Here is a 54,737-nt window from a genome sequence, read left to right as displayed (position 1 = left end):
CAGCGTCGGCACGATCGAAATGCCTTGTCGGGCAAAGAGGTCGATCGACTCGGGTAGCAGACCGGTCGCATGCTCGATGCAGTCGGTGCCAGCCGCCGCGAAGTCCAGCAGCGACTCCTCGCCGAAGCAGTGCGCGGTCACTCGAGCACCCTCCTCATGTGCGACGTCGATGGCCGCCTTGAGCGCCTCTCGCGGCCAGCACGGTGACAGGTCGCCGCGGTCACGATCGATCCAGTCGCCGACGAGCTTCACCCAGCCGTCGCCTCGTCGCGCCTCCTGCCGCACGTAGGCGACGAGGTCCTCGGGCTCGATCTCGTGGGCGAAGTTGCGGATGTAGCGCTTCGTGCGGGCGATGTGCCGGCCCGCTCGGATGATGCGCGGCAGGTCGTCGCGGTCGTCGATCCAATGCGTGTCGACCGGTGAGCCGGCGTCCCGCAGCAGCAGCGCACCGGCCGCACGGTTGCGCAGCGCGTGCTGCTCGGTCGTCTCCTTGTCGACACCGCCGTGCGCCTCGAGGCCGACGTGGCAGTGCGCGTCCACCAGCCCCGGCAGCACGTAACCCTGCACCGTCTGGACGTTCTCGGTCGACCGCGGCGCCGACCAACTGATCCGGCCGTCGACCACCCAGAGCTCGTCACGAACGTCGTCGGGCCCGACCAGGACACGGCCGGTCACATGCAGCACGGGTGAGTCGATCGCCATACGTCGACCCTAGCCGCACAGTCGCGGTGATCGGACGCACCTACGGGGCGCGTGCGGCATACCCCGTGGTCGCGGGTCGGGCATTATTCGCGTCCACTTAGTGAGGCGTGCACAGGGGTACGCCCCGGACTCGGGCACCGTCGGCGCCACCGCTGAGGTATGCAGCGCTGATCCAGACGTTGTGGTTGCCTGAGGTGTCATCGGTCTTGAGCCACCAGTTGCTCTGCTTCCCACGATACGAGTGCCCGACGGCCAGGACCTGACAGTCGAAGCGGTGCTTGCCCTGATGCAGCACGCCGACCTCGTGCCACGCGACCGGCGCGAAGTATGTCGGTGCGTCGGCCCGGACGTTCTGGTGGACCGCGCCGGCCTTCTGCGGTTTCGTCCGTGCGGACTTGGGTTTCGGAGACTTCGTGGGTTTCTTCGCGGACTTGTGCGTCTGCTTCGGAGTCGGTGCCGGCTTGGCCGTCCGTTTCGGGGCGGTTTTGGTTCTGGGCTTCGGTGCGTTCGTCGGCGCCGGGTCCGGTTTCGACGGTGGCTCCGAACTTCGCGGCTCCGGTTCCGGCTTCGGCGTCGGGCCGGCGACATGGCGGAACACCCCTGTCACAGTGGCGGGCTCGCTGGCGAGGCCTGCGACATTGAGGCCCATCGCATGGTTCGCGGCCTGCACGACCAAACCTTGCCCGAGATAGATCGCGGTGTGGCCGGGATAGACGATCACGTCACCCGGGCGGGTCGGCATCGTGTCGCCGGTCCGCGTGAAGCCGTGCGTGGTCAGCTCCTCGGACATCGTCCACGTGCCGCCCGACCCGATATCCGTTCCGGTGGCTCGGTACCACGCCCAACGCACCAGCCCCGAGCAATCGAGGCCGACCGTGTTCCGGTCGTCGAAGTGCGCACCACGCTCATGCTGGACGGCGCCGGTCGACGGACCCGGCATCGCGTGGTGCCCGCCTCCCCAGGAGTACGGCGTTCCCTTGTGCACCTCCCGACAGGCAGCAACGATCGCACGGTTCGCAGCCGCGGTCGTCGCGCCATACGCATGACAGTTGCTCACGGCGTGCGCCGGTGTCGGACCGAGCGTCATACCGCCGGCGATCACTGCAGCGCCACACACCCCTGCCGCGGCCAGGCCAACCAGCTTCTTCACGTGTTCCCCTGAATCGGTCCACAGCACAGCGCAATTCGCTGCACAACGTCGTTGGTCGTGTCGTCTCGGTGCAGGAACCACCCGCCCTGTCGCACCGATCCGCAAGGTCCTCCGATAGACGCACGATCACCGGCGGACGGTTCCGCGGACGCTGAAGCCGTCTCTGTGAACTCGGGCCGTGGAGCGCCGTTCCGGCATACGCTGTCGACGTGCGGGGGCCAGGATCGAACGGAAGTCAGCTTGCGGAGTTCGTGTCCGCCCGAACAGCCGAGTTGCATCGCGCGGCATACCTGCTCACCGCTGACCAGGAGCGCGCCGAGCGGTTGGTCCAGGTGACGGTGGAACGCCTGCGCCGCGACCGCACTCCGCTCGGACAGGCGGGCACGGTGGCTCGTCACCACATGGCTCGCCGTGCTGCAACGGCGACCGAGCCGAGCAATGCCGGCGACGGCGGCTCACCGGCCGATCAGCAGCACGCCACGATCGCCGGTATGCCGCCACGCCAGCGCGCAGTGCTCATGCTGCGCATCCTCGACCGGTATGACGAGCGCTCCACCGCACGGGAGCTCGGCATCTCCACCGGCGCCGTCGCCACCGCGGAGGCGGAGGCCGGACGCATCCTCGGCATAGCCATCGACAGCGACCAGTGCCGCACCGCACTGGTCGATTTCGCCGATCGGGCCACCTGGCCCGACCCGGCAGCGACGCTCGCCGGCAGCGCACGCGCCAAGGAGAGTGCCCGGCGGCCCTGGTGGACGTATGTCGCCGCGCTCGTCGTGGTCGCCCTGACGGTCACGACGGTCGTCGTCACGCAGGGATGGCACAAGGATTGGCTACGGACACCCGATGGGCTCAACGACGCGCATGGCACGCACTTCCCGACCTACATCGACGGCTACAAGTTGGTGACAGTGCGCGAGGCCGTGCCCGGCATCGCCCAGAACGTCACGACCGGCAAGGAAGGCGCGGTCGCGCTCCCCTGCGACGTGATCGAGCCGAGTGTGCGACTGTCCGTCCAGAGCGAGGGATCGGACGGCTACGAAGGCGACTCGTGCCTCGATTCCGACCTCCCGGCCCGACTCACGCGCGTCGAAGGCAGAGCGTCTGCCATCGTCCTCGGCACGCGACGCCACGCATATCCGATCGCGGTCTACACGAAGATACCGTGCAGCGAATATCCGGTAGCCACAACGGATTTCGATGTCCAGCACAACCTCACGCTCACCGATGCCCGCAAGGAGGCACATGGGGGCAAGGCACCGTCGGCAGCAGGTGAACGCCCCGTGTTGACACTGCATGGCACCGCTGCCCATCACAACGGGACGTTCACCGGGACGCTCCGACTGCCACCGGCCGAGTCGGACCTACCGCAGGTCAATGCGGTCGGTCTGCTGTCCCCCACGACGACCGGCCGGTTCCGGGTGCGCATCGACGACTTGCCGCCGACCACCAGTTGCGGTCAGCCACGGCCACCGAGCACCGACCACCTCCTGGGGTGCTCCCTGCTCGACCATCGGGTTCCGCAGATCACTTACCTGCAAGACCTGCCCGGCGCGTCCGACACCGTCCAGGTCCAGATCGTCGTCAAGGACGCCCGCGGCCCGTGGACGCTGCAGGTCGTCGCCGGCACCTACGGGATCGGCGCCGGATCGCCGGACTGAGCCCACGCGGCACTTCCCCGTCATACGCTGACGACATGTGGGGGCGAGACCACCCGGACGAGCAGCTCGAGGAGTTCATCGCTGCCCGGACTCAGGACCTGCACCACGACGCCTACCAGCTGACCGCAGCGCAGCAGCCCGCCGAGCAACTCGTCATCGCCGTGCTGGCGGACATGCGCCGTGAGCGCGTCGAGATGGCGCAGGCCGGGACGGCCGCACGGTTGCGGATGGCCCGCATCGCGGCCCGGCTCGACGCCCCCAGCGAGATCACCGACGTCTCTCAGCTGCCGAGCGAGTTCCGGGTGCTCGCGCGGCTCTCACCGAGGCAGCGTGCGGTCCTGCTACTGCAGGTGGTCGACAACTACGACGACCGTGAGACCGCGCGCGAGCTGCAGCTGTCCTCGCGTGCCACCGCTGCGACCTTGCAGTCCATCCCGTATGACGAACTCCCTGGCGCCTCACCACATTCAGGCGAGTTACGTTCTCTCCTAGAGGCTTTCGGCGATCTGGCGGCATCGCCGAGTGCCACTACGACGCTCGCCGACGTGCACGCGGTGCCGCCACCGCCGAGGCGCCCGTGGTGGGTGTATGTCGCCGTGTTCGTGGTCATCGTGCTCACGATCGCATCGCTGGTCATCACGCAGAGCTGGCACAACGACTGGCTGCGCTCTCCGGAAGGGCTCAACCACACCCACGGGACACACTTCCCGGCATACACCCAGGGCTACAAGCTGGTCGCGATCCACGACGTCGCGCCCGGACCGGCCGAAGACATCGCCGTCGGCGCGTCGGGAGCGCTGGCGTTGGAGTGCCATCCGGGCGACCGAACCGTCAGCATCGCTGTCTCCAGCGACATCACCGGGACGTTCTCGCAGAACGAGTGCGGCGTCGACGCCGACGGGCCGAACCTCACGCCGGCCCGCGGAACCGCCCTGGTCTCGATCAGCAACTTCAACCACGACACGTGGCCGATCGCGATCTACCGCAAGGTGCCCTGGCGCGACTACCCGGTAGCCACCGGGCGCTTCGTGGTCGGGCATCCGAAGACGCTCGACGAGGCCCGCCGGCAGACGGATGGGAGCGGTCATCGCATCCCGCCGGTCGCGGCGGGCACGGTGCTCACGATGCAGGGTACGGCGGAACGACCGAACGGCACGTTCACGGGACAACTGGACATTCCGGCGAGTGTCGGGTTGACCGAGTTGGACGTCATCGGCCTCATCTCCCCCACGACGACGGGTCGCTTCCGTGTGCGGCTGAACGGTGAAGCGCCCTGGGTCAGCTGTGCCTCCTTCACCATCGCCCGGTACACGCAGCAGCACCCTGACGACTGGTGTGCCCTGTACGACCGGCACATCCCTCAGGTGGACTTCAGCACCGTCGACCCGTCCTGGAGCGTGCGCAGCCGACGGGTCACTGTGGAACTATCGGTTCAACACGCGCGTGGCCCATGGTCGCTGCAGGTCGCCGCCGACCGCTACAAGCGCGACGCGGGCGCGGTCGACGACGGCGCGAACGGCTGAGCGCGTCAGTCCTTGTCGGCCCCCGGGCCGAGGAACTTCTCGAATCCGGACCGGCCAGCGCTGTGCAGTTCTCGCACTCGCCAACGTTGGCGCGTAGTCACTCCGAGCGTTGTGGGCCGTAATTTCCTCGGTTAGAGGATGACCCCCGCGCTGCGGAAACAGCCGGGGGTCTGACGACAGAACGTGGAGGTTCTGACGTGGACGCAATGCTAGACCTACTCCCCCACCTGCAGGGGCTGGCAATGCTGGCCCTGACGATCGCGGTTCTGACCGCATGCGCACTGGCCGGTGACCTCCGATGATCAACCTGAGCAAGCGGCCCGCGGTTGACCCCTTCGAACGGCTCGACCACGCGCTTGCCGGGCAACGGTTGCTGTCTCGTGCGATCGCACAGGCAACGGACCGCCGCGACACGCGGGCCATGCGCTCACTGTCGGACCTGAGCAACGAACTCAGCGCCGACGTCGACAGGCTGCTCCGGGTGACCTCGGAGGCGTTGCGCAATGAGTAAGCCGCAGCGGGTCCACACGTTCACCACAGCGGATCTCGCCATGAGTGACGCCCTCGGGGTGCAAGCCAAGGCCATATGCGGTCGCTGGGTCGACCTCGAGCCGAACATCGATGCACCGGGCGACGGTGACCCGATCGGCACGTCCGACAACGGGTGTCAACGGTGCGCTGCGGCCGTGCGGCGACTCATCCGGGCGGCGGCTCACCATGGCTGCTGACCCCTTCGACGCCATAAGCGCGCTCGGAATCCGCATCATCTACGTTCCCGACTTCGACGATCAAGTCTCGCTCGTGTACGGCGTGGGCGTGGTCCTCGTCGACCCCGCGCTCGATCGTGAATCAGCCGCGCGAGCTGCACTCGGGTTGATCGCAGAACACGCGGCCGAGGCATGACAGCACTACTCACGGCGGCGCTGGCATGTGTGGCGTTCTGTGCGCCCGCCGTGCACCTCGAGCAGCAAGCACCCCCAACGACCATCCCAGGCGTGTTCAACAACGCGGCCGACATAGCCACGGCTGACGTCATCGCCAACTGACACGCCCCGCGGCGCTGCTCTAGCTGCTCAGCCGCCCAACTCGATCGCAGCCCGGTAATTGGACCCAGCCCGCCGAACCGGCGACGGGCGCTCACCGACAGCACTGCAGGGCAGTCCGTGAGTTGACGATGCCGCTCGGCCACACAACGTGGTCGGGCTAGACGTCGTGCGTGGGCGCGAAACAACGTGGTCCGGCATTGGGAGGGTTCGCCACCAGTGCGCCCGCCGCCAGGTGGTCCGGCTTCCTCACTGTCCGGCAAATGATCCAATTCGATACATCCTGCCCAATGGTTCCTCGCTACGATGGACACATGGCTGCGCGACTCTCTCAGCGAATGCAGCGCGTCCGTACCGCGAGGACGCGTGGCAATGACGGTCTGACCGAAACCGAGCGCAGGACGCTGGCTGAGAAGCACGACAGCGGCCGTGGCCGACCGATGAGCGCCACGGATAGCCGACTGCTGGCTGACTGGCTCTCGGCCAAGCGTGCCTCGGCTCGCGTGGGCTAAGGCGACCGCGCAGGACAAGCCGGAACTGACAAGCTTCGTCTGCACTGCACCTGCCAAGGCCGCCTACAACCATCATCGAAAAATGAAGCACCACCCGACACCGTGGGAGCTCGAGGTTCAGTCAAGCGTCAAAAGGATGAAGGTCGCGAAACCCGACACCGAAGCGTTGCTAATCGGCCGCGACGGGCGAGGGATCGCCGCAGTATCGAACTTCTCGCTCGCAGCCGATCGACGCGGATTCTGCGTGTGTGCAATTGCGGTTGCAAAGCGAGTGCAGCGGCGGGGAATTGGCAAAGAAGCGCTATTGGTGTCACTGGATTGGATGCGCACCATGGCCGGGGGGCGCAGCACCGAAATGGCCGTCATGGCACGCATCGACCCGCGCAACGACGCCAGTAGGAAGTGCTTTGCTCACTGTGGTTTCGAGTACCACCGGATGGACGGCGCGTTCGAAGTGTGGGTCCGAGAACTCGTGCCCGTTCGCGTCTCGCACTTGCAACCCTCATCGTGAGCACACCCGCACCGTGTCGTGATGGTCGCTCAGGCGAAGCCGCCCCCGCGGCCACTGCTGTCCCGCTTCGGTGCTACGTCCGCCACAGCTGCGTACGCCTGCGACAAGGTCAACAACGTGCTGGCTACGTTCTCGTCCTTCGCCGCGTCGCGTATCGACGTCAGCAGCGTCTCTGCGGTTTCGTTGCTCAGATCCTTGTTGCTCGATGCGTTCGCCATGTGCCAAGTGTGATCCTGGCCAGCGCGTGCCGTCCGCAAATCGGGAAACTCGCAGGGCCTACCGCCGACCCACGACCTCACGGAACCGGCGCCAGTCGGCGAAACCGGGGTGCTTCGGGTTCTCGAAGCCGTTGGCGACCAGCCAGCGGCCGGCAACGTGGTGATATTGCCGGTAACCCCCCTGTGTCATCTGCAGGCGGGAGATCACCGTCTGATCGACGTACGGCGCGAAGTCCGGGTGCGCCAACAGGGCGTCAGCGTCACGCCAGATCGGGTGCAGCTGGTCCAGCAACTCCGGTGGGATCGCACCGGGCGCAGTTGGCGCCGGCCTGCGGACCTTCGCCATCAGCCGGCCACCCGCTTGTGGCCCTTCCAACGGGCCTGGTTCGCCGCTGCACCGCGCAGAGAGTGACCCGTCGGCACCGCATCCCCGTCCACGTCCGGCAACGCCAGGGCGGCGATCAGACGGTGCAGGATCGCCCGCTGACCTCGAGCCTCCGTCAACGCCGGGTTGACCACTGGCTGACCAGCAGCGCCCGCAACCATCGCGCCGTGCGTCTCGATCGCCGCGGCCAACTGGTCGAGGTTGTCCAAGCAACGGCAGACCTCCAGCAGTAACGCCTGCTCAGAATCCGTCAGCTCGTAAGCCTCCGTCGTGATCTTCCAATAGGCACGACCGCGCTTATTGAGGCCGTTCGGGGTCCGTTTTGGTGCGTTCATGGTGCGAAGTCCTTCAATCAATGGGCGCTTTCAACCCGTCTGGTGATATGTGGGTGTGTTGGCGTTGCAACGATCAATGTTTCCATACGGAACGATTTGAGTGCTAGGGATCGCCGCACCTGCGACGGCCCTCCCCAGCGGGCGGGCTGGTGGGCCGTCCGGTGGCCCTCCCCACCCCATCCGGTTCCGATTGGAAACGTCGAAGCGTTGCCGCTGTTGTGGTCAAGTCGCGCCGTGATATATCTGTCACGGTTGTCGTCGTGCTGCTGTCGTTGCTGTCGATGACTGCTGACTGCGTGCTGCGATCGTTGCGTGTGTCTGCTGTCGACCGCTTGTGTTGCTCGGTTGTTGTGTCGGTGTGCTGCTGCGTGTGCTGTTGTCGTGACGCGGTGCAGCGCGTGTGCCGCGTCGTGTGTGTGTCGTCGTGCTGTCGGTGGTGCTGGTGACGGCAGGGCACCGACGCCCGGCAGGTGTGCCACGGTGCCGATGCCCTTGCCGTCACGGTGTGCATCAGGTCAGCTTGCGAGTGCCTGACTCTTGGCGAGTCGTTCCAGTTGCGGATCCACGAACTTGTTTGTCTCGGGATCGAAGTCGCCTTGGAGGTAGCCAGGACCGCGGCGGACCATGCGGTTCTCGAGCGGCTTGGGTCGGCGGATCGGCTGGTGCTGATCGAGTCGCGGCGCGGTCAGCTTCGCTCCGAGTTGCACCAGCGCTTGCCACTTGCCGCCACGTCCAGCGTGACTGGTGGCGTCCCAGGCATCCCAGACGGCACGGTGTGCGACGTTGCCACGGTCGAGCAGCAGCCCAAGGGTTGCCGTGTCGGTGGCAGCCACGCCATTGTCGTGGCCGGTGAGGGTGACGAACTCGGCGGCGGCGTCGAGCTGGGCGGCCAGTACGGGGACCGCTGCCCATGCCTCACGCACCTTCGCGTCGGCGTGCATCAGCGTCTCGGGTGCAGCGTCGGGGTCGACGGTGCCCAGGGCTGCGGTGAACGCCTTCGCTGCGTCGTTGTACGCCTTGGCTGCCGTGTCGTAGTTGGCCTTCGCGGTCTTGTCGTAGGCGGCCTTCTGTGGCCCGTACAGACGCGCGGCGACTCCCTGCAGCACGGTCGCTCGGGATTGGTTGTTGGCGAGGGCTTCGGCCTGGGCGAGTCCGAACGCTTCCGGGCTGACCGTCTTGCCGGCAAGCAGGCTTGCTGCCAGGTCGTCGACGAGCGCGGTCGTGGTCTGGGTGAACTCTGACCATGCTTCACGCACGCGGATGAACTCGGGGTCAATGGTGCCGCCGTGGGCGGTGATCTGCTCGGCGCGGGTGTGCAGGTTGCCGAGTTGGATCTGGTTACTCATGGGTGGTTTCTCCTTGGGTGTGAACCGCTTCCAGGATCAGGTTGCGGAGGCTGTTGGTGTTATTGAGTGCGGACGGGTTGCCGTGCGGCTCGGTCGCCGCCGGCGGGTTGTGGATGGCACAGACGGGTTGCTCCCCGTGCATCGCTGCGGCGATCAGGTCAGGCAGGTCCGGGCAGGTGCATCCGGTGGCGGTCACTGGACGGTGTCCTTGAACTCGTCGGCAGCGCGTCTGTGGTCGCGTCGTGCACGCTTCTGCCGCTCGCGGGTGCAGTCGGGGCAGCCCTTGCCGGTGTGGCTGACTCGCCGTTCCGTATGCTCGCGGCATACGTAGCCGCTGGCGATCGGCGGCGGAACCTTTTTCGGGATGGGTTCGGCCACGGTGCCGTCGTCGTTGACCAGGGTTACCCAATTGCACCAGCCGCAGACCATGATCGTGTCGCCGCGGTTGCCCTCCATCGGCCCTTGGATGATTGACTTGTCGGCGCAATCTCGCCGGTGCCGGGCTTGAGTAGTCATATCATTGTTGGTCATGCTGTCCTTCTCTTGGTTGGTGAGTTGGTGCTGAAGTCAGTTCCGCCGAATACGCCGTGCGTTGCTTTAACCTCGGCGGCGTATTCGCCACATAGTTCGGCGATCGGGCAGCCGGCGCACAACGGAATGGCCAGGTCGCGATCTGCGGCCTCGTCAGACGTCCAGAGGTGCGCGGTTGCCTTGTCACCGCACGGTGGCCGCTCGTTGCGATCGGTGAGCGCCAGGAGGGCAAAGTGCATGTCCTCGGCGGTTGTCATTCGGGATCGGCTTGGAGTCCGGCAACGATGCTGACGAGTCGGTTATGCAGCTGCTGCAGGTCTTCCTCGAGGTCACAAAGTGCGTCGAGCTGGTGCTTATCCACGGCGTTTCCTCCGTCGCTTCGGTTTCGGTTCAGGTTTCGGTGGTGGCGGTGTCCAGGTGCCGACGCCTTGATCGGCTCGGATCTCGCATGGCCGGCAGGTGCCGTACGTGATGCGAGTTGGCAGGAGCGGTGCGCCGCACTCGTCACACGGTGTGGTCGTCATACCCACTCCCCTAGGGCTCGATCTGGGGAAAGCGGGGATTCGATGCAAACTTCCTCATGAGGATCTGTTTTAGAAAAGTTGTCATTGAATCCCCGGAATCCCCACGGCAGGCCCCTGACCTGCAGTTTTGTCACCATCGGCCCGAACCGCTCGAGTCGGTGGTGTCCTCGGGTTTGGGTGCAATTCCGAGCCGGGGACCGTAGTTAGGTCCCGATTCGTAACCGAGCCGGTCAAGCTCTTTGCCGAACGCGCGCTCTGCAATCGCCTTCGCATCCCCTGCCACCTGCGCCCACTTCTGCCACGCGCCAAACAGGGTGCGAGTTTTCGCGCTGTAGACGCTCCCTGTGACGCACGCCTCGGCGACGAACCTTCCGACGTCATCCGATTCGGCCTGATAGTCGTGGGTCGCGGCCTTCACCGAGGCAGGTTCACGCATTCCGCCGTTGTCGACGTAATCGAAATACCCCTCGACCGCCCACGTCAGAATCCCATCAGCCTGCAACTCGAGCCGCGCCGGCAGGTCGACGTCACCATCTTTGGTGTCATCGGCAAACGTGATGTTGAACGGCACGACGCGCATTCGCCGCCACACCGCAGGACTATTCCCTTTGACCTTCGGAAGATGGTTGGTGACATAGACCAGTTGATGCGTCGGATTCCACGACACGGGCGACTCGTACAAGTTTCGAGCAGTCAGCGAGTCGCCACCGGTAAGCCACTTCATCGTGGCCTCGTCCAGTTGCCGGCCCTCGTTCGTCTCCGAGCCAATCGCCAATCTGACCCCGAGCAACGTCATCAGCTCAGGACCACCGACGCCGCCGCGCTCCCGCTGCATCAGCATGTCCGGGTTGATCGGTGTCGCGTAGTCGCCGAACGCGTGCAGGACAGCCTCATAACAGGTGCCCTTGCCGTTTCCGCCCGTGCCGGTGAGGATCGGGAACATGTGCTCGCGCACGCTCCCGTATGTTGCCTGCCCGAATACGCGTTGCAGGTAGGCGCGCACATCGTCGTCAGGCAGTGCGGACGTCAGGAACTTGATCCATTCCGCCTTGTCCGCACCAGGGTCATACGCGCCCCGTGCCGCCTTCGTAATGCGGTCGCGCGGGTTGTGCGGCAGTAGTTCGCGGGTGCGGAGGTCTAGCGTCCCGTTGGCACAGTTGAGCATCCAAGGATCTGCATCAATGTCATTGACCGTTGCGGCAAACTCGAGCGCCTCCGCGATACTCAGAACACCCTTGACGCCTGCCGCCGATTCACACTTGGCAACATCGGCGCGCAGTTGCTTGTCTCCGAGTGATGCCGTGAGTGCCCGTTTCAGTACGTCCATGACGGCGCGGCGCGCGCGCACGTCGCCGACGTCCTCTGCCCACCGCTGCCCGTCGTAGTAGTGCCAGCCGATGCCGTGGACGTATAGCAAGCGGTCGGCGTATGCCGCGGCAAGCTTGTAGGCCATGCGGACTTGGCCGGAATGCTGCTCGCCCATTGACGCCACTTTGTGAGTGCTGTCGCCCGCCACAGACTCGACCAGGTGCGGAAGTAGGCCGGTTACGTCCCCGGAGCGGTTCATCTCATTGACGATTGCCCGCTCTCGCCTGACCTTGGCCGCCTCGGCCAACTTCTCGGCGTGCCAGTCGGCATTGGATGCCGTCAGAACGTCGCCGTAGAGCTGGTGGAGGTATGCCTGCCCGCCGGCCCGTGCGAGATCCTTTGCGGGGATATGGTCGGCGACCGTTACGGGATCGGGAGTGACACCAGCATCGGTCGTTCGTAGGATCGCGTTGAACACGTCCCTATGGCGCCAGTCGTGGAAATCCTCGCCGTTAATGATCGCGCGCACAAAGGGAATGCACTTCGGCGTGGAGAGCATCGCCCCGAGCACCTGAGTCTCATGGTCGGCTATGCTGGAAGTGGAGAATCCTTGGGAGTGCCCGTCGTTCATTGCGGCGGGCATTTCGTTTGCGGTCACGCGCTGGCACCGCCCGCCACGTGGGAAACTTCGATCCGCTCCATGTCGTAGATCGCTTCTAGTCGGCGAACGAACGCGCTTGATGCCGTTTCGTCGTGGCGCTTTTCGGCCACCAGCACACGCCGTTGCGCTTGCCACTCGGGGTCATCGCGGAATGTGCTCATGCTGCACCACCACCCAACTCATCGAGTTCGGCCTCGGCAGCTACTGCCGCGGCGGTGGCTTCCTTGGCACGGCGTCGGCTGATCGCCGACTTGAGTGCTAGCCGCTTGTAGTGGGCGCGCCGCAGGTGCTCGGCGCGGACGGGATCGCCGCCGGCTTGGTCGAGGAACTTCTGGTCCATTGCGCGACGTGCATTGCTGGTGCGGGCGGCTCGATCGTCGGTGTTCGCCCAGGACATTTCTGCGGCGAGTTGGGCGGAGAGTTTGCGCTCGGAGGCTGTCATAGCCATGTCTGCTCCTGATTTCGGGCATAGAAAAACCCGGGCCGCGTGAAGCGTTCCCGGGTTGAAGGTCTGAGATTGTGTGACGACTGCTGGCCGAAATTGGGCAGAGTTCTGCTAGGGAGGCATGGTTAACCTCCCGTCGGGCACGGTGGCCCTGGGCATGAAAATGCCCCGGTCAGATTGCCGGGGCTAGATGGTGGGGCGCGGTCAGGTCGCGCGCTGGCCGTTAGCGCTTGCGGTGGGCCGCTCTCAAGATGTCTTGCACGCGAAACAACGGGCGCGGGCCAGGCTTGGCGGGCGTCACGTGTCCACGCTTCACCCACATGCGAACCGTTGAGGGTGACAGACCGTACAGTCGAGCGGCCTCGGGTCCGGTAATGAGCGCGTCAAGGTCACGTGAACCGATGTCCACTTGCCGCATGGGCCAGTATTTCGCGTTGTTGTGAGAGATGCGGTGCTTGGCATCAAACACGCGATCCATGTCGAACCAATGACCGCGGGCCGTGGTGTGAGCCGGGATGAGGATTCCACGCTTCACCCACTGCCGCAGCGTTGCCGCGGGGATGCCGGAACGCTTTGCGGCCTCGGTTGTGGCTACGTACTCATCCATCCCGCAAGCGTGACAGGTGTGACGCTTGCGCGCAAGCTGCCGAATACTTGAATTGAAAAAACCCCTGGAATTCCAGGGGTTTTTTGGTGGTCGACGATCAGCCGGATCTGATTTTGGGCGCGCTCTGCCCAACTAGTGCCTAAGTGTAGTTGTTTTGCGGTGTGCGTGCAATCCGCGGCATGTCGCTCACAGTTCCCCCAGGTTCAGCCGCTTGGACTCTTCCGCGGCCCGCGCCGATGCCTGCGCCCGCGTGTACCGCATGACCATCTGCGGCGACTGCCAGCCAGCAACCGACATCAGCCCACCCTCAGAGCCACCCTTGGATAGCCAGCGGTGCGCCGCCGTATGCCGGAACCGATGTGGGTGCATATCCGTGATCCCGGCTTCCTTCGCGTGCTTCACCAGAGCGTCATACAGACCTGCGTACTGCAGCGGGCCACCACGGGCAGCCAGCCAAAACCTTTCAGAATCATGATGTTTCAGTTTCCGGCGTGCGCGCATGTATCGACTCAGCGCCTCGGCCGTGTTCGCTGACAGTGGCACCGAACGACCGCGACGGGTCTTGGTACGTCGGATCAGCAAATACGGGTCGGCGTCCTTCCAATGCACGTCGTCGATGACCAGCTCGACGAGTTCGCCGGCGCGCATTCCAGTCTCAGCCAGCACACGGATGATCGCGGCGTCTCGGGTGTCGACGTAGACCCGTTCCGGGGTCGCGCCCTTCGGCGACTGGCAGGTCTTGAGCAACGCGTGGATCTGCTCGGAGGTGAACGGCTCGATCAGCTTCTCGTCGACCGCTGGCTGTGTCATGTCCACCAGCGGATTGATCTCGATCTCGTGCTCGGCCAGCAGCCACTTGGCGAACTGCCGCACTGCCGTCAGACGGGATCGCGCCGTATATCCCTGCATCTTCTGCTCGTCGCGCAGGTGCGCCAGCCAGGCATCAACCGAACGACGGTTGATCGGGTCGACATGACCGTGCGCCGCGCAGAACGCGAGGAACTGCCGCACTCCGCGTTCGTAGGTCACCAGCGTTCCGTCCGATTTGCGGGCGCCACGCAGGTGCACCAGCCAGTCGTCGACCAGCTCGGAGGCGTCCTCGAGCGTCAGCGCGGGGTCTGCTGGTGGCTTCGGCACATGTTCATCGTACCCAATTTCTTCATTAGGTGCGCTGTGCGTGCTACGGTGTCTTCTCGTAAGGGCTTACAACCCTTGGAATGACGCGGTTATCTGCTCAGTCCTTGTCGGCCCCCGGGCCGAGGAACTTCTCGAAACCCTTGGGCAGCTTCAGATTCGAGAAGTCCTGCTCCTCCTCCTGCTGACCGAACGCGCCGCCCACCGCCTTGTCGCGCGCTTCGCTTGCCTTACTGGCCGCCGCCTGCTCCTGCTGGGCGCGCTTGGCGGGGTTGCCGCTCTTGCCCTTCTTCTTCTTGACCTGCTTCCCACGCTTGCCCGCACCAGCGCCGACACCGGGCATCCCCGGCATACCGGGCATGCCGCCGCCGCGACGCATCTGCCGCATCATCTTCTGCGCCTGCCCGAACCGCTCCAGCAGCTGGTTGACCTCGGAGACGGTCGTGCCGGCACCTCCGGCGATGCGGGCGCGGCGGGAGCCGTTGATCTGCTTGGGATGGGTGCGCTCGAAGGGCGTCATCGAGCGCACCATCGCCTCGACGCGGTCGAACTCCTTCTCGTCGAGCGCGTTGAGCTGGTCCTTCATGCCCGACATACCGGGCATCATGCCCATCAGGGCCTTGAGGTTGCCCATCTTCTTGATGGCCTGCATCTGCTGCAGGAAGTCCTCGAAGGTGAAATCCTCCTCGTCCATGAACTTGCGCGCCATCGCGGCGGCCTGGTCACGGTCGAAGGCCTTCTCGGCCTGCTCGATCAGGGTGAGGATGTCGCCCATGTCGAGGATGCGCGACGCCATCCGGTCAGGATGGAAGACCTCGATGTCCTTGGTCTGCTCACCGATCGAGGAGTACATGATCGGGCGGCCGGTCACCGAAGCCACCGACAGCGCCGCACCACCGCGGGCGTCACCGTCGAGCTTGGAGAGCACCACACCGGTGAAGTCGACGCCCTGCTGGAACGCGAGCGCGGTCTCGATCGCGGCCTGACCGATCATCGCGTCGATGACGAAGAGGACCTCGTCGGGCTGGATCGCCTCACGGATGTCGCCCGCTTGCTTCATCAGGTTCTCGTCGACCGCGAGCCGACCTGCGGTGTCGACGATGACGACGTCGTACTGACGCACCTTGGCCTGGCCGACACCGGCCTGGGCGACCCACACCGGGTCGCCATACGACTGGGTGCCCTCGCCGGTCGCGGCGTCATGCCCGCCCTCGTTGCCCCGCTCGGGTGCGAAGCACGGCACACCGGCGCGTTCGGCAACGACCTCCAACTGGGTGACTGCGTTGGGTCGCTGCAGGTCTGCGGCGACCAGCACCGGGAAGTGGCCCTTGTCACGCAGGTGCCGCGCCAGCTTGCCGGCGAAGGTTGTCTTACCGGAACCCTGCAGGCCGGCCAGCATGATGACGGTCGGCGGCCGCTTGGCCATCTGCAGCTCGCGGGTCTTGCCGCCGAGGACCTCGACGAGCTCCTCGTTGACGATCTTGACGACCTGCTGACCCGGGTTGAGCGCAGCGCTCACCTCGGCGCCGAGGGCTCGCTCCCGGATACGTCCGGTGAACTCGCGCACCACGGGTGTCGCGACGTCGGCATCGATCAGTGCGAGGCGGATGTCGCGGATGGTCGCGTTGATATCGGACTCGGAGAGACGACCCTTGCCCCGGAGGTTCTTGAAGGTCGACGTCAGGCGGTCGGACAGGCTGTTGAACACGCAGGCAAGGTTAACTGACGTGACGATTCGTTCCTCATCGTCGCGTCAGTTCACCAATGCCTTTGGCCCGTCCTGCGGACGGAGCGCTGACCCAACGATTCATTCCTCATCGTCGCGTCAGTTCACCAATGCCTTTGGCCCGTCCTGCGGACGGAGCGCTGACCCAACGATTCATTCCTCATCGTCGCGTCAGTTCACCAATGCCTTTGGCCCGTCCTGCGGACGGAGCTATCCCGCGCCGGGCGTCTCACCATCACACGCGTCGATCAGTGCGGCGATGATCCGCGCCACGTCGGGCGGAGTTGCGGGCTCGTCGTCCGGCGTCTGGACGTAGAACGTGTCAAGTGTCTGCCCGGCATACGTCGCGACGTGCGCTGATCGGATGGCGAGACCGTGCGCCGCGAACGTCTCCCCGAGGTCCCCCAGGAGGCCGGCCCGGTCCCGGGCGCGTACCTCGATGACCAGGGCGTCGTCGGAGGCGGCGGGCACCACCATGGCGCGTGAGGTCGTCCCGTCGGCGGGCCTCGGGCCGGTCCGGCGACGGCGATCGCGCGGTGGCCCCTCGCGCAGCCGGCGCACCAACTGCTCGGTGTCGGGCAGATCGCTCAGCGGTGCTTCCACCCGCCAGGTGTTGTGCGCGATCCCGTCGGTCGTGCGGACGCGGGCGGAGCGCACCGTCATACCGAACGACGCGAGGAGTCGCGCGCAAGCCGCGAAGAGCCCCGGCCGGTCGCGGTCGGCGATCTCGACGGTCGCGCCGGAAGCCGTCGTGGTGATCGACACGTATGGCGTCCCGGTCGCCACCTGCGCACGGATCTCCTCGGCGAGCGAGGCAGCGTCCTCGACGTGGCGCGGACAGCGCCCGTCCAGCGCGGCACGACCGTGCTGCGCCAGGCGATGCACCAACTCGGCCCGCCAGGAGGTCCACGCCTTCGGTCCCGCCGCCACGGCATCCGCCTCGGTCAGCACCACCAGCAACTCCAGCACATCCGGGCGTTCGCCGACCGCGTCGAGCAGCGCGGCGACGGTCGCCGGATCGTCCGGGTCACGTCGGGTGGCCAGCTCCACCACGGTCAGGTGCTCGCGCACCAGCAGCCGGATGGTCTCGACGTCGTCGGCCGCGAACCCCATCCGCCGAGCCACGTTGGCCGCCACGGGCGCCCCTTCGACGGCGTGGTCGTAGACCCCGGAGATCTTGCCGATGTCGTGCAGCAACGCCGCGACGAGCAGCAGGTCGGGTCGCTGGACCCGATCGCGCAGCCCGGTCGCGCGCACGACGGTCTCGATCAGGTGCCGGTCGACGGTGTGCCGGTGCACCGGACTTCGCTGCGGCCGGCTGCGCACCGGCGCCCACTCGGGCAACCACGCGCCGATGACGCCCGTCAGGTCGAGGGTCTCCCACACATGCGCCAGGCCGGTGCCGGCAGCCAGCAGGTCGACGAACGCCTCCCGGATCTCCTCCGGCCACGGCTCGGCGAGCTGCGGCAACGGCTCGGTCAGGTTGGTCACCGTCGTCGGCCCGAGTGGCGCCTCGCGTCGGGCCGCGGCGGTCGCCGCCCGTAGCAGCATCAGTGCGCCGCGGCGGTGCCGCTCGCGCTGGCCGAGCACGATCTCGCCGTCGTGCAGGTAGAGCCCGTGGCCGAGCGGTCGCAACACGGGCCGGCGTGGACCGGTCCGCAGCGTGCGGGCACGCTGCGACTGGCCGGCGCGCCGCAGCGTGCCCTCCAGCGCGTAGGAGATGGTGCGACCTGCTTGCACCACGGAAGTGAGAAGGCTGTCCGCGTCCGGCTCACCGAGCAACGCGGAGACGGCGTCCTGGTCCTGGCGAGCCAGTCCGTCGCGGCCACGACCGGTCACGACGTGCAGTGCGTCGCGCACGTCGAGCAACCGCTCGTATGCCGAGTCCACCGCCCCGTGCGGCCGGTCGGCCAGCCAGGTCGCGGCCAGCGCTCGCAGCACCGCCATGTCCCGCAGGCCACCCGCTGCCTCTTTGAGACTCGGTTCGAGCTGGTGGGTCAGGTCGCCGTGCCGCGAGTGCCGCGTGTGCAACGAATCCACCAGCTCCGGCAGCCGCTTGCGCGCGTTGGAGCGCCAGTCGTGCGCGATCCCCTGCCGCACCTGGGCCACCAACAGCGGGTCGCCGGCGACCAGGTCGATGTCGAGCAGTCCGACGGCGGCGGTCAGGTCCGCGGATGCGACGGCCCGGCACTCCTTCGGAGTGCGCAGACTGTGGTCGAGACGGATCCCCTTGTCCCACAACGGATACCAGATCCGGTCGGCGAATTCGGCCACGCCGTCCCGGCGGCCGTCGTGCACCAGCACGACGTCGTAGTCCGACAAGGGTCCGCTGTCGGCACGTGCGATGCCGCCGACGACGGCCAGCGCGACGCCGTCGCCCGGCGCCGCGGCGGCCCGCCATACATCCGCCAGCAGGTCCTTGTTGTATGCCGCCAGCCGCGCCCTTCGAAGCTGGCCCGCGCCAGGTGTCGTGAAGTCGCGAGTCCCGGCCATATCCAGCCGCTCCTGATCAACGCTCATGGTGTCAACACGCTCCGCTCTCGACGCCCCACTCCATCGCCGAGAGGACACTCGATCGCCGAGGGGACACCCGATTGCAGCCGAAATCGGGCGCAATCGGGTGTCCCTTCGATGAAAGGGTGTCCTCTCGGCGCAGATGTTCGTGGGCTACAACGCACTGTCGCCGTGCTCGCCGGTGCGGACGCGAACGATGTCGTCGATCGGCAGCACCCACACCTTGCCGTCGCCGATCCGGCCGGTCTGCGCGGTCTTGACGATGACGTCCACAACACTGCGGGCGTCCAGGTCCTCCACGACGACCTCGAGGCGGATCTTGGGCACGAAGTCCACGGCATACTCCGCGCCGCGGTAGACCTCGCTGTGCCCGCGCTGGCGGCCGTAGCCGCTGACCTCGCTGACCGTCATACCGGTGATGCCGTAGGCCTCCAGGGCTTCCTTGACGTCGTCAAGCCGGAAGGGCTTGATGATCGCGGTGACGAGCTTCATGCGTCGACCTCTTCCTTGTTGGTCTGGCGGGCCGGCCGTTCCGGCCGGTGCCCGATCCTGCTGGCGGAGAAGATGCTGCCGAAGTCGTATGCCGTCTCGGCGTGCTCGGCCTGGTCGATGCCTTCGGCCTCGTCCTCCTCCGAGATGCGCCAACCCATGGTCGCCTTCAGTGCCAGGCCGATCAACGTGGTGACGATCGCCGTGTAGAGCAGCGCGGCGAACGCGATCACGAATTGCACCACCAGCTGGCGCCATTCGCCATACGCCAGGCCGGTGCCACGGGCGAAGATGCCCAGCGACACGGTGCCCCAGAGTCCGGAGACGAGGTGCACGCCGACAACGTCGAGCGAGTCGTCGAAGCCGAACTTGAACTTCAGCCCGATCGCGTATGCCGATGCCACACCCGCGACCAGCCCGACACCGATCGCACCCAATGGCGTGACGTTGCCGCACGCGGGAGTGATCGCGACCAATCCGGCGACGATGCCGGATGCGGCGCCGACCGAGGTCGCGTGGCCGTCCCGCAGCTTCTCCAGGATGAGCCAGCCCATCATCGCGGCGCAGGTCGCCACAGTCGTGTTGACCCAGACGAGGGCGGCGGATTCGTTTGCGCCCAGGGCGGATCCGGAGTTGAAGCCGTACCAGCCGAACCACAGGATGCCCGATCCGAGCATCACCAGGGGGACGTTGTGCGGCCGCATCGGCGAGGTGCCGAATCCGGCGCGCTTGCCGAGCAGCAGCGCCAGCACCAGACCGGCGATACCGGCGTTGATGTGCACGACGGTGCCGCCGGCGAAGTCGATGGGTGCCACTTTCGCCATACCGTCGACGGTGCCGAAGAGCTTGGCCGCGATGCCGTCCGCGGAGCCGGACAGTAGCCCGCCGCCCCAAACCATGTGTGCCAGTGGGAAATACGCCAGCGTGACCCACAATCCGGAGAAGACCAGCCAGGTGGAGAACTTCGCCCGGTCAGCGATCGCGCCGCTGATCAGGGCAACCGTGATCGCCGCGAACGTGAACTGGAAACCGGCGAAGACGAGCACCGGTATGCCGCCCGACTGCAGCACAGTGCTGCCCGGCTCACCCGGCAGGATCCCCGACAGCCCCCAGAACTGGAACGGCCCGGCGAAGATGCCCAGGTGGTCGTGCGTGCCGAAGGACATCGAGTAGCCCCAGAGCACGTAGATGATCCCGATGACGCCGAACGCTCCGAACGACATCATCATCATGTTGAGCACTCCGCGGGACCGTCCGAGGCCGCCATAGAAGAGCGCGAGGCCGGGGATCGTCATGAAGAGCACGAGGGACGCCGAGATCAGCATCCAGGCCGTGTTTCCGGTGTCGAGTGTCGGCGGCGCTGCGGCCGACAGTCCATGAATCAACGAGGTCATGCGAAAGACCCTGTCAATGAAGGGTTTCAGCCAGGACCCCGTCCGTGTTACAGCTATGTTGCGTGTCGCGCGATCGCGTTAACGTCAGGTTTCGCGGCCCGGATGGCGCGCCGTCCAGCGGGATCGCAGCGCGTCCAGGAACGGCTCCGCGCCCTTCTTGCGGATGCTGTAGATGTGGTCGAAATTGCTGCGTCCTTCGCCGCGGCCGAGCTCGACGCGGAACGAAACGTCGACGTACCACCACTTCCTCCGGATCTGCAGGTCCCGGATCCGCCCCCAGCCATAGCCACTCGCCCAGCGGGGATTCACGGTTTCGCAGGCCAGCAACCGCTGGTCGGTCAGCGCGAGCAGCAACGGTCGTGCGGCGGCCCGGTTACCGAATCCGGTAAACGCGCGCGTCTCCAGCACGATCTGCTCACCGGGTCGCAGGAGGTCGGTCATCATGGCGCGAGCGCGGGCCTCGCCGCGCTCGATCGATTTGCTCACGGCCCCGGACCCTACTCCGCGCAGCCGACCGTGAACCGTGAGCGGAAGGCCCGCGCATAATGGCGGTATGACGTCGCTCGTGCTGCCTGGTCCGGTGCGCCGTGCGCGCGACGCGGCGCGGCACAGGGCGGCCGTGCAACTGCGCGAGAAGGTGGCCGGTGAGGATGCCCGGCGTCGCGCCGACGGCATCTGGGGCAAGGCGGGTGAGCGCTGGTTCAGCCCCGAGGACCCGATCTGGCGGGTGCATCTGGACGCATCGATGTTCGTGGCGGGCATCCGCGCGTTGTTGCTGCAGTCGTTGCATCCGCTGGCGATGGCCGGCGTCGACGAGCACTCCAGTTATCGCGACGACCCGTGGGGCCGGTTGCAGCAGACCAGCAACTTCATCTCCACCACGACGTTCGGCACCATCCCGGACGCCCAGCGGCTGCTGGCGCGGGTGCGCGGCATCCACCGCCGGGTGCACGGGACGTTCGAGGGTGTCGACTACCGGGCCGACGATCCGCACCTGCTGGCGTGGGTGCACGCAGCCGAGGCGGACAGCTTCCTGACGTGTTACCGGGCGTTCGGCGGCGGCAGCCTGACCGAGGCCGAGGCGGACACGTATGTCGCCCAGATCGGCTCCGTGTCCGAGCAACTCGGGTTCGACCCTGCCCCGCGGACGGTCACGGAGTTGCGGGAGGCCCTGGCGTCATACCGGCCGGAGTTGCGGAGCACACCCGCGGCGCGGTCGGCGCTGCGGTTCATCCTGTGGGAGCCGCCGCTGCCGATGGCAGCACGCCCGGGCTACCTCAGCCTGGTCGCGGGCGCGATCGGGACGCTGCCGCCATACGCGCGCCGGATGCTCGGCATCCGCACACTGCCCGGTGGCGCGGCGCTGCTGCGCGGCGCCGGCACGGCGGGAGCCAAAGGCGTGCGCTGGATGCTGTCCGACCCGCAGGTGCAAGCGGACCGCCGGGTCAACCAGGCGACCGACGCATCCCGTCGTTCCTGACCCGCCGCACAAACATCCCGAGTGACGGCTTCTTCGCCGAGTGACGGCGCAATAGGACCGTCACTCGGCGAGAGAGCCGTCACTCGACAGAGAGGGGTCAGTCCAGGACTGCGTCGACGAAGGCCTCGGGGTCGAAGGGCGCCAGGTCGTCCGCGCCCTCGCCCAGACCGACGAGCTTGACCGGCACCCCGAGCTCACGCTGGACGAGCACGACGATGCCGCCCTTGGCGGTGCCGTCGAGCTTGGTGAGCACCACACCGGTGATGTCGACGGCCTGCGCGAAGATCTCCGCCTGCCGCATGCCGTTCTGGCCGGTGGTGGCGTCGAGCACGAGCAGGCACTCGTCGATCGGGCTCTGCTTCTCGATGACGCGCTTGACCTTGGCCAGTTCGTCCATCAGGCCGACCTTGTTGTGCAGGCGGCCGGCGGTGTCGACCAGCACCACGTCGACCTCGTTGTCCTTGCCTGCCTTGACCGCGTCGAAGGCGACAGCCGCCGGGTCGGCGCCCTCCTTGTCGGAGCGGACGGTCGGCACGCCGACACGGGCGCCCCAGGTCTCGAGCTGGTCGGCCGCTGCGGCGCGGAACGTGTCGGCGGCGCCGAGCATGATGTCCTTGTCCTCGGCGACCAGCACGCGGGCCAGCTTGCCGACGGTCGTGGTCTTGCCGGTGCCGTTGACGCCGACGACCATGATCACGGCCGGGCGGTCGCCCACGCGGGTGCCGGCGATGCGCCGGTCCATGTCGACGCCGACCTGCGCCAGCAGTTCCTGGTGCAGCCAGCTCTCCAGCTGCTCGCTGCTGGGTGCACCTTCAACCTGCACTCGACGTTTCAACCCGTCGACGATCTCGGTGGTCGCGTCGACGCCGAGGTCTGCGCCGAGCAACGTGTCCTCGACGTCCTCCCAGACGGCGTCGTCCAGCGTGTCGCCGGACAGCGCGGTCAGCAATCCCTTGCCGAGCGCGTTGTTGGAGCTGGCCAGCCGCGAGCGCAGCCGGGTCATCCGGCCACGGGCGGACTCGGGCCGCTCAAGCTGCTGCTCGGCCGGGGCCTCGGTCGGCGTTGCGACGTCCTGCTCGCTGATCTGCTCGATGTCCGCTGTCTCGGTCGCGGGCAACGGCGGCTGCGCCTGCTGGGGCCCTGCCGGTTCGACGCGCTCGGTCCCCGGTCCGCCAGTGGGCGCACCTTCGCGGGCGGCCGGTGGGACGGTGCCGGTTCCTCCAGCCGCTACGTCACCCGATCGGTCCTTCGGCGTGGGCGTCGTCGGTTGCGCCGATGGCTTCGAGGGCTCCGCGGGTTTCGACGTTGCACCCTTGCTGGTGTCGATCGTCGCGGTGCTGCCCGGTTTGTAGGTGTTGGCGCTTCGGGTCTTCGCCTCGCGGGCGGGCAGCGGCGGCGCGACCGGAGGAGCCGACTTCTTGCCGCCACCTCGCAGGTAACCGACGAGCAGCCCGAGTCCGGCGAGGACGACGACCGTGATGATGACAAGAATTTCCCAGAGCGAGTCCACGTGCGACATCATCCCAAATGGATCGCCGGACGGGGCGCGGTGTCACCCTCCGGATGCGCGATCCGCGTCATGCCACGGATCGCGCGGCGTGTCACTCCGTGTCGGAGTCGGCACCCACTTTGCGCCCACGCCGCTCGGTCACCGAGCTGACCATTCCCTCGGCCCGCTCGGTGAGCAGTTCACGGCCCTCCCGTCGAGCGGGCACGGCAACGAGACCGATCACCGTTCCTGCGAGCGCAACACCAACGACCAGCGCCAAGATCAACCACACCATGCATCCATTGTCCGACTTGACCTGTGTTTTACCAAAGCAAAACCCTTGGTATGGCGGGGAAACTTGCCCAATTCCCGCTTTCCCGCCGGTGAATGGCGGTCAAACGGCCGACGCAGGGTGAAACGAGCGGTCGCCGGGCCGCGTCATACCGCCACGACCAGCGGTCGACATGGCGTGCACGGCAGCCGGACCTTCGTTACCCTCATCCGGACGTACCCGAGAGAAGGATCACCTTGTGACCAACTATCCGAACGACCCCAACCAGCCCGGCGGCTACGGTGAGCAGCCGAAGGACGGCTCGGGCGACAGCTCGGGCAATCCGCAGTACGGAACTCCGGACTACAACTCTCCGCAATACGGTGCACCGCAGGAGGGTTCGCAGTACGGCGCGCAGCCCTACGGCTCGCCGCAGTACGGCACACCGGACAAGCAAGGCAACCCGTATGGCGCTCCCGTTCCGCAGGAGCACGACAAGTCGACCCTGATCATGATCCTCGGCATCCTGGCCATTCCGTGTTGTGGTCTGTTCACCGGCATCCCGGCGATCATCATGGGCCGCCAGGCCCTGGCCCAGATCGACTCCTCCGGCGGCATGCTGGGCGGTCGCGGCAAGGTGCAGGCCGGTTTCATCTGCGGCATCATCGGCACGGTCCTCTCGGTGCTCGGCGTGATCATCCGCCTCGCGAGCTGACGTCATACACGCAATAAGGCCGGTCACCGCACATGCGGTGACCGGCCCTTCGTCGTATGGCGTCAGGCCTGGTAGAGCCAGTTCCCCCAGGGCGTCCAGCGGTAGACGGTGAAGATCACCATCGCGACTGCGAAGATCGCCGTCGCGAGCTTCGGCGTCGTCAGCAGGACCGCGTTCGCCTCGCCCCGCGCCCGGCGCACGAACCACCGCACGATCAGCGCCGCCCCGGCGATCAGGATGAAGACGGCGGCCGCATTGCTGGTGAGCGCGTCGCCGATGTGGCCGCGGGTCAGGTCGTTCATCGCCCGCAAGCCACCGCACAGCGGGCACGGGTGTCCAGTGACTTCCAGGAACGGGCAGAACCCCCACGAACCGGACTGGTGCGGATCCCGAAAGTGCAACAGCACCAAGGCTCCGGCGCCGGCCGCGGCGGTCAACGCCGGCCCGCGCACCCGACGCGCGAACGACACCTCGGTGGCTTCTGCCCGGCCGCGCTGGATGGTCGTCACCGTCTCAGGCTAGGCCACCGCATCAACCCGAGTGTCCGCCGAGCAGCTTCATGAACGGCGTGACCTCGGTCGGCACGTCGACGCCCGAGTCACGTCCGGTGCTGGTCGGGGTGAATCCGGCGACCGCGTCACCACCGGTGGAGACCACGTGTGCGGCAAGTTCCGCCGCCGCACGCCCGGCCCGGCCGGCGAGATCGCGACCGGCGGCGCCACCGCCGAAGTCCTCGGTCGCGGCGAAGACGCCCGTGGGCATCACGACCGCGCGCAGGTGACTCAGCAGCGGACGCAGCGCGTGATCGAGCACCAGCGAGTGCCGTGGCGTGCCGGCGGTGGCCGCGATGATGACCGGCATACCGTTCAGCGCGTCGGTGTCTAGCGCGTCGAAGAACATCTTGAAGACACCCGTGTAGCTGGCTGCGAAGACCGGCGTCACCACGACGAGGCCGTCAGCGGCAGACACGGCACGCCGCAACTGGTCGAGTCGTGCCGTCGGCATACCGGCCGTTGCCATCATGGTGGCGAGATCGACTGCGTATTCACGCAGTTCATAGGTCTGTATGTCGACCGCCTCGCCTCGTCCACTGACCTCGGCGGCGACGGCGCCGGCGATCTGGTCGGCCAGCAAGCGGGTGCTGCTGGGCTGACTCAGACCGGCGGTCAGGACGACGAGACGGCGCGTCATACCGCGGCCTCCTCGGTCACTTGGTCGAGGCCGGCGGTTGCGCTGATCACCTTGCGGTGCGGTGAGTCCGGGCCTTCGGCGACCAGCGACGCGTGACTCGGCGGGTTGCTCGGCACGTGCTCCGGACGGCGCGCCTCGAACTCACGGCGCAGCACCGGCACGACCTCCTTGCCGAGGATCTCGATCTGCTCGAGCACGGCATCGAGTGGCAGGCCGGCGTGGTCGACCAGGAAGAGCTGACGCTGGTAGTCACCGACGTAGTCGGCGAAACCGAGGGTGCGCTCGATGACCTGCTGCGGCGTGCCGACGGTCAGCGGGGTGTCCCGGGTGAAGCTCTCCAGCGACGGGCCGTGTCCGTAGACCGGCGCGTTGTCGAAGTACGGCCGGAAGATCCGCTTGGCCTCCGCCTCGGTGTCTGCCATGAAGACCTGCCCACCCAGACCGACGATGGCCTGGTCCGCGGCGCCGTGCCCATAGTGCTCGAAGCGCTGCCGGTAGAGACGCACCATCGCCTGGGTGTGCTCCTTGTTCCAGAAGATGTGATTGTGGAAGAAGCCGTCTCCGTAGAACGCGGCCTGTTCCGCGATCTCCGGGCTGCGGATCGACCCGTGCCAGACGAACGGCGGGACGTCGTCCAGTGGCGCCGGTGCCAAGGTGTAACCGTGCAGTGGCGTGCGGAACTCGCCCTCCCAGTCAATGGCCGTCTCGCGCCAGAGCCGACGCAGCAGGTGGTAGTTCTCGACCGCCAGCGGGATGCCCTTGCGGATGTCCTTGCCGAACCACGGGTAGACCGGGCCGGTGTTGCCGCGACCGAGCATCAGGTCCACCCGACCGCCGGCCATGTGCTGCAGGTAGGCGTAGTCCTCCGCCAGCCGCACCGGATCGTTGGTGGTGATGAGCGTCGTGGCCGTCGACAGCTCCAGGTTGGTGGTCTGCGCGGCGATGTTGCTGAGCAGGATCGGTGGGTTGGCGGGCGCGACGAACGGCGGGTTGTGGTGCTCGCCGGTCGCGAAGACGTCCAGTCCGACCTCCTCGGCCTTCTTGGCGATGGCGACCATCGACTGCACGCGCTCCGCCTCGGTCGGCGTGCGCCCGGTCGTCGGGTCCTCGGTGACGTCACCGATGGTGAATACGCCGAACTGCATGTGACTCACTCCCTGATCTCGAAGTCTCTCAAATTTTAACTAACTGCCCGGTCCAACGGCAGCCCTTCGCGATCTATTCCAGAGCCCCCGGCCTGTCGCGACCCTTTTCGCCGAGAGGACACCCGTTCATCGAGAGGACACCCGATCTGAGCCCTCGCGGGACCACATCGGGTGTCCTCTGGATCGTCGCCTGTCCGCTCGGCGTATGGCGGGCCGGCGGGTTCCGCTAGATGATCACCCAGAGCAGCGAGGTGAGCGCCAGCCCGACCACGGAGATGATCGTCTCCATCACCGACCACGTCTTGAGGGTCTGCACGATCGTCAGTCCGAAGTACTCCTTGACCAGCCAGAATCCCGCGTCGTTGACGTGCGAGAAGAACAACGACCCGGCGCCCACCGCGAGCACCACGAGGGAGATGTGGGTCGACGACAGGCCAACCGCCAGCGGCGCGACGATGCCGGACGCGGTCACCGTGGCGACCGTGGCCGATCCGGTGGCCACTCGGATCAGGACGGCGACCATCCAGCCGAGCACCAGCGCCGACAGGCTTGCTGCCACTGCGATCTTGCCGATCGCGATGCCGGTCCCGCCGTCGAGCAGCACCTGCTTGAAACCACCGCCGGCACCGACGATGAAGGTGGCGCTCACGATCGGCTTCAGGCTGTCGCTCATCTTCTCGGTCAGCGTCTCGAGCGAGAAGCCCACGGACGTCCCGAAGGTCACCATCGCCATCAGCACCGCGAGCAGCAGCGCGACGACCGGCTCACCGATGAACTGCAGGAACGGATAGATCCAGGCGCTTTCGCTCATCCAGACCTCGGCGGCCGCGCGGATCAGCATCAGCACCACCGGGAAGAGGATGGTCGCGATCGTCCAGCCGAACGTCGGCCGCCGGGTCGCGTCGGCCGAGCCGGTTGCCGGAGCGGCCTCGACGCTGTCCTGGGTCGTGTCGACCCCGGTGTCGCCCACCAGGTTGCCGCCGGCGCCGGCGGCACCGATCGGCACCATCCGGGCGGCAAGGATCGCGAACAGCGGTCCGGCCACGATCACAGTGGGGATCGCGATCAGCAGACCGATCGCGAGCGTGGTGCCGACGTCACCGTGCAGGTTGGCGATCGCCGCGAGCGGCCCGGGGTGCGGCGGGATGAAGCCGTGCAGCACCGAAAGGCCGGCCAACGCTGGTATGGCGAGCATCATCGCCGGCTTCTTGGATCGCTTGATCGCCAGCATGATGACCGGGATCAACAGCACGAGGCCGATCTCGAAGAACATCGGGATACCGATGATGAAGGCGATCAGCGCCATCCGCCAGGGCAGCGCACCGCTGCCTCCGGTGAGGATCTTGTCGACGATCTCGTCGGCGCCGCCGGAGTCGGCGAGCAGTTTGCCGAGCATCGCGCCGAGCACGATCAGGACGCCGACGTTGCCGAGCACGGCGCCCACACCGGTCTCGAACGACAGGGCCACCTTCTCCAGGCTGATGCCGGAACCGATGCCGACGAACAGGCAGCCGATCGTCAGCGCGAGGAAGCCGTGCATCTTCAGCTTGATGATGAGCGCGACGATGATCGCGATGCCGATCACGGTGACGACGAGAGCTTGGGTGTCGTGACCGGCCCACGGCTCATGGATCTTCTTGATGTTGTCGTCGGCCGCGACCAAGGACATCTGATGGAGCGCTGTTGTCATGAATCTCTCCGTTTTTCAGGGGCTTTCGGCCTACTTGCGCAGGGAGGCACAGAAGGTGGCGGCGTTGCGGGTGATGTCGGACCAGCGGGCGTTCTCGACGTCGGACGGCGCGACCACCGACGTGCCGGCCGTCACTGCGAGGGCGCCCGCGGCGAGGAAGTCTGCGGCATTGCTCGCGCTCACCCCTCCGGAGGGGATGAGTGGGACGTCCGGGAACGGACCGTGCAGATCCGAGAGGTATGACGGGCCGACCGCGCGAGCCGGGAAGATCTTGACGACGTCGGCGCCGAGATCCACGGCAGTCATGACTTCGCTGGGCGTCAGTGCCCCGAGCACGACCGCGGCGCCCGCACGGTGGGCGACGTCGACGATCTCGCGGGCCCGCGGGCCGAGCCCGGGAGTGACGATGAACTGCGCACCGGCCGCGACAGCCGCTGCCGCCTGCTCACCGGAGGTCACCGTGCCGGCTCCGACGAAGGCACCGGTCCGCGACGCGGCCTCAGCCGCTGCACGCAGCAAATCGGTCAATCCCGGTGTGGTGAATGTCAGTTCGAGGACGCGGATGCCACCTGTCGACAGCGCGTCGGTCAGGGCGACCACGTCGTCGATCCTGGGTGCTCGCACGATCGACAGCACCCGATCCTGCTCCAGTGCCTCCAGCACTCCCGTCGGCTTGTCGCTCACAGTGGTTTTGTCCCTTCGTCGGTATGGCGCAGTGCGCGCCCTGGTAATGCGTCGGTACGTTCGCCGGCCTCGATGACCGGCCGACCGTTCACGAACACCCAGTCGATGCCGTCAGCTTGCTGGCGCGGTTCCTCGAAGGTGGCAGTGTCCGTGACCCGGTCCGGGTCGAAGAGCACCAGGTCCGCGGCATACCCCTCGCGCACCAGTCCGCGGCGGTCCAGTCGAAGCCGCGCGGCGGGCCGTCCGGTCAGGTGATGCACGCAGTCGACGAGGTCGAGCACGCCCAGTTCTCGAACGTACCGCGCCAGATAGCGCGGAAAGGTTCCCCAGGCACGTGGATGTGGCCGGTCGCCGACCAGGATCGCGTCGGACCCACCGCAGTGCGTGCGGTGCCGCATGATCGCCTGCACGTTCTCCTCGTGCCCGACGTGCTGCAGGATCGTCGTCGCGAGCTCGTCCAGCTGCAGCAGTTCGAAGAACTCCTCGGTCGCGGAACGGCCACTCGCGTCAGCGAGTTCGGCGACGGTGCGCCCCACGCGATCAGCGAGCGCCGGGTTCGCGACGCCACTGACCTGGATGGTCCGCCAGTCCGTCACGCAGCCGTGGCAGCCGTCGGTGCCGACATACTCGATCTCGTGGCCGATCCGGTCGCGCACCGCCGGGTCGGCCAACAGCCGCAACAGCTCGCTCGGCCCGCCGGTGGTCGCCCAGCTGGGCAGGATCGCGCTGAGCGTCGTCGCTCCCGGCAGGTAGGGGTAGGTGTCGAGGGTGATGTCGACGCCGCTCGCGAGCGCGTCGTCGATCAGTTGCAGCAACTCACCCGCGCGGCCCTTGTTGGGTTCGAAGTTCATCGTGGCGTGCGTCAGGTGCAGCGCGCACCCGGCCGCCCTGCTCACCTCGATCATCTCCTCGTACGCCGCAACGGCTCCCGCGCCGTACGACCGGTGGTGCGGGCTGTAGTACCCACCGTGTGCGGCCACCACACGCAGCAGCGCGATCAGTTCGTCGTCGTCGGCGAACATGCCTGGCGGATAGGTCAATCCGCTGCTCATGCCGAGCGCGCCCTGGTCGAGTCCGGCCGCGAGCAGGTCCTGCATCTGTTGCATCTGCTCGGGGGTCGCGCGCGCGTCGCCAGAGCCGACGACCATCAGCCGCAGGGTGCCCTGGGGCACCAAATACGCTGCGTTGCACGCGATCCCGCGGTCCAGTCGGTCGAGGTACTCCCCCACTGTGTCCCAGTCGTAGGCGAAACCCTCTGGGTCTCCGTTCCAGCCGGCGATCTGCCGGCGGAGTGCCGCGCGGGAGGGGGCGTCGATCGGCGCGAACGACAAGCCGTCCTGACCCAGCACCTCGAGCGTCACGCCCTGGCTCACCTTGGCGGTGTGATCTGCCTGCGCCAGGATCTGTATGTCGGAGTGCGCGTGCATATCGATGAATCCCGGTGCGAGCACTTGGCCTCCGGCATCCACGACTCGACGCGCCGGACCGGCCGCGCCCAGGCTGCGGTGGATGCCGGTGATCAGGCCGTCGCCGACGGTAACGTCCGCGCGGTAGGCGGCATCCCCGGAGCCATCGATGACGCTGGCGTCACGGATCAACCAATCGGCAGTCATCGCACTGGCTTTCAGAACCAAGTCCGTATCAGATCGACCACGACCGGGTCGTCGGCATCCGCGTCGTCGACGACCGGCACGAGGGTCCACTTGTCCAGTGCGGTGCACGGGTGCGACAGACCCAGTCGGAGTTCGTCACCGATCTGCACCGGTGCCGTCCCCGCTGCATCGAAGTGCAGGAAGCCGTGCTGATCGTTGAGCGCGGTGACGCTCACGTCGGCCAGATCGGCGACGCGGTCGTCGGGGGTGCGCGGGCGCAGTCGTTGAGCCTCCGGCAGACCTTCGTCGAACGGCAGATCCCGCTTACCGGCGTCGAAGATTGCGACGCCGGGCTCCGGTTGCGAGCTCACCCGGACCCAGCCGTGCATCGCCGACCGCAACGCAGGACCGATGGTGCGCGGGTGCTCTCCCAGCGGTGAGATGTTGCGGTAGAAGCCGTCGTCGTGCACGACGTACGCGCCGCTGCGCAGGACGACTCGGGCACCGGCGTCCGCGAGCGGGCGGAGCTCCTCGTCGACCACGTCGAAGTAGGCGCTCCCTCCGGCGCTCACCACTGGGGTGACGCCTTCCGGGTACAGAGCGGCCGCGGCGATGTGGTGGTGCACCTCCGCAAGGTCACGCAGGTATGCCGCGACGACGTCCCGGCTCTCCTGGTCCGCGGTGTGGGCGAGCGCGCCCTCGTATCCGGCCACGCCGGCGAGCTCGAGATGGGGCGAGTCCGCCACTGCCCCAGCAACTTCCAGCGCCGTCGACAGGTTACGGGCACCGGTCCGTCCACCGGCGCCACCGCGCTCGACCAACACACGCAACCGCGGGCGGTTGCCGACGGACGCGACATGCTCCGCGAGCGCTTCGTGCATCAGCTGCACGGTCCGCACGGCGTCGGCCCATACGTAGATCTCGTCCTGCGGGCGTGCGGCAAGCTCGTCGGCGATCCAGCGCAGGGACAGCGGCGAGATGATGCTGTTGGCGATCATCACGCGCTGCACGCCGAACGCCCGCGCAACCGCGAGTTGCGGCAGGTTGGCGACCGTGATCGCCCACGCGCCCGCCTCCAGCTGATCGGCCCACAGCGAGGGCGCCATTGTGGTCTTACCGTGCGGAGCGAGGTCGAATCCCCTTGCCGCGCACCAGGATGCGAGCGCAGCGATGTTGTGGTCGAGAACCGGCCGGGACAGCGTCAGCAATGGTGTCGGCAGCTCTGACAGCCGGGGACGACGGGCGCGGATCTCGGCGACCGTCATACCCCACAAGGCCGGCGGCATCCCCTTGTGGCGCCAGTCGATGCGCTCGTCCGACAGTGCCTCCAGCGCGGCGCGGTCCATGGGGTCGCCTCTTTCGGTTGCGTATTTTGCAACGCTCATTGCGTAATATGGCCGGTCATGTGTAGCATCGCCGCCATCGCAGCGTCAAGACCTCACATCGCGGAAGGTGCGCACCGGTGACGACGAATGACCGCAGTCGAGTGCTGTGCCTCGGTGAGGCCATGGTCGTGCTGCGTCCGGAGCAGCCCGGCGGTCTGGCCGGGTCCGATCTGCTGCGCCGTTCGGTGGGCGGCGCCGAGGCCAACGTCGCCGGCGCGCTTGTCGCGCTCGGCATATCGACGTGTTGGCTGTCCCGGCTCGGCAGTGACCCGTTCGGGGACTACGTCGCGCGCGACCTGCAGGAGCGTGGCGTCAACGTCCTCGCCGAGCACGACGAGGTCCACCCGACCGGGGTCTACCTCAAGGACTCCGGCCCCGCCGGCAGTCGAATGTTCTACTACCGCAGCGGATCTGCGGCGGCGGCCATGACCGGCGCGCTGCTGGACGACGCTGCTGTCGTCGACGCGCTCGAGCACTGCGACGCGGTGCACACCTCCGGCATCACCGCCGGCATCCTTGCTTCCGACAGCGACCTGCTGCGACGACTCGTCGACGCGCGTGACCGGCACGGATTCGTGCTCAGTGTCGACCTCAACTGGCGTCCGGCGTTGTGGCGCGGCCGTGACACGAGCACGTTGTGCGACCTGCTGCGCGCCGCCGACGTGGTGCTGCTCGGCGAGGACGAAGCGGGCGTCGCGCTCGGCGCGAGCACGCCGGAGCAGGTGCGCGAGATCGTCGGTGACCGTCCCCGCATCGTGCTCAAGTCCGATGCACACGTCGCCCGGGAGATCACACCTGAAGGCGTGACCACGGCCGTCCGCGCCCTGCAGGTCGAGGTCGTCGAACCCGTGGGCGCCGGTGACGGTTTCGCCGCCGGTTACCTGACCGGCATGCTGTGCGGGTATGACGCGAAGGAGCGGCTCCGACTCGGGCATCTCAGCGCGGCGTCGGTGCTCGCCGAGCCCGGTGATCACGCGAGCCGGCTGCCCGACGCCACGGTGCGACGTGCCCTTGTGACCGCAACCGACGAGGACTGGGCGCACACGTCGGTGAGCTGCCGCGGCATCGAATCCCCTGCGCTGCAAGCGATTCGGGGAGCCAAATGAGCCAGAGCCTCGCCCGCGCGTTGCAAATCCTGGCCGAGCTCGATGCCGGCGGCCGGTCGCTCGACGAACTCGCCCGGTCGCTGGAGGTGCACAAGACGACCGTACTGCGCCTGTTGCGCACGCTGGAGGATGACCGCTTCGTACGCCGCGACGACAACCACCGCTACTTCCTCGGGTCACGGCTCTTCGAGCTCGGCACGAGTTCGTTGGAGCAACACACGATCCGCGACATCGCACTGCCGCACCTGGAGAACCTCGGCCGGCAGACCGGTGGGCAGGCGATCCACCTGGCGGCATACGAGAGCGGGCGCGCGATCTACATCGCCAAGGTCGAGAGCACCAGCTCGGTGCGGATGTATTCGCGAGTCGGCCTGATCGCCCCCGTGCACGCGACCGCCGTCGGCAAGGTGCTGACCTGCGAGCTACCGGAGCGACAACTCGCAATCGCGCTGGCAGCCACGGACTTCCGGCCGTTCACCCGGCGGACCATCACCACCCAGGACGCCTTCCGCGCCGAGCTGGCGACGGTCCGCGAGCAGGGTTGGGCCGAGGACTCGGCCGAGCACGAGGACTTCATCAACTGCGTCGGCGCACCGATCCGGGACAGCGCCGGCCGGATCATCGCCGCTGCCTCGATCTCGGTGCCGGATGTCATCCTGGACCGGGACGGGGTGCACGACCTGCTTCCGTCGCTACAACAGACCACCGCCGCCATCGCGGCCGATTGGGCCAGCACAACAGAGAGGACATGACATGCCCGCACAGCAGATCAAGACCGACAAGGCACCGGTGCCCGCCGGACCCTACTCACCGGGAGTCGTCAAGAACGGCATCGTCCAGGTCTCCGGCCAGACCGGCGTCGACCCGGCGACCGGCAAGCTCGCGGACGGCCTCACCGCCCAGACCGCGCAGACCTTCGCCAACGTCGAGGCCATCCTGACCGCCGGCGGCGCGTCCTGGGCCGACGTCATCTCGATGCGCGTCTACCTCACCGAGCCCGAGCACTTCGCCGAGATGAACGCCGCCTACGACGCCTACCTGCGTGAGCGCATCGGCGACGACGGGGTGCTCCCCTGCCGCACGACCATCATGTGCGCCCTGGCCAACCCCGAACTGCTGGTCGAGATCGACGCCATGGCCGTCCTGGGCTGAGCCTTCCTGCGCGGCGCGACCACTCTCGCCGACAGGACAGTCGATCATCGAGTGGACACCGAATTTCGGGCGAAATCGGCCGAATCGCCTGTCCTCCCGGTGCATCGCCTGTCCTGTCGGCATTGGGGGGGCCGTATGGCGAGAGGGACTGCGTGCGGGACCTGTGGACAACTTCTGCGGGCGACCGACGGGAAGTGCGACGCTCGGGCGTCATGAGCGTGGCACCGAGTGACCCGACCCCGACCCCGACATCGACCGCCGGGGCGTTGGACGCGCATCGCCGCGAACGAAGCGAGCACGTGATGCGCCTTCGGAGCTTCGTGCGGTCCACGTCCGCTGCCCGATTGGCGGCCTTCGGTCTATCCGTCGGTGACGGTCACGGCCAGCTGATGAGACTGCGGCAAGCCGCCTACACGAGCGGGCTCGGCGATCTCAGTCCGGACGACGTGCTCATCGTGAAGGCGTGCATGGTGCAGCAGGCCACTGCTCGACCGGTCGTCTTCTCTCACAGCACATCCGACGCCATCTGGGCAGCGCCGACGATCGGAACCCGCACCGAACTCGTCGAATACGTCATGCCCCCGGGTGCGCAAGGTCGAAGCGCCGATGTGCGTCGACGACGGACCGGCCAGATGACCGAGTGCGTGGAGATCGGTGGCCTGCTCGTGACGCCATACGATCGGATGGTCGTCGATCACGCACGGCACGCCCAACTCGAGTCGGCAGTCTCGGTGTGCGACAACGCACTTCACCTCGGCCTGGCCACCCGTGAAGCGTTGCTCGCCGAGCACGACAGAGTCCCAAAAGGTCGCCGAGGTCGGAGTATGGCGCAACTCGCCATACATCTCGCCGATGCGAGAGCCGAGTCGCCGCTCGAGTCGTTGAGCCGGACGCGGATGTTCCAGACCAGTCTGCCGATGCCCGAACTGCAGGCGAAGTTCTATGACTGCGACGGACTCATCGGACGCACCGACTTCTACTGGCCGGTTCTCGGCCTCGTCGGAGAGTGCGACGGCGCCCTGAAATATGCTGTGCCGCAAGGCGACTCGGGGCAAACTGCAGTGGACGCACTCATGCAGGAGAAGGAGCGGGAGAAGCGTCTACGGCGCCACTCCGAAGTGGACGACGTCGCCCGGTGGAACTGGGACGAGGCGCTGCCGCCCGGTCGCTTGCACGGCCTGCTCGCCGCACATCGCCTCCGGTCGGTGCTGGACGGTGGTTGGCCCGTTCCGGACGGCCCGCTCCCGAAGCGTGCCTTCGTCTGCTGACTCCAACCGTCTCGGCCAACACGTGCCTCCCCGGGTGCTCTCCTTCGCCGAGCGGATACCGCCTTATCGAGAGGACAGGCGATTCGCCCGATTTCGGCCTGAATCGGGCATCCTCCCGACCATCGGCTGTCCCCTCGGCGAAGGGGTGGGTCAGCTCATGGAGGACAGGACGGGTATGCCGGAGTCGGCCACCGTCTTGCCCTCGGTGACGCTGTGCGTGGTCTCCAGCTGAACACCGCCGCCGGGCAGCACGTCCTTGATGCGCTGGGACACGACCGTCGTCACGCCGTCACCGCGCATGCTGACGCCATACAACGCGTCCGCGACCTCCATGGTGCGCTTCTGGTGCGTGATGACGATCAGCTGACTGGAGTCACGCAGCTCCTCGAAGAGCGTGATCAGCCGGCCGAGGTTGGCGTCGTCGAGCGCGGCCTCGACCTCGTCCATGATGTAGAACGGGCTCGGGCGCGCCTTGAAGATCGCGACCAGCAGAGCCACCGCGACGAGTGACCGCTCGCCACCGGACAGCAGCGACAGCCGCTTGATCTTCTTGCCCGGTGGGCGGGCCTCCACCTCGATGCCGGTCGTGAGCATGTTGCTCGGGTCGGTCAGCGTGATGCGACCCTCGCCGCCGGGGAACAGCCGGCTGAAGACGCCCTCGAACTCCCGCGCGGTGTCCTCGAACGCCTCGCTGAACGCCTGCTCCACCCGCTTGTCGACCTCGTCGACGATCGAGAGCAGGTCCTCCTTGGAGTTCTTGAGGTCCTCGAGCTGCTCGGTGAGGAACTTGTGCCGCTCCTCCAGCGCCGCAAACTCTTCCAGCGCAAGGGGATTGACGCGTCCCAGCTGGCTGAGCTTGCGCTCTGCGGACCGCAGCCGCTTCTCCTGCGCCTCGCGCACGAACGCGATCGGCTCGGGCAGGTTGTCCGGATCGTCGTCCGGTCCGGGCACGTGCGGGATCAGCTGGTGCGGGCCGAACTCCTCGACGAGCACGTCGGGGTCGATGCCATGCTCCTCGACCGCCTTGGTCTGCAGCGTCTCGATGCGCAGTCGTTGCTGGGCGCGGGCGACCTCGTCACGGTGCACGGTATCGGTCAGCTCACGCAGCTCGTCGCCGACCGCGGTCACCCGGGCCCGCTCCGCCTTCAACGCGGTGTCCAGCTCGCCCTTGATGCGGTCGGCTTCGGTACGGCGCTCGGCCGCCACCTCGAGCAGCTGTGTCACGACGCCCACCGCGTGCCCGGCACCGGTCTGGACCGCTGCGGCCACCCGGGCCTCACGCGCTCGGCGCTCCCGACGCGCCCGCGCACGTTCGCGTGCTTCGATCTCCGAACGGGCAGCGGACTCCAGGGACTTCGCGCGGTCTGCCAGTGACTTCGCCCGCTCCTCGCGGGTGCGCAAGGACAGCCGTTGCTCGGTCTCGGCGCTGCGCGCGGCGGCGGCTTCGGCGGCCAACCGGTCGCGCTCGTCGGTGGTCGGCTCCTCCTCGGACGGCTCCTCCAGCGCGGCGGCCAGGCGCGCCTCGAGGTCGACCAGCTCCTCGCGGCCGGCGGCCAACTGCTTCTCCGCCTCGGCGTGCTGCAACTGCAGCCGCTCACGCTCCGCCCTGGCGCCGCGCATCACCTGGCCGAGCTGGCTCAGCTGCTCGGCGACGGCGGACATCCGGGCGTCGGACTCGTTGAGGCGATCCAGCGCGGCGTCGACGTCGGCGCTGAGCTCCACGGCTTTCGCCTTGGCCTGCTCGGCGGCGAACTGCGCCTTCTCCCGCCGGTGGGTCGCCTGCCCGACCCGCTCCCGCGTTTCGTCGACCGCGGACTGGATCTCGAGCATGCTGGGTGCTCCCGCCGACCCACCGCGAACGAAACCGGCGGCATACAGGTCACCGTCGGGCGTCACAGCGACAACCCGATCGCCAAGTGCGACAACGGCTTTCGCGACATCGACGGAGTCAACGAGTGCGACCCGAGACAGCAGTGCCTCGACCGTCGCCTGTATGTCGGAGGGCGCTCCGATCACCTCGCGCGCCCAGCGGGCGCCGGTCGGCAGTGCCGGCCAGGTGTCGGTCGCCTCCGGCGTCGCGCCGCGGAAAAGCATGCCCGCGCGTCCGGCGTCGTCGGTGCGCAGCGCCTGGACCGCGTCGGCGGCCTGGTCGAAGGAATCAGCGACGACCGCGTCGGCTGCCCAGCCGAGCGCCGCCGCGATCGCGGCCTCATGTCCGGGCTCGACGGACACCAGCTCGGAGACCGAGCCGCGCAGTCCGCTGGCACCCTCCGCTCCGAGTAGGTGTGCAGCGCCGTCCTTGCGGCGCAGGCTCAGCTCCAGCGCCTCGAGCCGGGCCTGCTGGCCGGTGCGGTCGCGCTCGGCGGCGCGCTCCTCCTCGCGGGCGGCCTCGAATGCCTCCTTGACCTCGTCGAGTTTCTGCTGCGCTTGCTCGTATGCCGTGTCGAGGTCTTCCTCGCCGGCCTCGTCCTGGGCGATGGTCGCCTCGAGGGCCGCGAATTCCTTCTCAGCGCGCGTGGATCGCTCGACGACCTCCGCCATACTCGCGGTGAGGCGGCCGAGCTCCGACTCGCGTGCCTCGGTGCGGCTGCGGCGAGCGCCGACCTGACCCTCCAACTTGGCCAGACCCTCCCGCCGGTCGGCTGCGGCGCGCGCGAGTTTGGTCAGCCGTTGCTGCTCCGCCTGGTGTGCCTGCTCGAGGTCGGCGCGGCGTTCGCTGGCCTGCTCCAGGGCGACCTGCGCCTGCGCGATCTGCTGCTGCAGCTGGTCGTGCTCGTCGTGGACCTTCGCGGCCTGTTGCTGCAACTGCTCGGGGCTGCGGCCGGTGCGCGACTCCTCGTGCTGGTCGTCCTCGGACAGCAGTCGCACCCGCTCGGCGGCCAGGGTCGCGGTCGCCTCGATCCGCTCCTTGAGCGAGGAGAGGCCGAACCACTGCTCCTGCGTCTTGGTCAGCGCCGGTGAGATCTGCGCGGTCTCGCGTTCCAGTTGCTCCAGCCGCGCCTTGGCCGCGGCGAGCGACTTCTCCACCGACTGCTGACGCTCGAGCAGCGCGGTCTCGTCAGCCACCTCCTGCTCGAGGTTGCTGGTCAGCTGGGCAAGATCGTCGGCCAGCAGCCGCAGCCGGGCGTCGCGTACGTCGGACTGGATGGTGGCGGCCTTGCGGGCGGTCTCGGCCTGCCGACCGAGCGGTCCCAACTGGCGGCGGATCTCGGTCGTCAGGTCGGTGACGCGGGCCAGGTTGGCTTCCATCGCGTCGAGCTTGCGCAACGCACGTTCCTTGCGCTTACGGTGCTTGAGGACGCCGGCGGCCTCCTCGATGAAGCCGCGGCGCTCCTCCGGAGTGGCGCGCAGCACGGCGTCGAGCTGACCCTGGCCGACGATGACGTGCATCTCGCGGCCGATGCCGGAGTCGGACAGCAGTTCCTGGATGTCCAGCAGCCGGCAGGAGGTGCCGTTGATGGCGTATTCGGATCCGCCACCCTTGAACATCGTGCGGCTGATCGTCACCTCGGTGTAGTCGATCGGCAGCGCACCGTCGGAGTTGTCGATCGTCAGCGTCACCTCGGCGCGACCCAAAGGTGCGCGGCCGGCGGTGCCGGCGAAGATGACGTCCTCCATCTTGCCGCCGCGCAGGCTCTTGGCGCCCTGCTCCCCCATCACCCAGGCAAGCGCGTCCACGACGTTGGATTTGCCGGAGCCGTTGGGCCCGACGATGCAGGTGATGCCCGGCTCGAGCTTCATCGAGGTCGCCGAGGCGAAGGACTTGAAGCCCTTCAGGGTCAGGCTCTTGACGTACACGAGCGGGCGGGCTCCTCTGCGGCGCTGGTATGGCGATCGCGGCCACTCTACTTGGCGCGGTGCGGTGAGCCGCGCAATGACGGGCGGACGGGCGTACCGAGCTCTCCCCTGGGGAGACTTACGCACGCACAACCCGAGTTCGTCCGTACCGAACCCTCCCCTGGGGAGACTTATGCACGCACAACCCGAGTTCGTCCGTACCGAACCCTCCCCTGGGGAGACTTATGCACGCCCGCCCGGGCCGGCTCGGAACTTCAGCCCAGCGCGAGCTTCAGACCGGCATGACTGTGCACGAAGCCGAGCGACTCGTAGAAACGGATGGCGCCGTCGCGCTGCAGGTCGCTCGTCAGCTGCACCAGCACGGCGCCCTCCTGACGAGCCTGCTCGATCACGAACGTGAAGAGTGCTCGGCCCACGCCCTGGCCACGCAGCGTCTCGGAGACCCGCACCGCTTCGATCTGGGCGCGCAGCGCACCGCCGCGCGACAGGCTACGCACGAAACCGAGTTGCAGCGTGCCGACCACGGACTCCTGCTCGTCCAGGAGCACCAGCAAGTGCTCGGTCGGGTCGGCGTCGATCGCTGCGAAGGCCTCGTCATACAGGTCGCTCACGCCGGACTCGCGATCCCGACCGAGGATGTCGTTCGCGAGCAACGCGACGATGGCCGGCACGTCGGCCGCGATCGCTTCAGTCACTCCGACCCCGGGGACGCCCGGCAGTGGCGTCGCCTCGCGCGTCATACGGCCGAGCGGTCGGTGAAGACGACCGGCGCATCGTCGGTGATCGCGATGGTGTGCTCGGAGTGCGCGCCGCGGGAGCCGTCGGCCGAGCGCAGCGTCCAGCCGTCCGGGTCGGTGTAGATCTCGTCGGTCTCGCGCATGAACCACGGCTCGATCGCGATGACGAGTCCGGGGCGTAGCTTCATCCCGCGACCGGGGCGGCCGTCGTTGGCCACGTGCGGGTCGCCGTGCATGGTGCGGCCGACACCGTGGCCGCCGAACTGGGTGTTGACCGTGTAGCCCGCATCGCGGGCGACCTCCCCGATGGTGGCGGAGATGTCACCGAGCTTGTTGCCGGTGCGCGCGACGTCGATCGCGGCCGCGAGCGCCTTCTCGGTCGTCTCGATGACACGCAGGTCCTCCGGGTCCGGTGTGCCGACGACCACGGAGAGGGCCGAGTCGGAGACCCACCCGTCGACGCTTGCCGCGAAGTCGACCGACAGCAGGTCGCCGTCACGCAGCGCGTAGTCATGCGGAAGCCCGTGCAGCACGGCGTCGTTGACGCTGGTGCACAGCACCTTGCCGAACGGCATCGCGCCGAAGCTGGGGTGATAGTCGATGTAGCAGGACTCGGCGCCGGCGTCGCGAATCATCTTGTGCGCCAACGCATCCAGCTCAAGCAGGTTGACTCCGACAGCAGCGGCGTCCTGCAGCGCGGTCAGCACGGATGCGACGAATCGGCCGGCGGGTCGCATCGCCTCGATCTCGGCAGGGGTCTTGAGTTCGATCACCAGGACACCGTATGCCGAGAGCGCGCGACGCGCCGCATCGTCCCGCAGGTGGAGGGATATCCTGAAGGCGGGAACGGACAAGGCTGCCGAACCTGCTGGTCGATCTGCTCCACGCGGCAACCTTGGGTTGCTCCACGAGGTGATCGAGATGGTTCTGCTCGGAGTGCTGCTCGTCCTGATCGGGGTGGCGGTGGTCGTCGTCGAGGCCCACGTCACGACGGCCGGGGTCCTGGGGGTCGCCGGCACGCTGTCCACGGCGACTGGTGTCGGATTGATCCTCGCCGCCACGGGTGCGCCGCTGTGGGTGACGATCCCCGTCGCCGCTCTCATGGCGATCGCCGGCCTGGTGACCATGCTGGTGATTGCGCGCGAAGTGATCGTCGCGGGCAGCCAGGAGTTGCAGACCGGCCCCGAGGCGCTGATCGGCCGTAAGGCGGTCGTCAAGACATGGTCCGGCAACGCGGGTCGCGTGATGGCCGACGGCGCGTTGTGGAACGCCGAGCCGGCGTTCGGCTGGGAAGAACCGATGCCCGTCCCGGGTGACACCGTCATCGTCACCGAGCTCGACGGATTGTCCGTGTCCGTCCGCCGCCCGCACGCCTGGGAGGTGAAGCCGGTATGGAAGCCATCATCACTCTCGTTGTGATCCTGGGGTTCATCCTCGTCGCGCTGCTCGGCTCGTCGGTGCGGATCCTGCGCGAATACGAGCGCGGTGTCATCTTCCGGCTCGGCCGGCTCGTGACCCTCAAGGAACCGGGTCTCGCGCTGCTGATCCCGGTCGTCGATCGCATGGTGCGGGTCGACCTGCGCATCGTGACCCTCAATGTGCCGGCGCAGGACATCATCACCCGCGACAACGTCCCGGTCCGTGTCACGGCGGTGGCCTACTTCCGGGTGATGGACGCCAATCACGCGATCGTCGAGGTCGAGAACTTCCTGGCGGCCACCACCCAGATCGCCCAGACATCGCTGCGCGCCGTGCTCGGCAAGGCCGAACTGGACACGTTGTTGTCCGAGCGCGAGCGGCTGAACGAGGACCTGCAGAAGGTCATCGACCAACAGACCGAGCCGTGGGGCGTGAAGGTGTCGGTCGTCGAGATCAAGGACGTCGAGATCCCGGCGAGCATGCAGCGAGCCATCGCGCGGCAGGCGGAGGCGGAGCGCGAGCGCCGCGCCAAGGTCATCAACGCCGAGGGCGAGTTCCAGGCGTCGAGGCAGCTGGCCAACGCCGCGGACGTCATGAGCCGCAACCCGACGGCCCTGCAACTGCGCTACCTGCAGACGCTCGTCGAGATCGGCGGCACCAGCAAGTCCTCGGTGGTGATCCCGTTGCCGCTGGATGTCATGCAGCCACTGCTCAACCAGCTGAACGGCCACACCACGAAGCAGCCCGACGACGACGGCTCAGTGCCACTCGAGGGCCCGGACCCCCAGCGTGACGACGCCCCCGAAGAACGCGATCCCGAGCAGCGGCCAACCGACCAGCCACCAGCCGCGACGGAGTGACAGCGCCATACCGCCCCAGACGATCAGCAAGCACAGCACCAGCGAGCCGATGCCGAACCACTGGAACAGCCTGAAGCGATCGCCCTGGCACACCCAGGCGTCGCCCGGCTGCGGCTTGTTCGGCGGCACGCAGTTGACGATGTGATCGCCCGGAAAGCCCACCTGCAGGATCGTCTGGAGCCAGGAGAACACCGTCAGCGGGAGCGCGAGCAGGGCCGCCGCGATCACGTCGATGATCCGCGGCACGGTCCACTCGCGCTCCTTCACACCCTGAATGTATGGCGCCCGCCCCGTGCGCACCGGCCTTTTCGATCCAGCAGAATGACCCCGTGCACTTCTACCGCCCGAGCGAAGGCCACCGCCTTGCCCATGACCCGTTCAACTCGATCGTCGCCCCGCGACCGATCGGCTGGATCGGGACAGTCGACGCGCAGGGGCGGCGCAACCTGGCGCCATACTCCTTCTTCAACGCGCTGCACTACACGCCGCCGCTGATCGGGTTCTCCAGCAACGGCTGGAAGGGCACCGCCGGAAACTGTGACGCCACAAGGGAATTCACCTGGAACCTGGTGACCCGTGACCTGGGCGAGGTCATGAACGCCACGTCCACCACGCACGACGTGGACGAGTTCGAGGTGGCGGGTCTCGAGGCCGCCCCGTCCACCGAGATCAACGCACCGCGGGTCGCCGCGTCCCCGGTCAACTTCGAGTGCCGGGTGACGCAGCTCGTCCCGCTGCAGTCGGCGCAGGGCGCGGCCGTCGGCAGCTGGTTCGTGGTGGGCGAGGTTGTCGGCATACACATCGACGAGCGGCTGATCGAGAGCGGCGTCTTCGACACGCTCGCCGCTGATCCGTTGATGCGCGCCGGCGGCCCGACGACCTACTTCGGCATCACCGCCGACACCCGCTCGGACATGCGCCGCCCGGACTGATCGGTATGGCGACGATCGCCGACTCAGCCGAGGATGACGATCGCCGCGAGCCACGCGGCCAGGACGATGGGGTAACCGGCCAACGGCCACCAGCTGAGCACGCGCCGCTTCACCGCTGCCCATATCAATCCGCCGAGGCCGACCACCAACGCGATCACCAGCAATGCCATCGAGATGAGCCACGCCGCGCCGGCGGCCTCCGACGAGACGCAGCCGCCGCCGCAACCGTCGCCCGACATCCCGATGCCGAGCGACAGGCCCACTGCGAAGAAGAAGTCGACACCCACCAGGCCGGTCGCGAGCACGACCGAACACACCACATCCACCGTGAACCACTTGCTGTCGGACCGGCGCTGACCAATCGCCGTAGCGGGCGTATGAACCGCGGGCGGTCGGGCTGGGTTCGTCATACCTGATGTCTCCTCGGTGATACCCGGTCACCGCACCGAGTCGCGGGTATGACGCGAGACCCCACTCGCCGGATCCCTCCCGCCCCGGCCGGTGACCGGCCAGTAACCAGCCCCGCGACATGGCGCCCACCCCGGGTCGTAGCCTTGATCTCGTGACTGTCGCACCTGAAGGCCGCAAGATGCTGCGCGTCGAGGCGCGCAACGCCGAGACTCCGATCGAGCGCAAGCCGGCCTGGATCCGCACCACCGCAAAGATGGGCCCGGCATACACCGGCCTGCATCAGATGGTGAAGACCCAGGGCCTGCACACCGTCTGCCAGGAAGCGGGCTGTCCCAACATCTTCGAGTGTTGGGAGGACCGCGAGGCGACGTTCCTCATCGGCGGCGACGTCTGCACGCGTCGCTGCGACTTCTGCGACATCGCGACGGGCCGTCCGACCGAGCTGGACCTCGACGAGCCGCGCCGCGTCGCCGAGTCGATCCGCGAGATGAACCTGCGTTACTGCACGGTGACCGGCGTCGCCCGTGACGACCAGCCGGACGGCGCTGCCGGCCTGTATGCCGAGACCATCCGACAGATCCACGAGCTCAACCCCAACACCGGTGTGGAGATCCTGCCGCCCGACTTCGGCGCCAAACCGGAGCTGGTCGGCCAGGTCTTCGAGGCCGGCCCCGAGGTCTTCGCGCACAACCTGGAGACGGTGCCGCGGATCTTCAAGCGCATCCGTCCCGCGTTCACCTACGAGAAGTCGCTGCGGGTGCTGACCATGGCCAAGGAGGCCGGGCTGATCACCAAGTCCAACCTCATCCTGGGCATGGGCGAGGAGGACCACGAGGTCGAGCAGGCGATCCGCGACCTGCACAACGCAGGCTGCGACATCCTGACGATCACCCAGTACCTCCGCCCCTCCCCCAAGCACCACCCGATCGACCGCTGGGTGAAGCCGGAGGAGTTCGTGCGCTGGTCGGACGTCGCGACCGATCTCGGCTTCCTCGGCGTGATGGCCGGGCCGCTGGTGCGTTCGTCGTACCGCGCCGGCAAGCTGTATGCCGGTGCGATGGCCAAGCTCGGCCGCGAGTTGCCGGAGCACCTGTCCCACCTCGCGGCGGCGGCGAGTTCGCCCGCGCGCCAGGAGGCGGCAGCGCTGGTCGAGCGAGCCGGCGCAGCCAGCGCCTGAAGAGTGCCCGGCCGCACTTCGTCCGACGGGCTCGGCTGACATATCCTGGAAAGCATGTCGACGCAGCCCGAGAAGAAGTCACGTTTTTCGCGTAAACCGAAGGACCCGGACAACCCCGGGCGCGTCTCGCAGTTCAAGACGCTCTATCAGGCGTCGGTGAAGCAGAACCCCAAGATCCCGCTGTGGATGGCGCTGACGTTCGTCATCACGCTGGTGGTCTTCATGTTCCTGCTCCACTTCATCTGGAGCAGCTGGATCTACACCGCGATCCTCGGCGCGATCTTCGGTCTGCTCGCCGCGGTCATCGTGTTCGGCCGGCTGGCCGAGCGCGCGGCATACGGCTCGCTCGAGGGTCGGGCCGGCGGCACCGGCGCGGCCCTGCAGAGCCTGAAGCGCGGCTGGACCTACGAGCAGGAGCCGGTCGCCGCCGAAGCCGGCCGGGCACGCCGCATGTCGGAGCTGTCCAATGCGGCCATGGTCTTCCGCGCTGTCGGCAAACCGGGCGTGGTGCTGATCGGAGAAGGCCCGACCGGCTCCTCCCGCAAGTTGCTGGAGTCGGAGCGCAAGCGCGTCAGCCGCGTTGCCGGCCGCGAGGTCCCGGTGCACATCCTGCGGGTCGGCGAGGGCGATGACACCGTCAAGCTCAGCGACCTGGCCAAGACCATGAAGAAGCTGCCCAAGACGCTCACCGACGCCGAGGCGAAGGCCGTCACAAAGCGGCTGCGCGCACTGGGCGCCGCCAAGCCGCCGATCCCCAAGGGCATGGACCCGCGCAACGCACCTCGCATGGACCGCAAGGCGATGCGCGGCCGCTGAGTCTCTTTGCTTCGACTCCTCGAAAGCCGGTCAGGCACCACGCGCAAGCTCGCGTCGGTTCCCGACCGGCTTTGTCGTCGTCTCCGCGGCCGTCGGCTGTTCGTGCGGTTGAGTCGATCCGGGCCGCTGCCTGCCGCGCTGCGTCTCCCCGGCGCCGCTGTCGACGACGTATCAGGTCTTGGACGTTCTTTGCCCGCGGACTATTCGTAGTCATAACGTGACGTTGTCAGTTACATAATTTCACGTTTATGGAGGCAATGTGTCCACATCGACCATCAGCATCGACCAGGACCGCGCCGAGCGCCTCACCGAAGCCGGAACAGCCTGGGCGAAACGCATCGAGGCCGACCCGGCCAATGCGAAGATCGTCTACGCCGTGAGCGGCACCGCCGTCGGATCGGTCGCGACCGAAATCACTTCTGGCAAGCACACTTTCACCGTCGACGAGCCCGCCGCCCTGGCCGGTGACGACGAGGCGCCCAGCCCGGTCGAATACGCCCTCGGTGCGCTCATCGGCTGCCAGGTTGTGGTCTACCGGCTCTACGCGCAGCAGCTCGGCCTGCAGATCGACGACATCCGGATCGAGGCCGAAGGCGACCTGGACGTGCGCGGCATCTTCGGCGTCGACGAGAGCGTCCGCCCGGGCTTCAGCGAGGTGCGACTGACCGCGCACATCACCGGACCGGAGTCACAGGAGGCGTATGACGAACTCCTCGCCACCGTCGAGGCGCACTGCCCGGTGCAGGATCTCTTCGCGAACGCGACACCCGTGAAGGGCACGGTCCGCAAGCGGTGACGGTCAGCGGACGCGGCGCAGCACGGTGCCGGCGAAATGATCGTGCATGCCGCGTCCGTACTTGTCCCAGATGACCGCCGGGACGAAGAGGCACAGCAGCACGCTGCGGATCAGACCCGCGAGTGGCCCGACCGGACCGCCGGACTCCTTGGTGACCTGCATCCCCATGACACGGTGACCGAGGGTCGAGCCGATCGTGCCGACCAGCAGTAGGTTCTCGACGAAGAAGACCGCCAGTGGTGTCCAGCTCGTGCCGCCGCCGCCGAAGCTGTAACCGAAGAAGCCGGCAGCGATCACCGAACACACCAGCCAGTCGATGATGACGGCGATGACCCGCGGGCCGAGCCGCGCCATCGAGCCCACTCCGCCGGTCGGCATCCCCAGGGCGGCGCCCGGGTATCCGTCGGCCGGTTCCGGACCGGGCTGCTTACGCGTCGTCACGAGCGTCCAGGGTAGACGCCGGCGGCCGAGTCTCATCTGGTGTGCACCTCGGTGTGGCATGGGACACACTTTCCGCAGGCCACTCGTTCTCCCAGCAATCTTTCAGGAAGAATGCCGATCCCCCACGGAGACAACGGGTTTCGCCATACACGCGGTGGTGTCATACCAATTTGCGCGTAACACGGCCGAAACACATGGGTCATTGCCGGGAAACGCCGACCCCGTAAGGTCATGCTCGACGCGGGGCGCCAGAGCCGCCCGCGAGAGATCACAGCGATGGAGGATCCATGTTCACCACGGCCGACGAGGTCTTGAAGTTCATCAAGGATGAGGACGTCGAATTCGTCGATGTCCGGTTCTGTGACCTTCCCGGGGTGATGCAGCACTTCAACGTACCCGCGGCGAGCCTTGACGAGGACGCCCTCAAGGAGGGCGCGATGTTCGACGGTTCGTCGATCCGCGGCTTCCAGGCGATCCACGAGTCGGACATGAAACTGATCGCGGACCCGTCCAGTGCCTTCCTCGACCCGTACCGCAAGCACAAGACGCTGATCCTCAACTTCTCGATCGTCGACCCGTTCACCGGTGAGCCCTACTCGCGCGACCCGCGCAACATCGCCGCCAAGGCCGAGGCCTACCTGAAGTCCACCGGCATCGCCGACACCGCCTACTTCGGCGCCGAGGCCGAGTTCTACATCTTCGACGACGTCCGCTTCGAGACGAAGGCCAACGCCGGCTATTACTACATCGACTCCGTCGAGGGCGCCTGGAACACCGGTCGTGAGGAAGACGGCGGCAACCTGGGCTACAAGCCGCGCTACAAGGGCGGCTACTTCCCCGTCGCGCCGGTCGACCACTTCTCCGATCTGCGTGATGACATCAGCGCCGAGCTCGGCAACGTCGGCCTCAACGTCGAGCGCGCCCATCACGAGGTCGGCACCGCGGGCCAGCAGGAGATCAACTACACCTTCGGGACGCTGCTGCAGTCCGGCGACGACGTGATGAAGTTCAAGTACGTCGTCAAGAACACCTGCTTCGCTGCCGGCAAGACCGCGACCTTCATGCCGAAGCCGATCTTCGGTGACAACGGCTCGGGCATGCACACCCACCAGTCGCTCTGGAAGAACGGCGAGCCACTCTTCTACGACGAGAAGGGGTATGGCGGCCTGTCCGACCTGGCTCGTTGGTATGTCGGCGGCCTGCTCAAGCACGCCCCGTCGCTGCTGGCCTTCACCAACCCGACGGTCAACTCCTACCACCGCCTGGTCCCCGGCTACGAGGCTCCGGTCAACCTGGTCTACTCGGCCCGCAACCGCTCGGCGTGCATCCGCATCCCGATCGCCGGCACCTCGCCGAAGGCGAAGCGCATCGAGTTCCGCATCCCGGACCCGTCGGCGAACCCCTACTTGTCCTTCGCGGCCCAGCTGATGGCCGGCCTGGACGGCATCAAGAACCGCATCGAGCCGCCGGAGCCGGTCGACAAGGACCTCTACGAGCTCCCCCCGGAGGAGCACGCCAACATCGAGCAGGTCCCCGACTCACTGCCGGCCGTGCTGGACGCGCTCGAGGCCGACCACGAGTTCCTGCTCGAGGGTGACGTCTTCACCGAGGACCTCATCGAGACCTGGATCGACTACAAGCGCACGCACGAAGTCGACCCGCTGCGGTTCCGCCCGCACCCGCACGAGTTCGAGCTCTACTACGACATCTGAGGAGTGAGGCGGACGTACGCCGAGCGCCAGCGAGGTGTGCCGCAGCCGAGCCCTGCAAGATGTCGTCATCAAGTACGACATCTGAGCCCCTCGCTAGGCGAGTGCGTATCGAGACCACCGAAGTGCCCCGAATCACCTTGTGGTTCGGGGCACTTCGCACGTAAGTGCCCCCAACGGTCAAGTACCAGCGGGTATGCCGCCAATAGCGCGTGCACGCGCCCCGAACGGTCAAGTACCCGCGAGTATGTCGCCGAGGCTCCGCGGAGTCGTCCGGAGTGATCGCTTGTGCTTGTCGTGGAGTCGCGGGCGACATACCCAACCGGACAGCGCAGCAACACAATTGGCAGCTACGCGACGTCGTCCGCGGCGCTTGCGGCTTCTCTGGCTCCCTCGCGCCTCGCCTGCAGATCTGCCAGGTAGATGATGCAGCCGAGCGCGAGCAGCACCCCGCCTGGTGCGGTCAGTCCCCATGCGATCGGCTTCCGGTTGCTGGTGGCGTCGGTGCATGCGTTTGAAGCATTCGACAGGTCGTTGTAACCGAGGGACACCCCAGCGGCATCAGCATCCATCGCGTTCGTCAGGTCGGCCACCAGCGCGGCCTGCGCATCCGGCTTGAACGCAGAGCCGCAGCTGACGCCGCCCTTCGTGATTCCACCGAACCCGAGGAACAACCCAAAGCTGGCCGCCCTGTATGACGAGGGCGTGCTGCGGCCCGTCGTCGAACGCACCTTCGACTTCGCGGACACCATCGACGCCATGGCGTATGTCGAGCAGGGCAGGCGGCACGGTGGCCAGCACCATCGAGGCGGCAGCCGATCACGCCTATGAGTTCATCGCGGCGCTCGGATTCGACCAGGTCGACGTCTTCTCCTTCTCGATGGGCGGATTCATCGCCCAGGATCTGATCGTCAAACATCCAGGTCTTGTCCGCCGGCTCGTGCTGACCGGCACCGGCCCACGCGGCGGCAAGGACATCGACAAGGTGGTCGGCACGACATACAAGGACATTCTCCGTGCGACCGTCACCAGGTCGGACCCGAAGGAATTCCTGTTCTTCAACCGCAATGAGGTCGGGAAGTCGGCCGGGAAGGCCTTCATCAAGCGTCTCGGCGAGCGCACCGCTGACCGCGACAAGCGGGTCAGCGTGCAGACCTTACGGACGCAGCTGAAGGCCATTCAGCAGTTCGGGCGCTCCGCGCCCGACGACCTTTCGGCGCTGCCCCGGACGCTCATCGCGAACGGAGACCACGACCGGATGGTCCCCACCGTGCTCTCGCAGGACCTGCACCGGCGCATCAAGGACAGCGAACTGGTCATCTATCCCGACTCCGGCCACGGCGGGATCTTCCAGTTCCACGAGAAGTTCGCGCCGGTAGCGGCGGGATTCCTCGGCGACCCGGTATGACGTGGTCAGTCGATGGGTGATCGTCTCGCGCGCTTGCGCGGCGAGTGGTCGATCTTCGTGCATTCCGACAGCAGCTGTATTGACTCTCCCCGAGCAGCTACCGCCGGACGGCGGCCGATCTAGAGCTTCGTCATCTTCCGGAACGGGCTGGTGACGCGCACCGTGGAGGTGCGGAAGTCAACGGTCACTGCTTCGGCCTCGCGGCCGACGACACGCCCCATTCCGTAGGAGTCGTGGCAGACGGCGTCGCCACATTCGAAGTGCTCGATCTCGACCTCGGCGGTCGGTGCGAAGGGACTGCTGGTCAGGTGTCGCCGCCGTGCGGGTGAGGAGGTCATCTGTTGAGTATGGACCCTGAAGATGAGAATCCCGACCGTCGTCCGTGCCCGAAGTCGGCAGAACGGCCGTATTGCCCCGGTTCCGCGGTGGGACCGGGGCATCTCACACGGTCGCGTCATACGCGAAGGTGACTCAGTCGTCCGGCTCCTCACACGTTCCCCGGTCGAAGACGAACATGTTCCCGTTCGGGGAGATGTGCCCGACGACCTGCACCTTGGCGTAGACGCCCCCGGATGCAGTCCGGATGACGAAGTGGTCGGTCTCGGTGCTCACGATCGGCATCGTGTCGCCCTCGGGGTCGGGGTCGGTCGTGGTGCCACCGAACCAGGACGCACCCGACACGGTGTAGATGTTGCCCGAGGTGTCTGTGAGCGTGACACCACTGGGGACGATGGTGGCGGTGAAGTGGTAGGTCCCACTGTTGTCGGCGTTCGAGTGGAACACCGTCGTTATCGTGCCGCTCTGCACGGTGAGATCGCCTGACTGGCAAGCGAATACGTCGCCGACGACGGACATCGTCTCCCGTCCGGTGAAGGGAGCTTGTGATGGTGTGGCGACGGCGGAGGTGGACATGGCGAGGGCGCCCAGCAGTGCGCCTGCACCCAGCGGTAGCCGGAATTTCTTCTGCATGGATCGTGCCTTCCTGGAAGCTGCCCGGCGACGACCGGACAGCGGCGTCGAGGGCGGACTAGTCCTCGGCTGGACAAGAAGTGTGGACACTCGGACGGCCCTCTGCACGGTTGCGTCAGCGGGACCCGGCGAATGCAAATACCGGCGTCCTTGCATGTCGCGACCGTAAAATCCGCCCGCCATACCGCCGTGCCATCCGGGTGCGTCCTTCGTTCTCGGGAGAATGGCTGCCATGAGACTGCGCCAGGTCATGTCCGATGTGTTCCTCGTCGAGGGCATCGCGTCCAACTGGACGCTGCTCCGCGAGGGTCGAGACCTCACGCTTGTCGACGCGGGGTATCCCAAGGACGTCGATGGCGTCGTCGCTTCCGTGGAGCAGCTCGGTCACCGGATCGAGGACATCCGCGGTGTGCTGATCACTCACGGGCACATCGACCACGTGGACGCCATACCCGCTCTGCAACGGCTGCACCCGCTGCCGACATACGCCGGCGAACGCGAGTTGCCGATGCTCCGCGGTGAGCGGCACGAGCAGGCCACGACCTGGGATGTCGTGTCACGGTGCTGGCGCCCGCGGGTGGCGAAGTGGGCGGTCACGATCGCTCGTGCGGGGGCACCGGCCGAGGTCCGTCTGCCGGACGCGCAACCCACCCTGACGGACGGCGCGCTCGACCTACCGGGCTCCCCCGTCGCGGTCCCGTGTGCAGGCCACACCAGCGGGCACACCGCGTATGCGCTTCCCGCGGCCGGCATCGTCGTCACCGGCGACGCTCTCATCACCGGGCATCCGATCGTCGCGCGCTCCGGGCCACAGTTGCTGCCGGCGTTCTTCAGTCATGACCAGGACGAGGCGAACGCGTCTCTCGACGCGCTCGCTGCCGTCGACGCCGACACCGTTCTCCCCGGGCACGGGCCGGTGTGGCATGGCTCGCTGCTGGATGCGGTGGACGCAGCTCGCGCGTCAGGTCAGCGCTGACCCGCTCGTCGCGTTTCGTCGATGCCAAACGGGAGCTACAGCTCAGGAGTTACAGCTCCCGCTTGGCATCGGACAACTGGTGTCCGTTGGGCGCAGCCGTCAGATCCCAATTCACCGGCAGTCCGAGGTTGGTCTTCAGGAACTCGTTCGCCTCCGAGAACGGTCTGCTCTCCCCGAAGAGCGGCAAGTTCTTCGCGGTCCACGCTGCTGGGTGGGCGGAGCAGATCATCGTGTGACGTTGCTGATCGATCGAGACTGTCCGCGCCTTCTTGATGGCAGAAGATCCCCAGAGCAGGAAGGCGACGTGGTCTTGTTCATTGTTGACCGCTCGAAGCACACTGTCAGTGAACAGCTTCCAGCGCTTGCGGTGTGCCGCTGACCCAGCTGCTCCCTCCTTCACAGTGAGAGTCGTGTTGAGCAGGAGCACGCCTTGTCTTCCCCATGCGCTCAAATCGCCGTGGGATGCCTCCACGATTTGCAGGGCGGGGTCATCGCGGAGATTTCGGTAGATCGTCGTCAGTGACCGGGGCACGTCGACTTTCTCCGGCACGGAGAATGCGAGGCCATTCGCCTGTCCCTCGCGCGGGTACGGATCCTGACCAAGAATCACCACGCGCACGTTGGCGAGGCTGGTCAAATGGAACGCCCGAAACACCTGGTGCCGCGGCGGAAACACCTTCGGGTTCCCCGTGTAGAGCTCGGCCACAATCTCGTCGACGTCTCCTCCGAAGCCATGCCTGGCCAAGGCTTCGGCCCAGTCCTGCGGAAGCTTCGACGCGTCCGGTTCGTCACTCATGCACAGTTCTCCTTCGGGCCGACCCACGCGTGGAACAACGGGATCCGGTCCCACGCTCCCCCGCGGGCAATCGCGATGACGGCGTGGGGGCGATCGAACGTGAGGGTCACCTGCCGGATTGTGCGAAACTCCGGCATCGGCGGTGCGCTGCCCGCGAGACCGAAGGCAGTCACCGCCGCGGCGCTGAAACCTTCCTCGTCGTACTTCGCGGAGACGTTCTGGCAACAGCTCAGATCGGAGCGCTCCGGGAGCATCGCCTGGATCGGCTGCGCCACCAGATCGACGCCTGGAGCCGCGCCGAGGTCATGGCTGTCGGTGACGGACCACTCGGGCAATTTCGCCTCCCACATCTCCGTTCCCTCCTCGGGCGCGTTACCACAGAACTGGCGCACGGTCTCCTGACAAGTCCACGAGTGGCCGTGCTCGACCTCATCGGCAGACAACTGGCCCGGGAACGTGTTGTTGCTAAGCCGTCCGTCGTCGAGCATCGCGACGACTTCGTCAACGGCGTCCCATACCTTCGCGGGAGCAACATCAGGCGCTGCGATCACGCTGATGACGTCGACGCCGTCGTCCGTCATCGGCCGCGCGACCGCAACCGGCCCGATCGACGTCTGGACAACGGCCTGAAGTCCGTCACGGAGGACGAGCATGTCGTCGTCCTCGCCAAGAGCGATTTCACTGCTCCACTTCGGGGTGAGCACCAGCGCAGATGCGAGAACGAGCATCGTGTCGGGATCGAGCTTCAGCGGGAAGGTCTCCACCACGCCACGGGTTTCGCGCTTCGCCCAGTCGTCGAGCGCATCCTGCGTCGGGAGTGCCGACAGCGTAAGCGGAAGCTGACGGGAGAGCTGAACGTCCTCCCGCAGCCACCCGCCGAGTGCAATCGCGACTGTCGGATGTGGCTCCTTCAGAAGTCGGGTCGCAGCTTGCTTCGCGTCCTCCGGGGTCAACCCGCAGATCCGACCGAATCCCTGTGGGTCTGTGACGACCGGTGCGAGGGTCGCCAACAGGAGCCACAGACCGGCATAGGACACCGCGCTCGTCTCATCACCGTGCAGGCTCGCGCGCGCCCTGGCGCCATACTCCCGAATGGCGGCGGCGACATCCACACTGTCAATGGTCTTCATCGTGCGTCGACCATAGCGAGCACCGCCGACACTGTCGGCGCGTCAGGTCAGCGCTGACAACTTCGTCCACTGCTTCCACGACAGCGCCCAGTCGTAGAGCTCGGTGCGGGTGTTGGCGAGCTTGACGTCGGTGCCTCGCACGTCGACCGGGTCGCCGTAGATCGCGGTCTTGTAGTAGGCCTTGCCGTTCGCCGTCGACAGGTTGATGCAGCCGTGGGAGACGTTCGAATTTCCTTGCTGCGCAACGGTGTCCGGGTTGGCGTGGATGAACTGTCCGTTGTTGTTGAAGCGCACGGCCCAGTGCTCGATCTCGTCGTAGTGGTAGCGCTCCGACTTCATCTCGACGGTCTGCTGCTTGTCGGTGACGATGTTGATCCCGGTGCGGGTGTTGCGGATCGGGTCCGAGCCCAGCCCGTATGACGCGGGGTATGTCGCCACCTTCGCGCCGTCCCGGTAGATAACGATGTTGTGCTTG

Annotated in this window: 62 protein-coding genes and 1 pseudogene (2 of these 63 cut by a window edge); 23 read left to right on the top strand and 40 right to left on the bottom strand. The window is 67.1% G+C overall.

Annotated elements, in window-relative coordinates; genetic code table 11:
- Positions 1–696 carry the 5' portion of an amidohydrolase family protein gene (locus IEX71_RS03385; RefSeq protein ID WP_229749479.1) on the bottom strand. 396 nt of this gene lie to the left of the window's left edge, so 696 of the gene's 1,092 nt are visible here — the first part of the coding sequence; it begins with the start codon at positions 694–696; its stop codon lies off the left edge, out of view.
- A gap of 103 nt (positions 697–799) precedes the next feature.
- Positions 800–1,852, bottom strand: a complete 1,053-nt coding sequence (locus tag IEX71_RS03380) for an NlpC/P60 family protein (RefSeq protein ID WP_188835518.1) — start codon at positions 1,850–1,852, stop codon at positions 800–802.
- A gap of 251 nt (positions 1,853–2,103) precedes the next feature.
- On the opposite strand from IEX71_RS03380, the gene IEX71_RS03375 reads away from it, so the two are divergent.
- The 7 genes from IEX71_RS03375 (at position 2,104) to IEX71_RS03345 (ending at position 7,102) form a co-directional block, all read left to right on the top strand.
- Entirely contained in the window at positions 2,104–3,513 is a 1,410-nt protein-coding gene (locus tag IEX71_RS03375) for a sigma factor-like helix-turn-helix DNA-binding protein (RefSeq protein WP_188835517.1), read from the top strand.
- 35 nt (positions 3,514–3,548) lie between these two features.
- Positions 3,549–5,036: a sigma factor-like helix-turn-helix DNA-binding protein gene (locus IEX71_RS03370; RefSeq protein ID WP_188835516.1), complete on the top strand. Its 1,488-nt coding sequence runs from the start codon at positions 3,549–3,551 to the stop codon at positions 5,034–5,036.
- 298 nt (positions 5,037–5,334) lie between these two features.
- Complete coding sequence (locus IEX71_RS03365) at positions 5,335–5,547, top strand: hypothetical protein (protein WP_188835515.1); 213 nt, start codon at positions 5,335–5,337, stop codon at positions 5,545–5,547.
- A complete protein-coding gene (locus IEX71_RS03360; RefSeq protein ID WP_188835514.1) occupies positions 5,540–5,764 on the top strand; it encodes a hypothetical protein in 225 nt (74 codons plus the stop codon). Before IEX71_RS03365 ends, IEX71_RS03360 begins: the two co-directional genes overlap by 8 nt.
- Complete coding sequence (locus IEX71_RS03355) at positions 5,754–5,939, top strand: hypothetical protein (RefSeq protein WP_188835513.1); 186 nt, start codon at positions 5,754–5,756, stop codon at positions 5,937–5,939. Before IEX71_RS03360 ends, IEX71_RS03355 begins: the two co-directional genes overlap by 11 nt.
- The gene (locus tag IEX71_RS03350) at positions 5,936–6,082 is read left to right on the top strand and encodes a hypothetical protein (protein WP_188835512.1); all 147 of its coding nucleotides are present in this window, start codon (positions 5,936–5,938) and stop codon (positions 6,080–6,082) included. Before IEX71_RS03355 ends, IEX71_RS03350 begins: the two co-directional genes overlap by 4 nt.
- 486 nt (positions 6,083–6,568) lie before the next feature.
- The gene (locus tag IEX71_RS03345; protein ID WP_268235911.1) at positions 6,569–7,102 is read left to right on the top strand and encodes a GNAT family N-acetyltransferase; all 534 of its coding nucleotides are present in this window, start codon (positions 6,569–6,571) and stop codon (positions 7,100–7,102) included.
- A gap of 29 nt (positions 7,103–7,131) precedes the next feature.
- On the opposite strand, the gene IEX71_RS03340 is transcribed toward IEX71_RS03345, so the two are convergent.
- From IEX71_RS03340 to IEX71_RS03260, 17 genes are all read right to left on the bottom strand, one after another.
- Entirely contained in the window at positions 7,132–7,320 is a 189-nt protein-coding gene (locus IEX71_RS03340) for a hypothetical protein (RefSeq protein ID WP_188835510.1), read from the bottom strand.
- A gap of 58 nt (positions 7,321–7,378) precedes the next feature.
- The gene (locus IEX71_RS03335; protein ID WP_188835509.1) at positions 7,379–7,666 is read right to left on the bottom strand and encodes a hypothetical protein; all 288 of its coding nucleotides are present in this window, start codon (positions 7,664–7,666) and stop codon (positions 7,379–7,381) included.
- A complete protein-coding gene (locus tag IEX71_RS03330; RefSeq protein WP_188835508.1) occupies positions 7,666–8,040 on the bottom strand; it encodes a hypothetical protein in 375 nt (124 codons plus the stop codon). Before IEX71_RS03330 ends, IEX71_RS03335 begins: the two co-directional genes overlap by 1 nt.
- 515 nt (positions 8,041–8,555) lie before the next feature.
- Entirely contained in the window at positions 8,556–9,386 is an 831-nt protein-coding gene (locus tag IEX71_RS03325) for a hypothetical protein (RefSeq protein WP_188835507.1), read from the bottom strand.
- Positions 9,379–9,582, bottom strand: a complete 204-nt coding sequence (locus IEX71_RS03320; protein ID WP_188835506.1) for a hypothetical protein — start codon at positions 9,580–9,582, stop codon at positions 9,379–9,381. The genes IEX71_RS03325 and IEX71_RS03320 overlap by 8 nt, the downstream gene beginning before the upstream one ends.
- Entirely contained in the window at positions 9,579–9,917 is a 339-nt protein-coding gene (locus IEX71_RS03315; protein WP_188835505.1) for a hypothetical protein, read from the bottom strand. Before IEX71_RS03315 ends, IEX71_RS03320 begins: the two co-directional genes overlap by 4 nt.
- Positions 9,914–10,174, bottom strand: a complete 261-nt coding sequence (locus IEX71_RS03310; protein ID WP_188835504.1) for a WhiB family transcriptional regulator — start codon at positions 10,172–10,174, stop codon at positions 9,914–9,916. Before IEX71_RS03310 ends, IEX71_RS03315 begins: the two co-directional genes overlap by 4 nt.
- 397 nt (positions 10,175–10,571) lie before the next feature.
- The gene (locus IEX71_RS03305; protein WP_188835503.1) at positions 10,572–12,407 is read right to left on the bottom strand and encodes a phage/plasmid primase, P4 family; all 1,836 of its coding nucleotides are present in this window, start codon (positions 12,405–12,407) and stop codon (positions 10,572–10,574) included.
- Positions 12,404–12,571, bottom strand: a complete 168-nt coding sequence (locus tag IEX71_RS03300) for a hypothetical protein (RefSeq protein ID WP_188835502.1) — start codon at positions 12,569–12,571, stop codon at positions 12,404–12,406. The genes IEX71_RS03305 and IEX71_RS03300 overlap by 4 nt, the downstream gene beginning before the upstream one ends.
- On the bottom strand, positions 12,568–12,858 hold the full coding sequence (locus IEX71_RS03295) for a hypothetical protein (RefSeq protein WP_229749420.1): 291 nt from the start codon (positions 12,856–12,858) through the stop codon (positions 12,568–12,570). Before IEX71_RS03295 ends, IEX71_RS03300 begins: the two co-directional genes overlap by 4 nt.
- A 220-nt stretch (positions 12,859–13,078) precedes the next feature.
- The gene (locus IEX71_RS03290; RefSeq protein WP_188835501.1) at positions 13,079–13,462 is read right to left on the bottom strand and encodes a MerR family DNA-binding transcriptional regulator; all 384 of its coding nucleotides are present in this window, start codon (positions 13,460–13,462) and stop codon (positions 13,079–13,081) included.
- Positions 13,463–13,648: 186 nt separating this feature from the next.
- Entirely contained in the window at positions 13,649–14,599 is a 951-nt protein-coding gene (locus tag IEX71_RS03285; protein WP_229749419.1) for a tyrosine-type recombinase/integrase, read from the bottom strand.
- Between the two features lie 97 nt (positions 14,600–14,696).
- Complete coding sequence (gene ffh, locus IEX71_RS03280) at positions 14,697–16,304, bottom strand: signal recognition particle protein (RefSeq protein WP_188835500.1); 1,608 nt, start codon at positions 16,302–16,304, stop codon at positions 14,697–14,699.
- 228 nt (positions 16,305–16,532) lie between these two features.
- Complete coding sequence (locus tag IEX71_RS03275) at positions 16,533–18,842, bottom strand: [protein-PII] uridylyltransferase (protein WP_188835499.1); 2,310 nt, start codon at positions 18,840–18,842, stop codon at positions 16,533–16,535.
- Between the two features lie 147 nt (positions 18,843–18,989).
- Positions 18,990–19,328: a P-II family nitrogen regulator gene (locus IEX71_RS03270; protein ID WP_188835498.1), complete on the bottom strand. Its 339-nt coding sequence runs from the start codon at positions 19,326–19,328 to the stop codon at positions 18,990–18,992.
- Entirely contained in the window at positions 19,325–20,719 is a 1,395-nt protein-coding gene (locus IEX71_RS03265) for an ammonium transporter (RefSeq protein ID WP_188835497.1), read from the bottom strand. The genes IEX71_RS03270 and IEX71_RS03265 overlap by 4 nt, the downstream gene beginning before the upstream one ends.
- A gap of 84 nt (positions 20,720–20,803) precedes the next feature.
- Positions 20,804–21,205 carry a hypothetical protein gene (locus IEX71_RS03260; RefSeq protein ID WP_188835496.1) on the bottom strand — a complete coding sequence of 134 codons (402 nt, stop codon included), beginning with the start codon at positions 21,203–21,205 and terminating at the stop codon, positions 20,804–20,806.
- 67 nt (positions 21,206–21,272) lie between these two features.
- On the opposite strand from IEX71_RS03260, the gene IEX71_RS03255 reads away from it, so the two are divergent.
- Positions 21,273–22,199 carry an oxygenase MpaB family protein gene (locus IEX71_RS03255; protein ID WP_188835495.1) on the top strand — a complete coding sequence of 309 codons (927 nt, stop codon included), beginning with the start codon at positions 21,273–21,275 and terminating at the stop codon, positions 22,197–22,199.
- Positions 22,200–22,296: 97 nt separating this feature from the next.
- Here IEX71_RS03255 and ftsY read toward each other — a convergent pair whose 3' ends face one another.
- Both ftsY and IEX71_RS03245 read right to left on the bottom strand, forming a co-directional pair.
- On the bottom strand, positions 22,297–23,718 hold the full coding sequence (ftsY, locus tag IEX71_RS03250) for a signal recognition particle-docking protein FtsY (protein WP_188835494.1): 1,422 nt from the start codon (positions 23,716–23,718) through the stop codon (positions 22,297–22,299).
- An 82-nt stretch (positions 23,719–23,800) separates the two neighbouring features.
- Complete coding sequence (locus tag IEX71_RS03245) at positions 23,801–23,983, bottom strand: hypothetical protein (RefSeq protein WP_188835493.1); 183 nt, start codon at positions 23,981–23,983, stop codon at positions 23,801–23,803.
- A 235-nt stretch (positions 23,984–24,218) separates the two neighbouring features.
- On the opposite strand from IEX71_RS03245, the gene IEX71_RS03240 reads away from it, so the two are divergent.
- The gene (locus IEX71_RS03240; RefSeq protein WP_188835492.1) at positions 24,219–24,674 is read left to right on the top strand and encodes a DUF4190 domain-containing protein; all 456 of its coding nucleotides are present in this window, start codon (positions 24,219–24,221) and stop codon (positions 24,672–24,674) included.
- 62 nt (positions 24,675–24,736) lie between these two features.
- On the opposite strand, the gene IEX71_RS03235 is transcribed toward IEX71_RS03240, so the two are convergent.
- The 7 genes from IEX71_RS03235 to IEX71_RS03205 all read right to left on the bottom strand — a co-directional run bounded on the left by IEX71_RS03235 (position 24,737) and on the right by IEX71_RS03205 (position 32,322).
- A complete protein-coding gene (locus IEX71_RS03235) occupies positions 24,737–25,183 on the bottom strand; it encodes a DUF2752 domain-containing protein (protein WP_229749418.1) in 447 nt (148 codons plus the stop codon).
- A 22-nt stretch (positions 25,184–25,205) separates the two neighbouring features.
- A complete protein-coding gene (locus IEX71_RS03230; RefSeq protein WP_188835491.1) occupies positions 25,206–25,865 on the bottom strand; it encodes a CE1759 family FMN reductase in 660 nt (219 codons plus the stop codon).
- Complete coding sequence (locus IEX71_RS03225; RefSeq protein ID WP_188835490.1) at positions 25,862–27,010, bottom strand: LLM class flavin-dependent oxidoreductase; 1,149 nt, start codon at positions 27,008–27,010, stop codon at positions 25,862–25,864. The genes IEX71_RS03230 and IEX71_RS03225 overlap by 4 nt, the downstream gene beginning before the upstream one ends.
- 226 nt (positions 27,011–27,236) lie before the next feature.
- Positions 27,237–28,679: a GntT/GntP/DsdX family permease gene (locus IEX71_RS03220; protein WP_188835867.1), complete on the bottom strand. Its 1,443-nt coding sequence runs from the start codon at positions 28,677–28,679 to the stop codon at positions 27,237–27,239.
- Positions 28,680–28,730: 51 nt separating this feature from the next.
- Positions 28,731–29,384 (bottom strand): bifunctional 4-hydroxy-2-oxoglutarate aldolase/2-dehydro-3-deoxy-phosphogluconate aldolase, encoded by a 654-nt coding sequence (locus IEX71_RS03215; RefSeq protein WP_229749416.1) that lies wholly within the window; start codon positions 29,382–29,384, stop codon positions 28,731–28,733.
- Positions 29,381–30,997, bottom strand: coding sequence for an N-acyl-D-amino-acid deacylase family protein (locus tag IEX71_RS03210; protein ID WP_188835489.1), 1,617 nt, complete (start codon positions 30,995–30,997; stop codon positions 29,381–29,383). The genes IEX71_RS03215 and IEX71_RS03210 overlap by 4 nt, the downstream gene beginning before the upstream one ends.
- Positions 30,998–31,008: 11 nt before the next feature.
- Positions 31,009–32,322 carry a type III PLP-dependent enzyme domain-containing protein gene (locus IEX71_RS03205; RefSeq protein WP_229749415.1) on the bottom strand — a complete coding sequence of 438 codons (1,314 nt, stop codon included), beginning with the start codon at positions 32,320–32,322 and terminating at the stop codon, positions 31,009–31,011.
- Positions 32,323–32,438: 116 nt separating this feature from the next.
- On the opposite strand from IEX71_RS03205, the gene IEX71_RS03200 reads away from it, so the two are divergent.
- The 4 genes from IEX71_RS03200 to IEX71_RS03185 all read left to right on the top strand — a co-directional run bounded on the left by IEX71_RS03200 (position 32,439) and on the right by IEX71_RS03185 (position 35,887).
- Positions 32,439–33,467, top strand: coding sequence for a sugar kinase (locus tag IEX71_RS03200; RefSeq protein WP_229749414.1), 1,029 nt, complete (start codon positions 32,439–32,441; stop codon positions 33,465–33,467).
- On the top strand, positions 33,464–34,219 hold the full coding sequence (locus IEX71_RS03195; protein ID WP_188835487.1) for an IclR family transcriptional regulator: 756 nt from the start codon (positions 33,464–33,466) through the stop codon (positions 34,217–34,219). The genes IEX71_RS03200 and IEX71_RS03195 overlap by 4 nt, the downstream gene beginning before the upstream one ends.
- Position 34,220: 1 nt before the next feature.
- Positions 34,221–34,619 (top strand): RidA family protein, encoded by a 399-nt coding sequence (locus tag IEX71_RS03190; RefSeq protein ID WP_188835486.1) that lies wholly within the window; start codon positions 34,221–34,223, stop codon positions 34,617–34,619.
- A gap of 212 nt (positions 34,620–34,831) precedes the next feature.
- Positions 34,832–35,887 carry a hypothetical protein gene (locus IEX71_RS03185; protein ID WP_188835485.1) on the top strand — a complete coding sequence of 352 codons (1,056 nt, stop codon included), beginning with the start codon at positions 34,832–34,834 and terminating at the stop codon, positions 35,885–35,887.
- A 150-nt stretch (positions 35,888–36,037) separates the two neighbouring features.
- Here IEX71_RS03185 and smc read toward each other — a convergent pair whose 3' ends face one another.
- The 3 genes from smc to map all read right to left on the bottom strand — a co-directional run bounded on the left by smc (position 36,038) and on the right by map (position 41,195).
- Positions 36,038–39,685: a chromosome segregation protein SMC gene (gene smc / locus IEX71_RS03180; protein WP_188835484.1), complete on the bottom strand. Its 3,648-nt coding sequence runs from the start codon at positions 39,683–39,685 to the stop codon at positions 36,038–36,040.
- Between the two features lie 254 nt (positions 39,686–39,939).
- Entirely contained in the window at positions 39,940–40,425 is a 486-nt protein-coding gene (locus IEX71_RS03175; RefSeq protein WP_188835483.1) for a GNAT family N-acetyltransferase, read from the bottom strand.
- Positions 40,422–41,195, bottom strand: coding sequence for a type I methionyl aminopeptidase (gene map / locus IEX71_RS03170; RefSeq protein WP_188835482.1), 774 nt, complete (start codon positions 41,193–41,195; stop codon positions 40,422–40,424). The genes IEX71_RS03175 and map overlap by 4 nt, the downstream gene beginning before the upstream one ends.
- Before the next feature lie 148 nt (positions 41,196–41,343).
- Between map and IEX71_RS03165 the strand changes: the two genes are divergently transcribed.
- Positions 41,344–41,841, top strand: coding sequence for an NfeD family protein (locus IEX71_RS03165; RefSeq protein ID WP_188835481.1), 498 nt, complete (start codon positions 41,344–41,346; stop codon positions 41,839–41,841).
- Positions 41,814–42,701 carry a slipin family protein gene (locus tag IEX71_RS03160; protein ID WP_188835480.1) on the top strand — a complete coding sequence of 296 codons (888 nt, stop codon included), beginning with the start codon at positions 41,814–41,816 and terminating at the stop codon, positions 42,699–42,701. The genes IEX71_RS03165 and IEX71_RS03160 overlap by 28 nt, the downstream gene beginning before the upstream one ends.
- Here IEX71_RS03160 and IEX71_RS03155 read toward each other — a convergent pair.
- Complete coding sequence (locus IEX71_RS03155; RefSeq protein ID WP_188835479.1) at positions 42,600–42,968, bottom strand: hypothetical protein; 369 nt, start codon at positions 42,966–42,968, stop codon at positions 42,600–42,602. The genes IEX71_RS03160 and IEX71_RS03155 overlap by 102 nt on opposite strands.
- A gap of 62 nt (positions 42,969–43,030) precedes the next feature.
- On the opposite strand from IEX71_RS03155, the gene IEX71_RS03150 reads away from it, so the two are divergent.
- On the top strand, positions 43,031–43,633 hold the full coding sequence (locus tag IEX71_RS03150; protein WP_188835478.1) for a flavin reductase family protein: 603 nt from the start codon (positions 43,031–43,033) through the stop codon (positions 43,631–43,633).
- 23 nt (positions 43,634–43,656) lie between these two features.
- Here the strand turns inward: IEX71_RS03150 and IEX71_RS03145 are convergent, their stop codons facing one another.
- On the bottom strand, positions 43,657–44,043 hold the full coding sequence (locus tag IEX71_RS03145; RefSeq protein ID WP_188835477.1) for a hypothetical protein: 387 nt from the start codon (positions 44,041–44,043) through the stop codon (positions 43,657–43,659).
- Positions 44,044–44,195: 152 nt separating this feature from the next.
- Between IEX71_RS03145 and lipA the strand changes: the two genes are divergently transcribed.
- From lipA to IEX71_RS03130, 3 genes are all read left to right on the top strand, one after another.
- A complete protein-coding gene (lipA, locus tag IEX71_RS03140; protein WP_188835476.1) occupies positions 44,196–45,221 on the top strand; it encodes a lipoyl synthase in 1,026 nt (341 codons plus the stop codon).
- Between the two features lie 54 nt (positions 45,222–45,275).
- Positions 45,276–46,037: a DUF4191 domain-containing protein gene (locus IEX71_RS03135; protein ID WP_188835475.1), complete on the top strand. Its 762-nt coding sequence runs from the start codon at positions 45,276–45,278 to the stop codon at positions 46,035–46,037.
- 259 nt (positions 46,038–46,296) lie between these two features.
- Positions 46,297–46,833 carry an OsmC family protein gene (locus IEX71_RS03130; RefSeq protein ID WP_188835474.1) on the top strand — a complete coding sequence of 179 codons (537 nt, stop codon included), beginning with the start codon at positions 46,297–46,299 and terminating at the stop codon, positions 46,831–46,833.
- Positions 46,834–46,836: 3 nt separating this feature from the next.
- Here IEX71_RS03130 and IEX71_RS03125 read toward each other — a convergent pair whose 3' ends face one another.
- Complete coding sequence (locus IEX71_RS03125) at positions 46,837–47,274, bottom strand: RDD family protein (RefSeq protein ID WP_229749413.1); 438 nt, start codon at positions 47,272–47,274, stop codon at positions 46,837–46,839.
- Positions 47,275–47,561: 287 nt separating this feature from the next.
- Between IEX71_RS03125 and glnA the strand changes: the two genes are divergently transcribed.
- The gene (glnA, locus tag IEX71_RS03120; RefSeq protein ID WP_188835473.1) at positions 47,562–48,986 is read left to right on the top strand and encodes a type I glutamate--ammonia ligase; all 1,425 of its coding nucleotides are present in this window, start codon (positions 47,562–47,564) and stop codon (positions 48,984–48,986) included.
- A gap of 347 nt (positions 48,987–49,333) precedes the next feature.
- On the opposite strand, the gene IEX71_RS22390 is transcribed toward glnA, so the two are convergent.
- Positions 49,334–49,744 carry a hypothetical protein gene (locus IEX71_RS22390; RefSeq protein ID WP_229749485.1) on the bottom strand — a complete coding sequence of 137 codons (411 nt, stop codon included), beginning with the start codon at positions 49,742–49,744 and terminating at the stop codon, positions 49,334–49,336.
- On the opposite strand from IEX71_RS22390, the gene IEX71_RS22385 reads away from it, so the two are divergent.
- A complete protein-coding gene (locus tag IEX71_RS22385) occupies positions 49,689–49,814 on the top strand; it encodes a hypothetical protein (RefSeq protein WP_229749478.1) in 126 nt (41 codons plus the stop codon). The genes IEX71_RS22390 and IEX71_RS22385 overlap by 56 nt on opposite strands.
- Positions 49,768–50,391 (top strand): annotated as a pseudogene (locus IEX71_RS03110) (alpha/beta fold hydrolase); the annotation flags it as partial. The gene IEX71_RS22385 and the pseudogene IEX71_RS03110, both read left to right, overlap by 47 nt.
- Positions 50,392–50,510: 119 nt before the next feature.
- Here IEX71_RS03110 and IEX71_RS03105 read toward each other — a convergent pair.
- Both IEX71_RS03105 and IEX71_RS03100 read right to left on the bottom strand, forming a co-directional pair.
- Positions 50,511–50,729: a hypothetical protein gene (locus IEX71_RS03105; RefSeq protein ID WP_188835472.1), complete on the bottom strand. Its 219-nt coding sequence runs from the start codon at positions 50,727–50,729 to the stop codon at positions 50,511–50,513.
- A gap of 133 nt (positions 50,730–50,862) precedes the next feature.
- Positions 50,863–51,360 (bottom strand): hypothetical protein, encoded by a 498-nt coding sequence (locus IEX71_RS03100; protein ID WP_188835471.1) that lies wholly within the window; start codon positions 51,358–51,360, stop codon positions 50,863–50,865.
- A gap of 232 nt (positions 51,361–51,592) precedes the next feature.
- Here IEX71_RS03100 and IEX71_RS03095 point away from each other — a divergent pair, with 232 nt between their 5' ends.
- A complete protein-coding gene (locus IEX71_RS03095) occupies positions 51,593–52,336 on the top strand; it encodes an MBL fold metallo-hydrolase (protein WP_188835470.1) in 744 nt (247 codons plus the stop codon).
- Positions 52,337–52,385: 49 nt separating this feature from the next.
- Here the strand turns inward: IEX71_RS03095 and IEX71_RS03090 are convergent, their stop codons facing one another.
- The 3 genes in view from IEX71_RS03090 to IEX71_RS03080 are tightly spaced (at most 42 nt apart) and all read right to left on the bottom strand, a layout consistent with a single transcriptional unit that may run on beyond the window.
- On the bottom strand, positions 52,386–53,132 hold the full coding sequence (locus tag IEX71_RS03090) for a uracil-DNA glycosylase (protein WP_188835469.1): 747 nt from the start codon (positions 53,130–53,132) through the stop codon (positions 52,386–52,388).
- Positions 53,129–54,262 (bottom strand): serpin family protein, encoded by a 1,134-nt coding sequence (locus IEX71_RS03085; protein ID WP_188835468.1) that lies wholly within the window; start codon positions 54,260–54,262, stop codon positions 53,129–53,131. The genes IEX71_RS03090 and IEX71_RS03085 overlap by 4 nt, the downstream gene beginning before the upstream one ends.
- Before the next feature lie 42 nt (positions 54,263–54,304).
- Positions 54,305–54,737, bottom strand: the end of a protein-coding gene (locus tag IEX71_RS03080) for a L,D-transpeptidase (protein ID WP_188835467.1). Its footprint extends 794 nt past the window's final position; the window shows 433 of its 1,227 coding nt (coding positions 795–1,227); the start codon falls outside the window, past its right edge; the stop codon is at positions 54,305–54,307.

The organism is Flexivirga endophytica, assembly GCF_014640635.1.
GTDB classification, from domain to species: domain Bacteria; phylum Actinomycetota; class Actinomycetes; order Actinomycetales; family Dermatophilaceae; genus Flexivirga; species Flexivirga endophytica.
This window is presented reverse-complemented; position numbering and strand designations above follow the sequence as displayed.

Excerpts from the sequence above, each read along its gene's own strand:
- IEX71_RS03090 (WP_188835469.1), bottom strand. The coding sequence starts at position 53,132 with ATGAGTGACGAACCGGACGCGTCGAAGCTTCCGCAGGACTGGGCCGAA.
- IEX71_RS03360 (WP_188835514.1), top strand. The coding sequence starts at position 5,540 with ATGAGTAAGCCGCAGCGGGTCCACACGTTCACCACAGCGGATCTCGCC.
- IEX71_RS03265 (WP_188835497.1), bottom strand. The coding sequence starts at position 20,719 with ATGACCTCGTTGATTCATGGACTGTCGGCCGCAGCGCCGCCGACACTC.
- IEX71_RS22390 (WP_229749485.1), bottom strand. The coding sequence starts at position 49,744 with ATGGCGTCGATGGTGTCCGCGAAGTCGAAGGTGCGTTCGACGACGGGC.
- IEX71_RS03085 (WP_188835468.1), bottom strand. The coding sequence starts at position 54,262 with ATGAAGACCATTGACAGTGTGGATGTCGCCGCCGCCATTCGGGAGTAT.
- IEX71_RS03370 (WP_188835516.1), top strand. The coding sequence starts at position 3,549 with ATGTGGGGGCGAGACCACCCGGACGAGCAGCTCGAGGAGTTCATCGCT.
- IEX71_RS03205 (WP_229749415.1), bottom strand. The coding sequence starts at position 32,322 with ATGGACCGCGCCGCGCTGGAGGCACTGTCGGACGAGCGCATCGACTGG.
- IEX71_RS03275 (WP_188835499.1), bottom strand. The coding sequence starts at position 18,842 with ATGAGCGTTGATCAGGAGCGGCTGGATATGGCCGGGACTCGCGACTTC.
- IEX71_RS03290 (WP_188835501.1), bottom strand. The coding sequence starts at position 13,462 with ATGGATGAGTACGTAGCCACAACCGAGGCCGCAAAGCGTTCCGGCATC.
- IEX71_RS03355 (WP_188835513.1), top strand. The coding sequence starts at position 5,754 with ATGGCTGCTGACCCCTTCGACGCCATAAGCGCGCTCGGAATCCGCATC.
- IEX71_RS03365 (WP_188835515.1), top strand. The coding sequence starts at position 5,335 with ATGATCAACCTGAGCAAGCGGCCCGCGGTTGACCCCTTCGAACGGCTC.
- IEX71_RS03160 (WP_188835480.1), top strand. The coding sequence starts at position 41,814 with ATGGAAGCCATCATCACTCTCGTTGTGATCCTGGGGTTCATCCTCGTC.
- glnA (WP_188835473.1), top strand. The coding sequence starts at position 47,562 with ATGTTCACCACGGCCGACGAGGTCTTGAAGTTCATCAAGGATGAGGAC.
- IEX71_RS03195 (WP_188835487.1), top strand. The coding sequence starts at position 33,464 with ATGAGCCAGAGCCTCGCCCGCGCGTTGCAAATCCTGGCCGAGCTCGAT.
- IEX71_RS03145 (WP_188835477.1), bottom strand. The coding sequence starts at position 44,043 with ATGACGAACCCAGCCCGACCGCCCGCGGTTCATACGCCCGCTACGGCG.
- IEX71_RS03270 (WP_188835498.1), bottom strand. The coding sequence starts at position 19,328 with ATGAAGCTCGTCACCGCGATCATCAAGCCCTTCCGGCTTGACGACGTC.
- IEX71_RS03100 (WP_188835471.1), bottom strand. The coding sequence starts at position 51,360 with ATGCAGAAGAAATTCCGGCTACCGCTGGGTGCAGGCGCACTGCTGGGC.
- IEX71_RS03135 (WP_188835475.1), top strand. The coding sequence starts at position 45,276 with ATGTCGACGCAGCCCGAGAAGAAGTCACGTTTTTCGCGTAAACCGAAG.
- IEX71_RS03255 (WP_188835495.1), top strand. The coding sequence starts at position 21,273 with ATGACGTCGCTCGTGCTGCCTGGTCCGGTGCGCCGTGCGCGCGACGCG.
- IEX71_RS03350 (WP_188835512.1), top strand. The coding sequence starts at position 5,936 with ATGACAGCACTACTCACGGCGGCGCTGGCATGTGTGGCGTTCTGTGCG.
- IEX71_RS03190 (WP_188835486.1), top strand. The coding sequence starts at position 34,221 with ATGCCCGCACAGCAGATCAAGACCGACAAGGCACCGGTGCCCGCCGGA.
- IEX71_RS03330 (WP_188835508.1), bottom strand. The coding sequence starts at position 8,040 with ATGAACGCACCAAAACGGACCCCGAACGGCCTCAATAAGCGCGGTCGT.
- IEX71_RS03095 (WP_188835470.1), top strand. The coding sequence starts at position 51,593 with ATGAGACTGCGCCAGGTCATGTCCGATGTGTTCCTCGTCGAGGGCATC.
- IEX71_RS03325 (WP_188835507.1), bottom strand. The coding sequence starts at position 9,386 with ATGAGTAACCAGATCCAACTCGGCAACCTGCACACCCGCGCCGAGCAG.
- IEX71_RS03105 (WP_188835472.1), bottom strand. The coding sequence starts at position 50,729 with ATGACCTCCTCACCCGCACGGCGGCGACACCTGACCAGCAGTCCCTTC.
- IEX71_RS03175 (WP_188835483.1), bottom strand. The coding sequence starts at position 40,425 with ATGACGCGCGAGGCGACGCCACTGCCGGGCGTCCCCGGGGTCGGAGTG.
- IEX71_RS03230 (WP_188835491.1), bottom strand. The coding sequence starts at position 25,865 with ATGACGCGCCGTCTCGTCGTCCTGACCGCCGGTCTGAGTCAGCCCAGC.
- IEX71_RS03295 (WP_229749420.1), bottom strand. The coding sequence starts at position 12,858 with ATGGCTATGACAGCCTCCGAGCGCAAACTCTCCGCCCAACTCGCCGCA.
- IEX71_RS03210 (WP_188835489.1), bottom strand. The coding sequence starts at position 30,997 with ATGACTGCCGATTGGTTGATCCGTGACGCCAGCGTCATCGATGGCTCC.
- IEX71_RS03185 (WP_188835485.1), top strand. The coding sequence starts at position 34,832 with ATGAGCGTGGCACCGAGTGACCCGACCCCGACCCCGACATCGACCGCC.
- ftsY (WP_188835494.1), bottom strand. The coding sequence starts at position 23,718 with ATGTCGCACGTGGACTCGCTCTGGGAAATTCTTGTCATCATCACGGTC.
- IEX71_RS03245 (WP_188835493.1), bottom strand. The coding sequence starts at position 23,983 with ATGGTGTGGTTGATCTTGGCGCTGGTCGTTGGTGTTGCGCTCGCAGGA.
- IEX71_RS03335 (WP_188835509.1), bottom strand. The coding sequence starts at position 7,666 with ATGGCGAAGGTCCGCAGGCCGGCGCCAACTGCGCCCGGTGCGATCCCA.
- IEX71_RS03220 (WP_188835867.1), bottom strand. The coding sequence starts at position 28,679 with ATGTCCTTGGTCGCGGCCGACGACAACATCAAGAAGATCCATGAGCCG.
- IEX71_RS03225 (WP_188835490.1), bottom strand. The coding sequence starts at position 27,010 with ATGCAGTTCGGCGTATTCACCATCGGTGACGTCACCGAGGACCCGACG.
- IEX71_RS03300 (WP_188835502.1), bottom strand. The coding sequence starts at position 12,571 with ATGAGCACATTCCGCGATGACCCCGAGTGGCAAGCGCAACGGCGTGTG.
- IEX71_RS03315 (WP_188835505.1), bottom strand. The coding sequence starts at position 9,917 with ATGACCAACAATGATATGACTACTCAAGCCCGGCACCGGCGAGATTGC.
- IEX71_RS03310 (WP_188835504.1), bottom strand. The coding sequence starts at position 10,174 with ATGACAACCGCCGAGGACATGCACTTTGCCCTCCTGGCGCTCACCGAT.
- IEX71_RS03165 (WP_188835481.1), top strand. The coding sequence starts at position 41,344 with ATGGTTCTGCTCGGAGTGCTGCTCGTCCTGATCGGGGTGGCGGTGGTC.
- IEX71_RS03340 (WP_188835510.1), bottom strand. The coding sequence starts at position 7,320 with ATGGCGAACGCATCGAGCAACAAGGATCTGAGCAACGAAACCGCAGAG.